The sequence below is a fragment of the Tatumella sp. JGM130 genome (assembly GCF_018257525.1).
GTDB lineage: Bacteria > Pseudomonadota > Gammaproteobacteria > Enterobacterales > Enterobacteriaceae > Tatumella > Tatumella punctata.
This window is the reverse complement of the sequence record NZ_JAERJS010000022.1, coordinates 1-57,671: the sequence shown is the minus strand read 5'-3', so window position 1 is coordinate 57,671 and position 57,671 is coordinate 1. Positions and strand designations below refer to the sequence as shown.

Sequence of the window (57,671 nt, the reverse complement as noted above, 5' to 3'; positions counted from 1 at the left end):
GTGGTCCAATACTGACAGGGTGCCGTTTCTGTCGGCCAGTTCATCCAGCGCCAGCGCGGCAGGTGCCGCACCGTTACTGATAATGAATAAGCGTTCCCCGCGCAGAGGGCGCATATGACTCAGTGTTTCCACCGCTGAAAACAGCTCATGGGTATCTTTGACCCGCAGCATACCTGCCCGCTGAATGGCTGCATCCCAGGCAGCATCAAGACTGTCCGGGGTACCGAGTAATTGCCTTGCCTGCGGGCATCTGCCGCTTTTTATCACCAGGATAGGCTTGTTACGTGCAGCACTGCGCGCGGCAGAAACAAACCGCCTGGCATCGTCTGAATGTTCCAGAGAAAGCAGAATGGCACTGGTTTTACTGTCCCTGGCAAGAAAGTCGAGTAAATCGTCCGCATGTATATTGATACTGTCTCCGAGGGCGATAAACCACGAAAACCCGAGATTTCTTTGCTGCGCCCAGTCCAGCAGGGTATTAGAGACGGCGGCAGACTGTGAAATAAAGGCCAGCTTACCGCACCGGATAGGCACCGGAGAGAAACTGGCGTTCACCCCCTGCCAGGGCGATAACAGTCCCAGGCTGTTGGGGCCGAGGATCCGGATACTCCAGCGTCCGGCACAGGCTTTCAGCTCACGGAACTGGTCACGCGATGCGGAAAGAATAATACAGGCTTTACAGCCTTTTTCTGCCAGCTGTTGCAGTATGTCAATATTACGCTTTGAATGGGTACAAATAACGGCCAGATCCGGCACCAGCGGAAGTTGTGCGATATCAGGAAAGGCCAGTACGCCACACACAGCCTGCCAGCCAGGGGTTACCGGAAGTATCGGACCGCTGAATCCCCCTGCCAGTAAGTTACGCATCATCAGATGACCGGCACTGCCAGGTTTATCTGATGCGCCAATAACTGCAATGGATTTGGGTTTTAGTAATGCTTCCAGGCCTTTCTGGCTCATCGTTATCCTCCGGACATCAACTATTTGAGTTTAACCGGTTTGTGGCTGTTGTTTCGTGAGGGAGGCCTGATGTGAAGGTTTCCCTGCCAGATAACGCTGCCGGAAATTTTCAAAATGAGTAAGCAGTCCGCTGGCAGCGGCGCTGTCTCCCGATTGCTCCAGCAGTGCTATCGCAATTTCGGCGGTACAGTGCTGTCCGGCAGAGGGGGATTCACGCAGGCTGTAATCAGAGGGACGGGTAACATTTAATGACATTACCGGAAATTTATCCAGCCAGGGGCTTTTGCGAAACATTTTCGCCGCTTCAGTCCAGGTACCATCCAGCATAATAAATAGCGGCGGTTTTCCACTGCGAGGCGGGGTGGTCATCACCTCTCTGCCCGGAGCGGCATAATGACCGGGAAATACCACTAAAGGGCTGACCCGGGGATCGTTCACTGCATCCAGTAATGGCTGTGGCGGGGCGGTACGTGACCATTCAAAAGCAGTTGTACCGGGTAAAATATCTGCAATTAACCGGCCGGTATTGCTGGGTTTCATCGGCTCGGTATCAAACATCACCAGACAAAACTGGCTGCGGGCAGGTACCGGCGTAATAGTTTGGCACAGGCAGCGGGGAACCGGTAACAGGCAGCGCTGACAACGGACTACCCGGTTTCCGCGGGCCAGAAACGGACGTGTAGCTCTTGCCAGACGTTGTGCCCTGAGTGTCAGGACGGCATTTTCCAACATAACTTTTCACTAACAGGGAAAAAGCGCAGTGTAATAGAAAAGCGCATTCCTGCGTAGTCCGGCCCGGTTGTTTAATGACAAATCATAATGATTCGTCCAGCCATTGTTCAAACGACGCTTTCGGCAGTGCTCCGGCCAGGGTATCCAGATGCTGACCTTTACGGAATATCATCAGTGTCGGTATGCTGCGGATACGAAAACGGCTACTGAGCGCAGTTTCCTGTTCTGTGTTTACTTTAATAAAACGGATTTGTCGGGCGCGCTGTTCTGCAACCTCTTCAAAAACCGGGGCGAAACCGACACAGGGGCCACACCAGGGCGCCCAGAAATCGATCACTACCGGCAGGTCATCCTGTAACAGTTTGTCCAGCGTAGCGCTGGTGGCATTAATAACCTCGCCGTCAAACAGCTGAGCTTTACAGCGACCACATTTTGCAGCTTCGCTGATCTGTTCTTCTGCGAGTCTGTTGGTGGCAAGACAGTGGCTGCATACAGTATTCATCATCACCTCGGGTTGGGATTATCCGGTAAAACTACCTATTATTATCAGAGATCATGACAGACGGAGCCAGCAGGATCTGTCGATAGCTATAATAGATGACGGCATTAAAAACAAAGTTGATAGATTAGAAGCCTGACATCAGGTAATCTTCGCGCTCGAGGAACAGGAGGAAAGAATGAGCGACGATTTAAAAGGCAAAAGCAGTAAAGTAAAAGTGATGTATGTTCGCAACGAGGATAATACCCGTCAACGTACCGGTAACCCGCGGACAGGCAAAGGAGGTCACTCTCCGTCACGTCAGCAGGAGCCAGGTCGTCGTCAGGAAGAGAAATCCCATTCCCCGTGGCGTACCGTATCCCGTGCTCCGTCGGAAGCGCCCCTGAAACCACAACCGGATACCGGCGTCAGAAATATTGTTGACCCGGAAGTTATCCGTAAACAGCGTCAGGAAGAAACCCGGGTTTACGGTGAGAATGCCTGCCAGGCATTGTTCCAGAGTCGTCCGGAATCCATTGTCCGCGCCTGGTTTATTCAGAGTGTGACACCGCGTTTTCGTGAAACGCTGCGCTGGCTGGCGGCTAACCGCAAAGCCTATCATGTGGTCGAAGATGCTGAACTGGTTAAAGCGTCAGGGACTGATCATCACGGCGGCGTCTGTTTTATCATTAAAAAGCACATGGGGCAGTCCGTCAGTGAATGGCTGGAACAGGCGGCGGAGAAAGAATGTGTGCTGGCGCTGGAAAACGTAGGTAATCCACATAACCTGGGTGCCATCATGCGTAGCTGTGCTCACTTCGGTGCCAAAGGTATTCTGGTCGATGATGCTTCTTTGCTGGAGTCCGGTGCTGCTGTTCGTACGGCAGAAGGCGGGGCAGAGCATGTGCAGGCCATTACCGCCGGCAGTTTCGCCGAAGGGCTGGATGCATTCCGTCAGGCAGGTTACACCATAGTGACCACCTCCAGTCATGCAGGAAAACCATTATCGGCCACTGAACTGCCGGAAAAAATGGTACTGGTGCTGGGCCAGGAAAGTGATGGTCTGAAAGAGTCGACCCTGAAACAGGGTGATATCAGTTTGTCGATTGATGGTACAGGCAGTGTTGAAAGCCTGAATGTTTCGGTGGCAACCGGCATTCTGCTGGCCGAATGGTGGCGGCAGAATCATTAATCAGTAAAAAAGCGCCTCGCGGCGCTTTTTTTTGGTCGGCGAATTATACTGTTGCCCGTTACCTGCGGCGACTGACTAGCAGAATACCGTGATAACTCAGGGCATCAGTGAGCCCCTTCAGCCTCGCTTTTCCCGCCACCACCGCTGCCGAATGGCGGTCTGGCAAACCAGATGGTGACCAGCAGTAAAATAAAGATCCCTCCTGCGACCCAGAAAATTTCATTGGCTGAAATAATCAGTCCCTGGTTAGTGATTTGCTGTGCCAGATAACCGGAGGCTTGCTGGTGGCTCATCCCCAGAGATTCCAGCTGCTGATACATCTGCTGTGAATTAGGATTAAACGGATTCACCGACTCAGTCAGCTGACTGTGGTGCAGGGATTCCCTGTTACTCCACAGAGTTGTCGTGATCGAGGTTCCGATCGATCCGGCTAACGTCCTTAAAAAATTAGACAGACTGGATGCTGCAGCCATTCGCTCCGGAGGCAGTCCGGACAACGTGATGGTGGTTAATGGCATAAAGAAGCAGGCCACTGCAAACCCCTGTATAAACTGAGGCCAGGCTGAGGCTGCAAAATTCATCGCCGGCTCGAAAGTATAGGCCCGCCAGTAAAAACAGACGGCATACATAATAAAGCTGAACGTGACCAGCCAGCGCATATCTATTTTATGGGCGAAACGACCGATAACAGGTGAAAGGATCACCGGTAATATCCCTACAGGTGCCGAAGCCAGACCTGCCCAGGTGGCGGTATAACCAAAGACCTCCTGTAATAGTTGTGGCAGCAGGACAATGGTGCCGAAATAGAGCATGTAAGCAAGACTGATAGAGACGCAGCCGATGGTGAAGTTTCTCGATTTAAATAACGATAAATCGACGATCGGATGGTCATCTGTCAGTTCCCAAATCAGCAGGACCAATAGTGCCACTACCGCAAACACCGTCAGCGTGATAATTTCGTCTGAATTAAACCAGTCGAGTTCTTTGCCGCGATCCAGCATAACCTGCAGGCAGCCAATACCAATGATCAGGCTGATTAATCCGACCATATCGATGGGCTGACGGGTGATTTTGGTTTCTCTGCCGCGGATGGTTTGCAGACTTAAGAAAATAACCACAACACCAATAGGGACGTTAATAAAGAATATCCAGCCCCAGTGGTAGTTATCACTGATCCAGCCACCCAGTATCGGGCCACAAATCGGCGCAACAATCACCGTCATCGCCCATAATGACAGGGCGATACTGCGTTTGGCCGGCGGATAGTTATTCAGCAGTAAGCTTTGGGAAAGAGGGATCAGCGGGCCTGCGACTACCCCCTGAATAACACGGAAAAAGATCAGCATAGTCAGGCTGCTCGACATTCCGCATGCCCAGGAGGCAATAGCAAATGCGACGGTCGATAGCATAAACAGTTTCACTTCACCGAAGCGTTTTGCCAGCCAGCCAGTCAGTGGGATCGAGATAGCATTGGCTACCCCGAAGGAAGTGATCACCCAGGTGCCCTGGGAGTTTGAGGCTCCCAGGTTACCGGCAATGGTGGGGATCGCGACGTTGGCAATGGTGGAGTCCAGTACCTGCATAAAGGTTGCCAGAGATAAGGCAATCGTCATCAGAACCAGCTGAGCACCTTCAAGCGGTTTTTGCGCCATGACTTTCTCCCCGGCCATCAGCCGGCATTGGCCTTGATAATGGCAGAGATCATCTGATTAACCTTATCAAGCGGTAATTCCAGGGCATTACTTTCATAGGCCGGTGTTTTACGGACGACGCTGGCCAGTACTGCTCCGTTTTTATCGGAAGTATCGACGGTCACCAGTGTTGATAAACCAATTCGCAGCGGATGTCTGGCCAAATCCTGAGCATCGATATCGACCCTGACCGGCAGACGCTGGACAACCTTGATCCAGTTACCGGTAGCATTCTGGGCCGGTAACAGAGAAAAGGCACTGCCGGTTCCCATATCCAGGCCGACAACTTTGCCGTGGTATACCACATCGTCGCCATAGATATCGGAAACAATTGTCGCCGGCTGACCGATCCTGACATCTGCCAGCTGGGTTTCTTTAAAGTTGGCATCAACCCATAATTGTTTGTCAGGCACTACCGCCATCAGTGAGCTGGAAGGGGAAATTTGTGATCCGACCTGAACACTGCGTCTGGAAACATAACCGTCAACCGGGCTGCGGATATCGGTACGTTGTAAGGTCAGCCATGCATCACGCAATGCAGCGGCACTTTGTTGTACCGCTGGCTGGTTTTCCAGTGAGGTATTCAGCAGAATTGCCTGGTTAGCATTGTATTGCTGTGTCGCGACATCCAGAGCTGCCTGAGCACTGGTCACTGCATCACGGGCGTGTTGTAAATCTTCACGGCCAATTAACTCAGCCTTACCCAGCGGGATACGTCTTTGTAAATCAGCTTCAGCCTGAGACAGCGCGACTTTCTTCAGGGTTATATTGGCAAGATACTGTTTACTGTTAACCATCTGCTGGCGGGTCTGACGGACGCTGGACGCAAGCGCCGTCGTGGCTTTTTCAAATGCCTGCTGTGCATCGGTTTTATCCAGCGTCACCAGGGTATCGCCTTTTTTCACATAGTCTGTATCTTCAAACCATACTTTTGTCACGCTACCGGAAACCTGAGGCATAATAATGACCTGATTACCGGCCACATAAGCATCATCTGTATCCTGATAATGGCTAAGGACTAAAAACCAATAGGCCAGATAGCCGATAGCAACGATACAACAAACCACGGCTAACAGAATCAGCAGGGTTTTACGTTTTTTCTTTTTACTGTGGGGACGTGCTGCCCCGGATTGCAGAGTTTCTTCACCTGCACTCATAGAATTTCCCACCCGTCATAAATTTTCAACAGCCTAACATCCCGCGATACCAGCATTTTTTTGCTGGTAAAGGCGCGCAAGCATAACGAAAACGGAGCGCCTGTCTTTAGCACTTGGTGACTTATTACTATCAGGTTACTGAATAGTTATGCTTTACGATCCATCTGATCAAGACGGCCAAGTAACTTACGGGTAATACTCTCTAATTGTTGCTGTTCTTCATCCGACAGTACCGCCCAGAGATGCTTCAGGCTTTGGTGTTGGGGGGGCATGACTTCACACAGAAATTCATATCCCTGTTCCGTCAGGTGTAAATGCAGGCAGCGACGATCATCGCTGCTTTCCTGACGTTCAATCCAGCCACGTTTTTCCAGCTCATCGGCAATCCTGGTGGCGTTGGTTCTGGAAGAACCTAATGCTGAACTGAGTTCGGAAGGCTGGATACTCTGATTTTTACGTGCATCCAGTGTGACCAGTGCAGTGAACAGAGTGTCGTTAATTCCGCGTTCTTTCAGTATTTTGTTGCGGTTATCGAGCAGTTTTCCCTGAATATGCATACATAACCGGGTCAGCAGCATCTCTCTTAACGGATAATTGTTATGGCGCTGGACCAGAACATGCAGCATTTCTTCAATCGGAGTAAATGAACTTTCCACGCAAATACCTCATTGCAAAATTTTTCAGGATGTTATTTCAGACAGATCACTGTGACCGCTCTGTGTTGATAGCGACCGTCACTTAATTACCCCCGGGAAAACAGGGATATTATCATCATGTAATTATTACTGATGGGAAAGTCACCTGACTAAAACTATATGTCGCTAACGATATCAGACCCCCGGTCAGGTTAATAGACTATGAGGGCTTTTTTGTCGGGTCTGGTGGCAGGAATGTGCGATCCGGCGCGGACTGGTGAAGGCTGCGATAAAGGAAAACGGATAACAGCAACAGGAGAGGAGATATAAAAAGGACAGCCGAAGCTGCCCCTGGAAATGATGACCCGTGGATCAGGATTTAGCGGCGGCTAAAGCATCATTAATCCATTGGTTAAATACTGCCTGATGGGCGTGGATCCAGCCATCAACCTGACGATTAACATCAGCATCGCTGCTTTCGCCAGCATTCATTCGGGCATTCTGGGCATTAATATCCGCCAGCGGCAGCTTCATTTCAGCGAACAGTCTGGCTGCTGCCGGGTTTTTCTCTGCCCATGCTTTGTTGGCAACAATATGCATGGTATTTACAGGGAAACCGTAGTTGGCACCGTTAGGCAGTTTGGTATCGACATTTTTCTGGGCGCCAGGCAGTGAGGAGAATGGCACCTGCAGCCAGACCACATCACGGCCCGGTTTCAGAACGTCACTCACCCAGTAAGGTGTCCAGGTATAATAAAGGATAGGTTTACCCTGTTTATAACGGGCAATCGTATCCGCCATCATCGCCGAATAGTTACCCATATTTGCCTGGACCGTATTTTCCAGCTGGTATGCTTTTACCTGATGGTTAATGACTGCTTCACAACCCCAGCCCGGGGTACAACCCGTCAGATCAGCTTTACCGTCACCGTTGGCATCAAACAGTCTGGCGATTTTCGGATCTTTCAGTTGTTCAATATTCGTGATGTGATATTTCTCAGCGGTTTTTTTATCAATCAGATAACCCTGAGCCGCGCCGGTAACGTAGGTACCTTCCCGATAAAAGACCTTATCGCCGCCCGCAGCAAGATACATATCATCATGCAGTGGTTGCCAGTTGACGGCGGTAAAGGTCGCATCACCGGAGGCAATTGAGGTATAGCCGACGTTATAATCAACTTCATCGGGCGCATCAACTTTATAGCCCAGTTTTTCCAGCGCACGGCTGACCAGCAGCGTCTGAAAGGTTTCGCCGCTGATAGTGCTCTGTACCGGTTTAACGGTGATCCCTTCGCCCGGCAGGCTGGCGGCATAACTCTGACCAGCCATCAGCAGGGTCAGAGTGGTTGCTGTCATAATTAACTTACGCATAGTCATTCCTCATTGTGCGATGGATGCCCGCACTGCGCGGGCATCCGTCGGTTATTTAGCGGGTGAACTTTTTACAAAAGGACGCAGCAGCAGACCAACAGGGCCGGTCAGATACCAGTGGCGTTGGGGACGGGTACGTTTATCTTTACCGACAGACTGTGTCAGGCGGTCAAGAATAATCGCCAGGATAACAATACCGACACCGCCGACTGTTGCCAGTCCCATGTCCAGGCGACCAATGCCGCGCAGTACCATCTGGCCCAGGCCCCCGACGGCAATCATTGATGCAATAACAACCATCGACAAAGAAAGCATCAGTGTCTGGTTAACACCGGCCATAATGGTGGGCATCGCCAGCGGCAGCTGTACCTTGAATAGCATCTGTCGCGGGCTGGCACCAAAAGATTCACTCGCTTCAATCAGATCGGCAGGAACCTGTTTAATCCCCAGAATAGTCAGCCTGATAATTGGCGGCAGTGCAAAAATAATGGTGACAACCACTCCGGGAACATTACCGATACCAAACAGCATCACAATCGGGACCAGGTAAACGAAGGCCGGAGTTGTCTGCATCGCATCAAGGAACGGACGGATAATTTTTGCCGCCCGATCACTACGCGCCAGCCATATTCCCACCGGTAAACCGATAACCACACAGAACAGTAATGAGGTTAATACCAGTGACAAAGTCACCATCGCATCACTCCAGGCACCGATAGCACCGATAATCACCAGTGATGCCAGGGTGGCAATGCCCATACCGGGGTTGGTCATCTGCCAGGCGATAAGGGTAAAAATAAGTATCGCGACCGGAGATGGCATTGCTGTCAGCAAGTGCTGGAAGGTGCTGAGGATAAAGTCCACCGGCACACGAATGCCCTGGAATACAGGACGGAAATTACCGACCACCCAGTCAATCGCATGGGTAACCCAGCTATCCAGCGGGATTAACGTTTTATGGAAGGGATCCATAATATTAAAATGTTCATGGGTAACCGGTGGCGGCGTATTCAGCCAGTCATTAGCGGATGTTGCGGCATCATGACCGCCGCTGTTACCCGCAGAGCCCCAGGCATCTGCAGAACCAGTGCCGCCGGACCCGGAAGCCGGAGGAGAGGATGACCAGGGGTCACTGCTGCCGGTTGTCGCCGGTGCGGCAGAAGTGCTGCCGGATGATGCGCTGTCACCCCATGGATTATTATCTGGTTTACTCATTACTCATTTCCCTCGCGATCCAGAGCCCGTAACAGACTGCTTTTTGAAATTATGCCGATATATTGGTTATCTTCGTCGGTGACCGGAACAGCACAGGGTGCGGCGGCCACATGGGAGAATATTTCATTCAGCGGTGTTGCAGCAGGAATAGGATCCGGGGAATTAAGAAAAGCACTTTCCAGCGGAGATCCGGAATCCAGGGCTTGTTGTAACGAATCACCCGAGACAATACCGGCAAATTTTTGCTTATCCAGTACATAACCATATTCCCGATCCTGATCACGTAATAATTGTAATGCAGTACGCGGACCAAAACCGGGAGCTTTACGCATTAGCGTATTTGCTCCGCGGCGGGCGATATCTTTCGCACTGAATACCTGGCTAATATCGACACCACGGAAAAATGTTTTCACATAATCATTGGCCGGGTTATTCAGGATCTCATCCGGAGTACCTACCTGAACAACTTCACCATTTTGCATAATTGCAATCCGGTCACCGATACGCATTGCTTCATCAAGGTCATGAGAAATAAAAACAATGGTACGTTGCTGACGGGTTTGTAATTTGATTAATTCGTCCTGCATTTCGGTTCTGATTAACGGGTCGAGGGCTGAGAATGCCTCATCCATTAATAAGATATCCGGGTTTATTGCCAGTGCACGAGCCAGCCCGACGCGCTGACGCATACCTCCGGATAATTCGTCCGGCCAGGAGTGAGCGTATTTTTCCAGCCCGACCTGTTTCAGAGCTTCCAGTGCCTTTTCTTCGCGTTCCTGTAACGGAATACCCGCCAGTTCCATACCAAATGCGGAATTATTAAGTACCGTCATATGTGGCATTAATGCGAAAGACTGGAAGACCATACTGATTTTACTGCGACGAATATCTCTTAGCTGGGATTCCGGAATTTTAGCGATATCCAGTCCGTCGATAAGAACCTGACCGCGAGTGGGCTCGATCAGACGATTGAGAAGGCGAACCATAGTGGATTTACCCGAACCGGATAATCCCATGATCACAAATATCTCGCCTTCTTCAATGGCCAGACTGGCATTGTTGACGCCAACAGACAGCCCTGTTTTTTCCAGAATATGTTCTTTGTTGAGTCCCCGTTCAAGATATTTAAACGCTTTGCCCGGGTGGTCACCGAAAATTTTATAAAGATTTTTTACTTCGAGTTTAATTGCCATTCAGTCGTATTATCCTGAGTTATATTTATTTTTTCATGGGGTTATGGTGTCCGGAGGGTGATATACGTATTTAACCGTACCATACTGAGATTATCTGACAACCCTTGATTTAAATATTTTGACTCTGAAAGTGACTGATATTCCGGCTGATGCCAGTGATATCAAGGGATAAGAAGAAATACCATGAGTGATGATTATTTGACTGTTGTGGTTAATTCATTGTTAATAATAAAGTACGGTACTTCTTCTCTGGCGGAGGGGAAATAAAGTGCTGCGGGCACAGGATTTTCGCTATTATTATTTTTTCATTTCCCTGTTATTTCAGAGGGGCGGATACGTTTTTTCAGGAAATAACGGGGAAGATATCCCCGTTATTTTTGATCAGAAATTCCAGTCGTCATCTTCGGTAACTGTCATATTTCCTATGACGTAAGATGAACCAGATCCGGAGAAAAAATCATGATTTTCATCTGCATTTGGAGATAATGCGGTAAGAATCTCCGGACTGACATGGCTTTCGTTGGCAGAAAATAATGCCTCATAGCCAAGGTTCATTAGTGCTTTGTTAGCGTTATAGCGCAGGAACATCTTTACTTCATCACACCAGCAAGTTTCCCCATACAGCTGGTCTGTATATTCCAGTTCATTATGATATAACTGCTGTAATAATTCCCGTGCATACTGTTGTAATTCATCCTGTTGTTGTGTGGACAATTGTTGCTGATATTTATAACCAATATAATAGCCGTGGACCGCCTCATCGCGGATAATTAAACGGATAAGATCTGCTGTGTTGGTCAGCTGCCCGCGGCTGGACAGATGCATCGGTAACCAGAATCCAGAGTAGAATAAAAAAGACTCGAGGAAAACACTGGCAATTTTCTTTTTCAGCGGGTTATCTGCACAATAATTCTGCAGAATTATTGCTGCTTTGTCCTGCAACGCAGGGTTACTCTCACTCCAGAGATAAGCGTTATCGACATCCGCAGAGTGACAAAGTGTGGAAAATACAGAACTGTATGAGCGGGCATGGACGGCTTCCATAAAGCAGATGTTGGAAAAAACAGCTTCTTCGTGAGGCGTCACAGCATCAGCCATCATTGCCACGGCACCGATAGTATTTTGCAGCGTATCCAGTAGTGTCAGACCGGTAAAGACCCGCAGGGTCAGCGTCTGGATGGCAGGACTCAGGGTTTGCCAGCTGGTCTTATCATTGGACAGGGGAATTTTTTCCGGCAGCCAGAAATTACTGGTTAGCCGGTTCCAGACTTCCAGATCTTTGTCATCTTCAAGACGGTTCCAGTTAATTGCCTGAACCTGTGTCATATTTCGCATAATATATTCTCTTTTCTGGTTACAGTGCACAGGCGACACAACCTTGCAGTTCAGTCCCTTTTAGTGCTGTCTGACGGAGTCTGATGTAATACAGGGTCTTGATCCCTTTTTTCCAGGCGTAAATCTGCGCTTTGTTAATATCACGGGTCGTGACATCGGCATTGAAAAAGAGTGTCAGTGACAGCCCCTGGTCGACATGTTGTGTTGCTTCGGCATAAGTATCGATAATCGCCTGCGGGCCAATCTGATACGCATCGGCATAGTAAGCCTGATTTTCGTTTGTCAGATAAGGCGCCGGGTAGTACACCCGCCCGAGTTTTCCTTCTTTACGAATCTCTATCCTGGCGGCAATCGGGTGGATACTCGACGTTGCGTGGTTTATGTAAGAGATTGATCCGGTTGGCGGGACGGCCTGTAAATTACTGTGATACAGGCCGCAGGCCATCACTTGCTGTTTCAGACGCAGCCAGTCATCACAATCAGGCAGGGTTATACCTGCCTTACGAAACAGTGCCGCGGCTGTTTCGGTACGTGGCAGCCAGCGACGTTCGGTATATTTGTCAAAAAAATGGCCACTGGCATAGGCTGACTGTTCAAAACCACTGAAACGCTGCTGACGCTGGCAGGCAATTTCGCAGGAGGTTTTGATGGCATAATAGGCAATGCAATAAAAGTAGAGGTTAGTGAAATCGAGAGCCTCTGGTGAGCCGTAGAGGATCCCCTCACGTGCCAGATACCCATGCAGGTTCATTTGACCCAGACCGATCGCATGGGAAGCCCGGTTACCGGCTGCCACCGAAGGGACTGCATTGATCTCACTCATGTCCGAGACGGCAGTTAATGCCCTGACAGCCACGTTAACTGTTTGTTCTAACCTGCCGGCATCCATCACGTTGGCGATATTCAGGGATCCGAGATTACAGGAAATATCTTTCCCTGTTTCACGATAACTTCCATCTTCATGGTATTCACTGGCCTGATTCACCTGCAGGATTTCCGAGCACAGATTACTCATATTGATCCGTCCGGGCAGGGGATTGTGCCGGTTAACCGTATCTTCAAACATCAGGTACGGATAACCAGACTCACACTGGATAGCGGCCAGAGTCTGGAATAATCCACGGGCAGAAATATAGGTTTTACGGATCCGATGGTCGGCGACCAATTGATGATACTGTTCATTGATACTGATATCGGCGAAGGCTTTGCCATACACCCGCTGGATATCATAAGGCGAAAATAAAGCCATAGACTGGTTTTCTCTGGCGAGACGGAAGGTTATATCCGGTAATACAACGCCCAGAGACAGGCTTTTGATCCGCGTTTTTTCGTCTGCATTTTCCCGCTTAGTGTCGAGGAAAGGTAAAATATCCGGATGATGAGCATGCAGCCATACGGCCCCCGCGCCCTGGCGAGCACCCAGCTGATTAGCATATGAGAAGGCATCTTCCAGTATCTTCATCACCGGAATCACCCCGGAAGACTGACGGGCTATTTTTTTGATCGGCGCGCCCTGTTCTCTTAAATTACTCAGGCAAAATGCGACACCGCCGCCGCGTCGTGAAAGTTGCAGTGCAGAGTTCACCGCCCGGCCAATCGATTCCATATTGTCTTCAATGCGTAACAGAAAACAGGAGACAAACTCTCCCCGTTGCTGTTTACCGCAATTCAGAAAGGTCGGTGTCGCCGGCTGAAAGCGCCCCTGCAAAATATCATGCAGTATATCGGTCGCCAGTTGCTGATTTCCGCGGGCAAGGGTTAATGCCACCATACAACAACGCTGGGGGAAGTTCTCAAGATACTGGCTGCCATCGAAGGTTTTCAGAGCATAGCTCTGATAAAATTTCAGTGCGCCGAGGAAGGTGGTAAACCGGTGGCCTGCCTGTTCCGCCTGCTGGTGGAGATCGGTAATGAAACGCAACGGATACTGATTAAAAACACCGGCATCGTAATAACCCTCATCCGCCAGATAACGCAGCCGTTCAGCAATACCTGAAAAATGGCGGGTCTGTGCAGCAATATGTTCACGGGTATAAAGATCAGCAGCCTGCTGATCTTTTTCAAAAGGGATATTTCCCTGTGCATCGTAGAGGTTCAGCATCGCATTCAGCGCGTGAAAATCTTCTGCCGGGGTTAGGGTTGGGTATATTGTTGCCATAATTTCTCGACTCCGCGACGAACGTTAATTAAATCTTCGGCTGTGCCCAGCAGCTCTGTATTGCTGATACAGGGAACAGCACATTTTCTTGCGATAATCTTTGCCGCCAGACAGTAACCGGCGCCAAAGTTACGATTTCCGGTCCCGATAACCCCGCACAGATATTTCCGGTAATCCGGATTATTTAAAAAGTGAATAACCTGTCGAGGCACACTGCCCCGTATCTCTCCGCCCCCATAGCTTGGTACAACCAGCAGGAAAGGGCGTGTTACCGCAAAGCTGACGGGGTTGTCCAGCGGGATGCGGTATGCCTCGAGCCCCAGCCGCTGTACGAAACGATGGGTATTTTCAGAACGACTGGAAAAGTAAATCAACGGAAACACTGGTTATGATCTCCTTTATGCTGGCGCTATGGCCTGGTGCTCTTGGTTTTACTATCAATCAGTATTATTGTGATTCGTATTCTCATCTGTGGGTTAAAAAAAGCACCGGAGAGAACGCACCTGAGAGATAGCAGGGTTTGCATCACCATCCCTGCTGAAGATACTATATCTGGATTTTAAATATATCAACACACACAATATATGGTATTTCGAGGGGGGCTTCCCGCACTTGCTCACAGGACGGACAGAAAAATAAAATGATCACAGGGGGCCTGGGTGGTCAGCATAGGGGGTGATGGCAGCCTGAATAACAGCAATGATGCAGGACGGCAGTCAGACCGTGCGGAGCCGATGACAGAGGGTCAGTATCGCAAATATACAGGCAAAGATTAGACGACAGGGCGCTAATATCATGCCCTGTCGTTTATCAGAGCAGGTGACGTGACCGGCAGAGTGACGGGCCGGTCAGGCTAAATCCTGAGCGCTCAGCGTTTTGCCAGCAGAAAGCCGAATACAACCCCCAGCGCAGCACCTATGCCGGTTGCCGGCAGCGGGTTCTCGCGTACCCAGCTATCAACGCTGCATCCGGACTGGCAAAACTTATCTTTTAACTTTTCCTGACCGTCATCCAGAGAGGTCCGGGCTTTTTTCAGTAATCGTTCAGCATTTTTACGGGCGTCTTCTAAACCGTCTTTTGCGTCATCGCTGTACGAATTCAGCAGTGCTTCAAGACTGTCCGCCAGTTCACCAATTTCCAGTTCACTTTTATTAATCTGTGATTTCTCTGCTTCAGTTGCCATTTTTATCTCCGTTATTTCCGGTTCCGGTTAATAATTATAGCCAGCTATTGGCATTTTGCAGGCAGACCGAGAAAATTCCGAATGGTCTGAGCTACAAGTTTTTCTTGCCGGGCTACAGTGAGCCGGTAAAAAAATATAAGGGGATTAACTATGTATTTACGTCCGGATGAAGTCGCCCGGGTATTGGAAAATGCCGGATTTGAAATGGATCTGGTCACACCTAAAGCTTACGGATATCGTCGCGGTGAAAACTATGTCTATGTTAACCGGGAAGCGCGGCTCGGCAGAACGGCACTGGTTATTCATCCGACCTTAAAAGAAAAAAGCCAGACGTTTGCTGAACCTGCTTCAGAGATGAAAACCTGCGAACACTATAAAGAATTTCCTTTATATCTGGCCGCCGAAAACCAGCAGCATTATGGCATTCCTCATGGGTTCAGCTCACGGATGGCGTTAGAGCGTTATCTCAGCGGAGTATTTGGCTGAGCACTGACAAGATCAACAGCAGAGTACGTCTGCTGTTGACGGTACAGGGATTACCGGGCGGCAGGCATAACCATCGGTTCCCGTCCGGCCTTATATTTTTCCAGAAACTGGTGCTGAAAAATACACATCCGGATAGTATTCCGGTATTCGCCGTTAATGAAAAACTCGTGTTTCAGCACCCCTTCGGTTTCAAAACCGAGTTTAGTGTAAATGTGGATAGCTTTTTCGTTTTCCTGATCAACAATCAGATAAAGCTTGTACAAATTCAGTACCGAAAATCCATACTCCATCGCCAGTTTAGCCGCCTGACTTGCCAGCCCTTTTCCCTGATGCAGCGGATCGATAATTATCTGAAATTCAGCCCTGCGGTGGACATGATTTATTTCCACCAGTTCGACTAATCCGGCATTCTCGCTGTTATGCTCGACGACAAAACGTCGTTCGGTCTGGTCATGGATATGTTTATTATACAGATCTGAGAGCTCGACAAAGGCTTCATAGGGCTCTTCAAACCAGTAACGCATTACACTGGCATTATTGTCCAGCTGGTGGACAAAATGCAGATCTTCCCGTTCCAGCGGACGAAGTTTAATTGTCATTATCTGTTCCTTATTTAATCTTCCTGAAGAGCTTCTGTCACGGGCTGTTTTCCGCAGACCTGTAACTGCCTGAATCTGCTCTGCCAGAGAAAGATCTCTCTGGCACAGAGCTTGCATTGTTCTGCTACATATTTCAGAGGAGGGTGGTTCTCTTCTGAGCCGGGAGAAAGCAGTAATGTCAAAAAACAGTCTACAGCAATTTGGTCTGACGGATGATTATCCGCGGGATTTAATCGGTTATGCGGGGCAGCCTCCGGCAGTGAAATGGCCGGGCGGGGCACGAGTAGCGGTACAGTTTGTCCTTAATTATGAAGAAGGTGCTGAAAATCATATCTGGCATGGTGATGCAGGTTCTGAACAATTTCTGTCCGATATTGTCGGTGCTGCCAGTTTTCCTGACCGGCATATGTCAATGGATTCAATGTATGAGTACGGTTCGCGGGCCGGGTTCTGGCGGATCCATGGCGAATTTGTAAAGCGCGGTTTACCCCTGACCGTCTTCGGGGTTGCGATGGCGCTGGCAAGACATCCGCAGATTGTTGCGGCGATTAAAGCGGCTGATTACGATGTGGTCAGTCATGGCTGGCGCTGGATCCATTATCAGGATATGCCGCCGGAGGCAGAACGCCAGCACATGCAACAGGCAGTTGAGGTACTGACGGCATTATTCGGTAAAGCACCCTCGGGCTGGTATACCGGGCGTGACAGTCCCAATACCCGCAGGCTGCTGGTCGAGGAAGGGGGCTTTTTGTATGACAGTGACAATTATGGCGATGACCTGCCTTTCTGGACACCGGTACAATGTACATCAGGTGAGACCCGTCAGCACCTGGTGATCCCTTATACTCTGGAATGTAATGATATGCGGTTTGCGACTCCGCAGGGATTTAATACGGCAGATCACTTCTTTACTTACCTGAGGGACAGTTTTGACGTGCTGTATGCCGAAGGTGAAAGTGCAGCGAAAATGATGTCCATTGGTATGCATTGCCGGATCCTCGGCCGTCCGGGTCGTTTTCGTGCATTGCAACGTTTCCTTGACCATATCAGTCAGTATCCCGATGTCTGGGTATGTACCCGCCAGCAAATAGCAGAGCATTGGACCAGACACCACCCTGCACCTTAGGGCTTCGCCCCCCGTGGTGGCGGGGGGCGGCAGATTATGTCATCAGGCTGACCTGGGCAGCGACGATTCGCCAGCCTTCAGGAAAACGCACCCAGCTTTGTTGTTGCCGGCCGATTTTATCGCTGCCAATGCGGGTAAATTCGGTACTGCATACGGCAAAGTCGTCGCCGTAGGTAGTGATCACGGTATTATGCAGTGTACGGTCAAGATTCGCGGAGGGGCGTGAAGCACGGAATGCCTGAATTTGCTCAATACCGTACAGGTTTTCTCCGGCCCCCAGCCGAACGGTACAAGCGCTGTGCCAGAATAATTCATCAAGTACTTCAATATCATTACCGGTCAGGGCTGCTTCATAGCGATAAAACTGGGCGGTGACTTGCTGTAATACCCGCGGGGAATTAATGATGGGTGCTGTCATTCTGTTATATTCCTGAAGCTGAAAGGAGGCAGGGTGATCTTCTGCTGTTCAAGTGCTCTGGCGGCCTGTAATGCATGGGCTTCCTTAAAAGGAGCGGCGATGATCTGGACGCCGACGGACAGGCCATTGGCAGCCGGCAGGGGCACAGTGCAGACAGGTAACCCGATGAAAGAGACCGGCTGTGTCAGCATCCCCATACTGGCGCGCACCGGCAGGTCCTGCTGATTAATACGCATTGTCTGCTGATTAATCAGTGTCGCACTGCATGGCGTCGCCGGGGCCAGCAGAATATCGATATTATCGAACAATGGCAGGATCTGCTGGCAGAAATGACGCCGGAAACGCTGTGCCTGCACATACCAGCTGCCGGGTAGCATGGCTCCTGCCAGCAACCGTTCACGGGAATGAATTTCGAACAATTCAGGGAACTGGCGTAATGCCGGCAGATAATGATTCCCTCCTTCGCTGGCACTGATAATAAATGCCGCTGAACGGGCCAGCTCTGCATCAGCCCACTCAACGTCTTCTGAGGCATTCAGGGCGCGTGCTGCTGTTGCTACGGCCTTGCGGGATTCTTCATCACACCACTGGGAAAAGTACCCCCCCAGTACACCGACCCTCAGGCCGCTGGCGGGGTGATCAAGTTGTGTAAATGAAGGTTCCGCAGGACGCGGCGACTGAAAGGCATCATCAGGATCGTTGCCCTGCAGGCAATCATAAACCAGACTCAGGTCAGTGACGTTACGGGCAAAAGGGCCGATATGATCGAGGCTGGCGACAAACGGATGCGAACCCTGGCGGGATAATCGTCCGTAGGTCGGTTTAAGACCAAAAACACCACATAATGCGGCAGGAACGCGTATTGATCCATTGGTATCTGTCCCCAGAGAAAACGGTATCAGTCCTGCAGCCACTGCCGCCGCCGATCCGCCCGAAGAACCGCCGGCAATACGCTGTAAATCTCGCGGGTTATGGCTGGGGCCGTAGTGGCTGTTTTCGGTGGTGAAGCCGTAGGCATAAGCATCCATATTCAGCATGCCGGACAACAGAGCGCCTGACTGACGGAGGCGTGATACGGCACGGGCATCCTGGCGGGCGGCCGGACGGGCAGCAAATAACTTAGCCCCGGCGACAGTGGTATATCCCTGAACGTCGAACAGATTTTTGACCCCGTAAGGTATGCCACTCAGGGGGCTGCCGTGATCTCCCTGACGGAAGTTCCGGTCAACGACGGCGGCCTCCTGCAACATGCGCTGACGGGTCACTTCGGTCCAGGCATTGAGTTGCGGATTATGCTGCGCAATTGACTGCAGAGTGTGGCTGGCGATTTCACTGGCACTGATTTCACCGCGTAATCTGGCCTGTTGCAGTGCGCTAATAGTCATTTCGCTGAGATTCATAACCGGTATACCCCTGCGACTTCAATACGGTCATCCAGCGGGTAATCCATCAGAGGCTGAGCCATCCTGGCGATACGGGTAAGTTGTACCAGTACTTCTGCACGACGATCTTCTGTCAGTTCAATATCCGAGATATGTTCCATTTGGGTCAGATATGCTGACCATTCAATGGGATGTGTCATTGTCAGTTTCTCCTTAAAAACCGGCGGCACTGCCGTTACTGCGTGGATCGGATGCCCCTTCCAGCATGCCGTTACAGTGCCGGACAATGGCACCGGCATGTCCCACGGCTTCACTGAAGTCAGCAATTACTTCAATATCATGACCCATCTGTTTCAGGGTCTGCAGGGTCTCGCGACTAAAACGCCCCTCCATTTTCAGCGACTCCGATGTTTGCCCCCAGGTCCGGCCAAGCAGCCAGCGCGGGGCAGTAATCGCCTGTTGTAACGGAATTTTCTGCTGGACATAGCGGGTAAATACGGTGGCCTGAGTCTGGGGTTGCCCGTCGCCTCCCATCGATCCATAAACCATTACCCGGCCGTCACGCAGACGTGCAGCAGCCGGGTTTAAGGTATGAAAAGGACGTTTACCCGGGGCCAGTGTCAGTAGCTGTTCCGGTTGCAGGGTGAAAGAGGCACCGCGGTTCTGCCATAAAATGCCGGTCTCAGGGATCACCACACCACTGCCGAATTCATGGTAAATACTCTGAATAAACGAAACGGCCATTCCCCGGTTATCGATTATTCCCATCCAGACCGTATCGCCCGGCGCACGGCATCCTGTATCTGGTGTTGCATGGCTGAGGTTAATCCCGCCGGCCAGCTGATCCAGATAACTGTCTTCCAGCAGCGTTTGTGGATCAATACGCATTTCGCGGGGATCGGTCAGATAGCGATCCCGCAACCTGAATGCCTGTTTGGTTGCTTCGACGATCCGGTGAATACTGCCGGTTTCATCTGCTTCTGGCATATTCAGACGGTCAGTAATCCCGGCGATGGCCAGAGAAACAAGGCCCTGGGTTGGCGGAGTGAGGTTATACAGTGTGCCTTCACTGTGGGCCAGTTGCAGCGGTTTTTTACGCTGCGCCCGATGCTGTTGCAGATCCCTTAAGGTCACCGGCATGCCCAGATCAGCCATACCTGCGGCTATTTTTTCTGATAAGGGGCCGCGGTAAAAACTGTCCAGACCATCCTCTGCCAGTGCCTGCAGGGTGTCCGCCAGTGCTTCCTGTGTAAACCTGCTTCCGGGGGTGGGTACCCTGCCTTGTGGTAAATAGATATCAGCGAAGCCGGGCTGATGTTGCAGCTCACTTAACTTACCGGCGCTGGCAGCAGACTGTGATTCTGTTACCGGGATCCCGTGGCGGGCATAATGGATAGCATCTCTCAGTAACTCAGCGACCGGTGACGGGGAAAATCCGGACTCCTGAGAAAAAGCCAGTGCTTCCTGCCAGCCGCTAACGGTGCCAGCGACGGTCAGGGCGGCGTGCGGGCCGCGGTACGGAATCGCTGTCATCCCCGCATAAAAATCGGGAGTTGCCTGGCTGCCGGCAGCACCGCTGGCATCAATAGCGATCGGATCACCTTCAGGCGGAACAATCAGCCAGAAACTGTCACCTCCGAGGCCATTCATATGCGGGTACACAACGGCAATAGTTGCCGCTGCCGCGACCATGGCTTCTATCGCATTTCCTCCGGCACGTAATACGGCCAGGGCGCTTTCGCTGGCCAGATGATGGGGAGTCACTGCCATGCCATTAGGGGCAATATTGCTTTGGATCATTGGTTCCTCAGTTCAAATCTTGCAGAGAGAGTCAGTGGTAAGCAATTTTTGTTCCGTTTCCGGGCTTTTTGGTTCGCGGAGAATAACAATGGATCAAATTGTGCTAGTTTTGCGCTAACAAATGCAGCAGGAGTGATGATGAAACAACTGGATCAACGGCTGGAAAGCCATTACCCCCGGCTGTCGCCGCAAGAGAAGCGGGTGGCCGATTTTGTATTTGATCATTTTGATGATGTGATCAGTTACAACAGTGCAGAACTAGCCAGACTGAGCGGTGTGTCCAAGGCGACCGTTAGCCGTTTATTTAAACGGCTGGGTTATGAAAAATACAAAGATATGCATGATGAAATGCGGACTCTGCGGCAGTCCGGGATGCCGTTAACGGATAACCGTGATGCAGTGCAGGGTAACACTCTGTTATCCCGTCATTATAAGCAGGAAATAGCCAATCTGACCCACTGGACAACCGCCATCGATCCCCTGCAATTTAGTGAGGTTATTCAGTCGCTGGCTGATTCCCGTCGGGTGGTTATTATCGGGTTACGTAATTCATATCCGGTAGCAATGCACCTGCGCCTGCAACTGATGCAGGTACGCAGCCAGGTCGTATTACTGCCTTTACCGGGCCAGACGTTATCTGAAGAGCTGGCCGACTTAAGCAGTCATGATGTTGCCGTTGTGGTGGCTTTTCGCCGCAGGCCGGCAATTATCCGTCCGTTGCTGGAACAGCTACAGCGCCAGTCAGTCCCGGTGGTACTGATCACTGAGCCACGGGGCGCGGGATTACAGGATCTTTCCCGCTGGCAGCTGGTTGCTCCGCTGGAAAGTGTATCTGCATTTGACAGTTACAGTGCCGCAATGAGTCTGGTGAATTTAGTTTCCAATGCGCTGCTTCATGAAATGCTGGCCGACGGAAGACAGCGTATCCATAAGATAGCCGGTCTCTATCAGCAACTGGATGAGCTTGAAAGACGATAACGGGGCGTCATTGTGGTGCATTGCATTGTTTTTGTGCGTCTTCACCGGGCGAAAAAAGGGGCGTACAGCAGGGATTACCGATAATTAACCGCCAGTCACCGGTTTTTTTGAGTAAAGACTTTGGCACATTAGTTGCAAACATGGATTTATAAGAATCTTTTGTTTCAATGATAGCCAGAGGAAAATATGCGCCGGTGAAATATTGCGTGTACTGGAGCAATTAGCCGCGGAGGGTATGACACTCATTCTGGTGACTCATGAAATGAATTTTGCCAGAAATGTCGGTAACCGTGTGGTGTTTATGCATCAGGGGAAAGTCCGGGAGCAGGGGGACAGTAAAACCCTGTTTGCTAATCCGGAAACCGCAGAATTAAAACAGTTTATTTCGTCGGTGCATATGTAACCTCAATCGTTAAGGAACCCGTTATGGATCTCAGCCCGTTTTCACAAATCAATCCGCCACAACGTTTACTGATGGGCCCTGGTCCGATCAATGCTTACCCGCGGGTATTACGTGCGATGTCCAGCCAGTTATTGGGACAGTATGACCCGGCAATGACCGGTTATATGAATGAAGTGATGGCCCTGTACCGGCAGGTGTTTTGTACCAAAAATCAGTGGACCATGTTGGTTAACGGAACTTCACGTGCCGGTATCGAAGCGATACTGGTGTCGGCAATAAAGCCGGGCGATAAAGTTCTGGTGCCGGTCTTTGGGCGCTTCGGCCATTTACTCTGTGAAATAGCCCATCGCTGTCGTGCCGAAGTCCATACGATAGAGGTGCCGTGGGGCGAGGTATTTTCTGCAGACCAAATCGAAGATGCTATTCGCCGTATAAAACCACGGTTATTACTCACAGTGCAGGGTGATACCTCGACCACTATGCTGCAGCCGCTGCATGAACTGGGTGATATTTGCCGCAGATACGGGGTGCTTTTTTATACGGATGCCACCGCATCTCTGGGCGGAAATCCTCTGGAAGTCGATGCATGGGGGCTGGATGCCGTCTCTGCGGGGATGCAAAAATGCCTGGGAGGTCCTTCCGGCACCTCGCCGGTCACCCTCAGTCCTGAAATGGAAGCCGTGATCCGCCGGCGCAAACGTGTCGAACAGGGGATCCGTACTGTCGATCATGCGGAAGGTGACGATGAGATGATCTACTCCAATTATTTTGATCTGGGGATGGTGATGGATTACTGGGGGCCGGAACGTCTGAATCACCATACAGAAGCCACCAGTGCCTTGTTTGGTGCACGTGAAAGTGCACAAATCATTCTGCAGGAAGGGCTGGAAGCCGGTATTGCCCGCCACCGGCTGCACGGTGATGCCATGCTGAAAGGTATTCAGGCCATGGGATTACAGGTATTCGGCGATATCAGACATAAAATGAATAATGTTCTGGGTGTGATGATCCCTGATCAGATCAACGGTGATCAAGTACGCGCTAGGATGCTGAATGATTTCGGGATCGAGATCGGTACATCCTTTGGTCCGTTACATGGCAAAGTCTGGCGTATCGGAACCATGGGCTATAATGCACGTAAACAATCTGTGTTGCAGACCCTGACCGCCCTCGAAGCGGTACTGAACAGTCTCAGGTTCAGCACCCCGCGGGGAGCTGCCATACAGACTGTCCTCGATCATTATCTGGCGGATGACAACCATGCATAACCGGATAGATCCTTCTCAGGCCAGGCAGGCCGCATTACGGGTGATGGCCCGCAGTGATGATTTGGCGGCTATCAGCGAGGATGACGGTCAGTTAACACGGGTATATCTTTCAGCCGAACATTTTCGGGCTAACCGGCAGGTGGCTGAATGGATGCGTCAAGCCGGAATGGAGACCTGGCAGGATGCGGTGGGGAATATTTGTGGCCGTTATGAAGGGCAGACGGCCAATGCCCCGGCTATTTTACTGGGATCGCATCTGGACAGTGTAAGAAATGCCGGTCGTTATGACGGCCCCCTGGGCGTACTGAGCGCAATAGAAACGGTCAGCTGGCTGAATGAACAGCAAATTCGCTTACCGGTCGCGATCGAGGTCATTGGTTTCGCTGATGAAGAAGGGACAAGGTTTGGGATCACTTTACTGGGAAGTAAAGGCATTACCGGTCGCTGGCCTGCGGCATGGGTGGATCACCCTGATCACCAGGGAGTGACTGTTGCACAGGCTATGCAGGCCTCAGGACTGGATGCCACGAAGATTGCCACTGCGGCCCGTCACCGGGACGCGATTATCGCTTATCTTGAGTTGCATATTGAACAGGGGCCTTGTCTGGAACAGGCGGGGCTGGCTCTGGGCGTTGTCACCGCGATTAATGGTGCGCGGCGTCTGAATTGCCAGTTCACTGGTCAGGCCGGCCATGCGGGCACGGTACCGATGACCCACCGCAAAGATGCTCTGGCAGCAGCGGTCGAATGGATGGTATTTGTCGAGAATTGTACACAGCAGCGGGGGGCACCGCTGGTGGCAACCGTCGGGACCATTGCCTGTGAGCCCGGCGCAGTCAATGTTATCGCCGGAGAAGCCCGGTTATCTCTGGATATCCGCGGACCTGAAGATGGCCCGCTGGCATCATTACAGGCGTGCTTACTTGAAGAGGGTCAGCGTATTGCTGAACGGCGGGGTCTGCGGTTTACCGCCGAAGAATACTATGGGATCCCGGCCACTGCCTGCGATCCCCGCCTGCGGGATGCATTCAGTGATGCGGTGGCCGAAGTACAGGGACAGTCCGTGTTACTGCCCAGCGGTGCCGGGCATGATGCGATTGCGATTGCCGAATGCTGGCCGGTGGCGATGCTGTTTGTACGCTGTGCGGGGGGGATTAGCCATCATCCGGACGAATCTGTCACTAGTGATGATGTGGCGCTGGCTATCCGTGCTTACCTGCAGGCGATTATGCAGGTGGCTGCCGGGCATTATCCGGGATAAGTTATTGTGATTGGGGAGGTTGTTTGCTGATGAACATTGAACAGTTTAATCAGCTTTCGCCATCAGAAGCTAAATCAGTGATTGAGGGCTGTGTTGCAATAGCCGGGTGGCAGCAGCAACTGGTGGCGGCGAGGCCGTTTCTTTCCCTGCAACAGGCGATGGCGACGGCCAGGCGGTTAACCGAAGGCTGGGGGGAGTCTGAATTATGTCTGGCGCTTAGTGCTCACCCGCGGATTGGTGAAACGGCGGCAGGCAGTATGTCCCATCACACTGCATCACGGGCTGAGCAGTCAGCGGTACTGTCGGCCGGCAGCCAGATAAAACAGTTGATGACGGCGGGGAACCGTGCTTATGAACAGCGGTTTGGTCGTATTTTTTTGATCCGGGCGAAAGGGCGCAGCCCGCAGGAGATCCTGACCCAGTTACAGCGCCGCTTAGGCAATAATGAAGTGGCAGAACGGCAGGAAAGTCTCCGGCAGTTGCGAGAGATTACGTTATTGCGTTTGCAGGAGATACTGTTATGAGCACTATTACGACACATATACTGGACACTGCGCTGGGTAAACCGGCCACGGATGTCAGTATCACCCTCGAACAGCAATCTCCGGAGGGGTGGTCGGTGATCGGACAGGGGAAAACAGACAGTGACGGGCGACTAAAAAATCTTACCTCAGAGCCAGTCACACCGGGCCATTATCGTCTGACGGCGGAGACCGGTGACTATTTTGCCGTCACTGGCCGCCAGTCGCTGTATCTGACCGCACAAATCGATTTCCTGATTCCGGAAGCCGGCAGCCATTACCATCTGCCGTTTCTGGTTACCCCCTGGTCATGGTCAACCTATCGTGGCAGCTGACCAGAAGCGGATTATTGATCACTGAGACTAAAATTATCCGCATCGCGCCAGGCCGGAAAGCGGTCGCGGAAGGCCCGCAGTTCATCCAGTGAGAGCACCTGTTGCAGCACTGCCGGCTGATGTGCCGGCGGGGCAGCCAGCAGTTCGCCGGTCGGGCTGATAATCCGGCTGTCACCGCTGTAGCTCTGCCGGTGGATATCTTCCCCGACACGATTACATCCCATCACATAGGCCTGATTCTCGATAGCTCTGGCCAGTAATAACGCCTGCCAGTGCTGGCTGCGTGGCGCCGGCCAGCTGGCGACATACAGGGCCAAATCATAGTCATTACGGTTACGGGAAAATACCGGGAAACGCAGGTCATAACAGATTTGCGGCAGAATACGCCATCCCCGCCACTCGACGGTTACCCGTTGCTGGCCAGCCTGATAATACTGGTGCTCATCTCCCATGCGGAACAGATGGCGTTTATCGTAGCGGTGTACCACGCCCTGCGGAGTGACCAGCAGAAAACGATTCACTGCACCGGTTTCGGTGTGTAATGCCACGCTACCGCCAATCATGGCATCAAACCGGATAGCCTGGCATTGTAACCACTGAATCACCACCGGCTCGGGAAGTGAACTGGCAGCGGCCTCCATTGCAAAGCCGGTGGTGAACATTTCCGGTAACAGGATCAGGTCGGCTGTCGCTATCTCAGCCAGTGCCTGTTCAAAATGACGGAAATTAGCTTCGCCATCCATCCACACCAGAGGCTGCTGTAATAATACGACCTTTAAATCTGACATAAGCGCTCCGCAGCGGCCTGAAGGGTCGGTTCCTGTTTGGCAAAACACAGACGGATCAGTTTATGCGGAAACTCTCCGGCACAAAATACTGATAACGGGATAGCGGCAACTCCGACTTCACTGGTCAGCCACTGACAGAAGCTGACATCATCCAGCCCGGAAATGGCGCTATAATCCAGCAGTAAAAAGTAGGTGCCTTCACAGGGCAGAACTTTAAAGCGACTCTCTTTTAAGGCATTGATCAGAAAATCACGACGGCTCTGATAAAACGCCGGTAATTCCAGATAATGCTCAGGTGTTTCACGCAGCATATCTGCCAGCGCCAGCTGTGCCGGTGTATTCACAGCGAAGGTCAGGTACTGGTGTACTTTACGTATTTCGGCAGAAATGGCAGCAGGCGCGATACAGTAACCCACTTTCCAGCCTGTCATATGGAAGGTTTTGCCGAATGACGACACGGCGATACCGCGTTCACGCAACTGAGGGTGTTGCAGCAGACTGCTGTGGCCTTCCGGGGCAAAACAGATATGCTCGTAGACTTCATCACTCAGGACATAGATTTCCTGTGACTGAATAGCCTGCCACAGGCTATGGAAGTCACTCTCCTGCCAGACTGTTGCCGTAGGGTTATGGGGCGTATTCAGGATCACTAACCGGGTTTTATCACTGAGTAACTGATGAAACGCCTGCCAGTCTGGGCGGAATCCCGGTGGTTGCAGGGCAATTCGTTTTAATATCCCCCCGCATAATTCGACTGCAGGGGCATAACTGTCGTAGCTTGGGTCGAAGCAAATGACCTCGTCCCCGGGTCTGACCAGCGCGGTTATTGAAGCAAACAGGGCCTCTGTCGCCCCGGAGGTGACGGTGATATCTGTCGTGATATCCGGCGTATAGCCGTAACAACACTGAGTCTTTTCGGCAATCGCTTCGCGTAACGGCTGCACGCCGGTCATCGGGGCGTACTGATTCGCCCCCTGGCTGACATGCCAGGCCAGACGTTGTTGCAAATATTCCGGACCGTCAAAGTCAGGGAATCCCTGAGACAGGTTGATCGCATTGTGTTGTTGTGCAAGAGCACTCATCTGGCTGAAGATGGTGGTTCCCAGTGCAGGGAGTTTACTTTCGGGGGTTAAAGTCTGCTGCGTCATGATTACTCTGCCTTATTTGCGGCTATCCGGGTCAACGGTGATTAGCATTTGTCTGTCATCGCTTTATTGAAGCCACTATAAACAGGATGCTAATATTTGGCAATCAAGACACTTAGATGGCTAAATGCCATTTTCCCGGGCGGAGCCCGAAAAAGACGGTCTGTTCAGCAGACCATATGCAGCCATGCTGCGGAGGGTAAATGATTCGAGCAATTGTGACGGATATTGAAGGGACAACCAGCGACATTCGTTTTGTCCATCAGGTGCTGTTTCCTTATGCACGTCAGCATCTGGACAGCTGGATCCTGCGTAATATTGAACAACCGGAAGTTGTTCAGGCACTTGATAACCTGAAATCGGAACGTGGTCAGCCGGAAGCAGATACCGCATCACTGATTAGCGTATTACACCGGTTTATGGATGAAGACCGGAAATCAACCGCCCTGAAAGCATTACAGGGAATGATCTGGCGCGAAGGCTATCTGAACGGCAGTTTTACCGGTCATCTGTATCCGGACGTTGTGCCGGCTCTGAAACGCTGGCAGCAACAGGGGCTGGCGTTATATGTCTATTCTTCGGGTTCGGTGCCGGCACAAAAATTATTATTCGGCTACAGCGATGCAGGTGATATTACCGGATTATTTAGCGGGTATTTTGACACCCGGACAGGGGCAAAACGTGAGACAGGTTCTTATCAGCAGATAGCCAGCCAGCTCGGGCTGGAAGGGCAACAGTTACTGTTCTTATCCGATATTCATCAGGAACTGGATGCGGCTAAGCAGGCGGGCTGGCATACGCTGCAGTTAATCCGGGGAGAGGCTGACAGTGTCAGCGTGCATCCTCAGGTCAGCAGCTTTGAGCAAATTAACCCGGAGAAGGTCTGAGATGAGCGCGTTGACGATTTTTACTGACAGTGATGCCAGCCAGCCGGTCTGGTACAGCGAAGATGCGGCACAAATCCGCGATAAGCTGGCGGAGAAACAGATACGTTTTGAGCGCTGGGCTGCGGATAGGGAGTTGGGTGATAACCCTGCAGCGGAAACGGTTCTGCATGCCTATCAGCATGAGATAGAGAAGCTGGTGGCAGAAAAGGGCTACCAGAGCTGGGATGTCATCAGCATGCGGGCTGATCATCCTGACAAGCAGACCCTGCGGGCGAAGTTTTTGTCTGAGCATACCCATGCAGAAGATGAGGTGCGTTTTTTTGTGGAAGGGGCGGGGTTATTTTGTCTGCACCTCGACGGTCATGTATACCAGATCCTGTGTGTTAAGAATGATCTGATCTCGGTCCCGGCGGGGACAGCCCACTGGTTTGATATGGGGCCGGCACCTGATTTCACCGCTATCCGTATTTTTGATAATCCGGAAGGCTGGATTGCCCGGTTTACCGGTGACAGCATTGCTGACAATTATCCCCGGCTGGCGTAGCCGGGAGTAATTATTGGCGGATTAGTCTGCCACTGCCGGCCGGAAAATCCCCCCGGCCACTTGCTGAGGTGTGACCATACCTGTATCCAGTACCCAGCCGCTGATCAAGGCCGCCGGGGTCACATCAAAGGCCGGGTTATGCACTCGGATATTTTCCGGAGCCCAGCTGACGGTGCCGAAACTGCCGGATACCCCGGTCACTTCACTGGCCGCACGTTGCTCAATCGGAATATGGCTGCCGGAAGGGCACTGGCGGTCCAGAGTGGTATGCGGTGCGGCAACATAGAACGGAATCCGGTGATAGTGGGCCAGTACCGCCAGACTGTAAGTACCAATCTTATTGGCGACGTCACCATTTGCGGCAATCCGGTCGGCCCCGACCCACACCGCATCGACTTTTCCTTCGGCCATCAGTGCGGCCGCCATGCTGTCTGTAATCAGCTGGCAAGGGACACCGGCTTCTGATAACTCCCATGCCGTCAGCCGCCCTCCCTGTAGTAACGGGCGAGTTTCACCGACCCACACCTGAGCGACATTCCCCTGTTGCCAGGCCCTTAAGATCACCCCCAGTGCCGTTCCAATGCCTGCTGTTGCCAGTCCGCCCGTATTACAGTGTGTCAGTATCCGGCTGCCGGCAGGGATTTGCGGCGTACCGGCGTCGGCAATATGCTCGCACAACTGGCGATCTTCCCCGGTCAGACGTAAGGCTTCAGTCACCATTGCCGTGACATAGTCTTCAGCAGACAAGGCCTGCAGCATCCGGTCCAGGTTATTCATCAGGTTGACTGCAGTCGGACGTGATGCTCGCAGTGTTTTCAGTGACTCTGTCAGCGCCTGGCGCGACATTCCCTGCCGGGCCTGAATGGCCAGTAACAGAGACGCTGACAGGCCAATAAGCGGAGCGCCTCTGACGCGTAAAGCATGGATGTGGTCCACCAGTTGTTCGGTGGTGGCAGCAATTAACCAGTTCTTTTGCTGAGGTAGCGCCTGCTGGTCAAGGATCCATAACTGGTTATCAATAATCTTCAGGCTGGTGGTTTGCAGAGTTTGCATCAATATCATTTCCGTGTTGCTTCACTGGCAGATAGTATGCCAATATGCGCTATAGATGTGTAGACGTCTGAACGTCTTAATATTATAAGCTACCCGTCAGAGAGGAACAGGCAATGTCGCAATACCGTACCTTCACCGCCACAGACGCCGTGGAATATGCCAGAAAATTTTCCGGGCTGGAGCATCCGGAAACACTGGCGGATGCGCTGGAGGTGGGAGACGGTAATCTGAATCTGGTATTCAAAATCCTTGATCAGCAAGGTATCAGCCGTGTGATTGTGAAGCAGGCATTACCCTATGTGCGCTGCGTGGGTGAATCCTGGCCACTGACCCTGGATCGTGCCAGACTGGAAGCTGAAACCCTGATTGAACACTACCAGTATTGCCCGGAACATACGGTAAAAGTGACGCACTACGATGCCGGACTGGCGGTCATGGTGATGGAAGATTTGTCTGATTACCGTATCTGGCGCAGCGAGCTGGTCAGTGGCCGCGCCTGTCCACAGGCGGCTGCCCGGCTGGGGCACTATCTGGCCAGTGTTCTGTTTGCCTCTTCTGATTTCGCACTGCATGCCCATAAAAAGAAAGCACAGGTGGCGCAATTTATTAATCCTGAAATGTGTGAAATTACCGAAGACCTGTTTTTTAACGATCCCTATATTAAGCATCCGCGTAATAACTACCCGGTCGCTCTGGAACCGCTGGTCGCTTCATTACGCGAAGATACAGAGTTACGGGTCAGGGTTGCGGCTCTGAAATATACCTTCCTGACCCACAGTGAAGCATTACTGCACGGTGATATTCATACCGGGTCTGTATTTATTTCTGATGACGGATTAAAAGCGATTGATGCTGAGTTTGGTTACTATGGCCCGATGGGCTTTGATATTGGTACCGCATTAGGTAACCTGCTGCTGAATTATTGCGGGCTACCGGGGCTACTGCCGCCGCGGGAAGCAGCGGAAGCCCGTGAGCAGCGTCTGTCAGATGTGATTACCTTGTGGCAGACCTTTTCTGAAGAATTTTTAGCCCGCAGCCGGCAGCAAACCAGTGATCCGGCATTATCCGTAGCCGGATACGCGGAAGCATTTCTGCAAAAAGTATGGTGTGATGCGATTGGTTTTTGCGGAACCGAATTGATACGCCGTACCGTCGGTATGTCTCATGTGGCTGATATCAATAATATTACTGATGAAATGATGCGGACGGATTGTCTGCGCCATGGGATTACTTTGGGACAAACACTGATTCTGGCCGCCGATCATATTCATAATGCCGAAGCATTAGTGGCGCGTATTCGTCAGACTGCCTGATACAGATCCTTTATTCACCAGAGAATATCTTCTGCCGGATTCTCTGTGGATCACGACAGGGATAACAATCTGTGCAGGAATCCCCCTGCACAGGCTTGCACTGTCCGGTAGTTGGGCTACACTGGCGGCGTTAATTTTCCGATGAAGGACATTCCCTATGTACCAGGATATTATTCGTTCAGAACTGAATGAAGCCGCAGAAACGCTTAACAACTTCCTGAAAGATGAAAACAATATTCAGGCAATTCAGCAGGCTGCTATTTTGCTGGCCGACAGCTTTAAATCCGGCGGGAAAGTACTTTCTTGCGGAAATGGCGGTTCTCATTGTGACGCGATGCATTTTGCTGAAGAACTGACCGGCCGTTACCGTGAAAACCGTCGTGGCTACCCGGCAATTGCGATTTCGGATGTCAGTCATATATCCTGTGTCAGCAATGACTTTGGTTATGATCATGTTTTCTCCCGTTATACCGACGCAGTCGGCCGTGAAGGTGATGTGTTGTTAGGTATTTCGACATCCGGCAACTCAGCGAACATTATTAAAGCCATTGACGCTGCGCGTGCGCGTGGTATGAAAGTGATTACCCTGACCGGGAAAGACGGCGGTAAAATGGCTGGCAGTGCGGATATTGAAATTCGCGTCCCGCATTTTGGTTTTGCTGATCGTATTCAGGAAATTCATATTAAAGTTATCCATATTTTGATTCTGCTGATCGAAAAAGAGATGGCAAAATAATCAGGCTCGCGCCCTCACTAAAAATACGCAGGCTGACAGTTTGTGACGACTTGCCAGAGTGTGGCCCGCGTGTTATTCCTTTTATTCAGAGACCAAAATAAAATACCTGACTGCCTGAATGTAAGAGGTTTAACTGATGTGTGAATTGCTCGGGATGAGCGCTAATGTACCGACGGATATCTGTTTCAGTTTTACCGGGCTGGTACAGCGCGGCGGCGGTACCGGGCCGCATAAAGACGGCTGGGGAATTACTTTCTATGAAGGGAAGGGCTGCCGGACATTTAAAGATCCGTTGCCGAGTATTCATTCGCCGATAGCCTGCCTGGTTCGCGATTATCCGATTAAATCACATTCCGTCGTTGCCCATATTCGCCAGGCAAACCGGGGAAATGTCTCGCTGGAAAATACCCACCCTTTTACCCGTGAGTTATGGGGCAGACACTGGACTTATGCACATAATGGCCAGTTAACCGGTTATCAGGAACTGGACAGTGGCCATTTTCGGCCGGTGGGCGAAACGGACAGTGAGAAAGCATTTTGCTGGATACTGCATAAACTGGCGGGGCGCTTTCCCGATACTCCCGATGACTGGCCGGTTGTCTTTGATTATATTGCCAGTCTGGCTGACGAATTACGGGAAATGGGGGTGTTTAATATGTTGCTCTCGGACGGACGTTATCTGATGGCCTATTGTTCCACCCACCTGCATTGGATCACCCGCCGGGCACCTTTTGGCAAGGCGACCCTGATTGATCAGGATGTTGAAATTGATTTTCAGCAGCAAACCACCCCGCGGGATGTGGTCAGTGTAGTCGCGACACAGCCGCTGACAGGTAATGAAACCTGGCACAGAATTGCACCAGGCGAATGGCAGTTATTTTGTCTGGGTGAGCGCCAGGAAATGTTTTGAAGCGGCCTCAGGGGGCGCGCTGAACGGTGTCTGGCTGAGTACATACTGCCCGTTACTGACCGTCATTGTCGGCGGTCGTTTATATTTCAGGAAATAGTCATAACCGGGTTTGAGCTGTTTCCAGAAACTGATATACGCCGAGTCACGATGGCGCTGCATATTGTTTTCTGTCATACGGAACGGAAAAATATTCACTTCGACTTCTGACTGGCCATTGCGCAGAGCCGCATTTACGTAGGTATAAATCTGATCCATATAGGCATTAGTCATTGCATAGCAGCCGATCGATACGCAGTTTCCATGGATCATCAGGTAATTGCCGCTGTAGCCATTCTCACGGTCAAACTGATTCGGGAAACCGAGATTAATCGCACGGTAGAAATGGCTGTCGGGTTTTAACTGATTAAAATGTACTGAATAAAACCCTTCAGGACTTTTAAAATCACCTTCTGTCCGTTTGGGTCCCAGTCCGCCGGAAAAGTCACAGATACGGAAGCTATCCAGCAGCCGATATTCATTACCAATCTTACCGTATAAATCCAGAGTACGTTCTTCTTTAAATATCTGAATAAATACCTGAGTACCCAGTAATTGTTGTTTTAATTGTTTGCTGACGGGCAGCTGCGGGGTTACCGGATTTTCGCTTATTGCCAGGCAACAGGCCGGGATTAAAAACATCGCAAGAAGGAGTGCGATTTTACGCATGCTACTGCTACCTTGAACAAAGAGTGGGAGATATAGAGAGCTATTTTTCTTTTCGCCGTGTGGGCAGAGTCACCCGGCTTCAGGCCGGATAAGCGCCACATTAGCATTGTTCTCAGTTTTAGCAAGCAGCAGATGGATAAATTTATGTCAGTAGCTGCAGCGGGCGAAGGGATAAATGTTTAACCACCAAACCATCGCGCTGATGGTCAGTGGTTGATTTTTACACTGAATATTTATACAGTACATTGGTTGATTTTCAGAGGGCTGCGGCGAATGCGTAAGATCATTCATGTTGATATGGACTGTTTTTATGCAGCCGTCGAAATGCGTGATAATCCTGAGTGGCGTGAGGTGCCGCTGGCGATAGGCGGCAGCCGGGAACGACGGGGGGTTATCAGTACAGCCAACTATCCGGCGAGAAAATATGGTGTGAGAAGCGCGATGCCGACAGCCACGGCCTTCAGGCTTTGTCCGCAGCTCACTCTGCTGCCCGGACGCTTTGCGGTGTATAAGCAGGTGTCAGAGCATATCCGCCAGATTTTTCTGCGTTATACCCCGCTGATTGAACCGCTTTCCCTGGATGAAGCCTATCTGGATGTCAGTAACTGCTTACATGCCCGCGGGTCCGCAACACTGATAGCTCAGGAGATTCGTCAGGCTATATGGCAGGAATTGCAACTGACGGCTTCCGCAGGTATTGCCCCGGTGAAATTCCTTGCCAAAATTGCCTCAGATTTAAATAAGCCGGATGGGCAGTATGTGATCACCCCTGCGGTTATGGACGACTTTATTTGCCGCTTACCGCTGGAGAAAATCCCCGGGGTGGGAAAAGTATCAGCCGCAAAACTGGCCGGTATGGGGCTGCAAACCTGTGCGGATGTACGGCAGGCGGATCTGTCGCTGTTACTGAAGCGTTTCGGGAAGTTCGGGCATATTCTGTGGGAACGTAGTCATGGTATTGATGAACGCAAAATTATTGCCGACCGCCAGCGCAAATCTGTAGGGGTAGAAACGACTCTGGAAAAGGATATTGATCAGTGGGAACAATGTGCTGCGGTTATGGAACAGTTGTATCCGGAACTGGAGCGGCGGCTGGAAAAAGTACGCCCTGATTTACGGATTTCACGGCAGGGGGTGAAATTTAAGTTTTCCGATTTTCAGCAAACGACCCGTGAGCATATCTGGCCGGTACTGAATAAGCAGGATCTGCTGACCATTGCTCGGGAAAGCTGGAATGAGCGACGGGCTGGCCGGGGCGTCAGACTGGTGGGATTACATATCACCCTGCCAGACCCCTGCTCAGAACAGCAGCTGCCGCTGGGATTATAAGCCGGCCCACTGAGCGGATACCCTGTGGGCCGGCAGGCAGTATTATGCCTGTCGTCCGCGGAAATAGGTCAGCGCCAGCGCCAGCGCCAGTACCAGCCCCTTAATGATATCCATTGCATAATAGGGGACCGACAGCATGACCAGTCCGTTTTGCAGTACCCCGAGAATAATGGCCCCAATCAGTGTGCCCAGCGCATTGGGTTTCCCTGAGCCTGCCAGGGACAACCCGATCCATGCCGCGGCAACAGCATCCATCAGATAACCACTGCCCGCGCTGACCTGAGATGAACCGATACGTGAGGCTAATAATATGCCACCCAGCCCGGCCAGCAGTGATGCCAGCAAATAAGCGATGACCCGGTAGCGGGTGGTTTTAATCCCCGAAAGACGGGCCGCCTCAGGATTTCCGCCTAACGCATACATCCGGCGTCCATGTTTGGTCAGGGAAAGTCCGATCTGAGTGACCACCGTCACCACCAGCATAATGATGACAATGCCGGGGATCTCTCCCAGCCAGCTGAAACCTGCCGGAATAACACCTTCCGCCATATCACCGTCAGGCATAACCATATTCTGGGTGATGGATCCCCCGTAGCTGTAGGTCATCGCCACACCCTGTACCACGAACAGGGTGGCAAGCGTGGCCAGCATATCCGGAATCCGCAGAATAACGATTAAAAAACTGTTAAACAGGCCGACCAGTAAACACAGGGAAAGGGTGATCAGAATGGCCGCGGTCATGCCGTAGCCGTGCCAGACGAACATCGAAATCACCAGCGCATTTGCCAGCGAGGCGGTGGAGCCTACCGACAGGTCAAAGCCACCGACGGTCAGCGAAATAGCAACGGCCATGGCAATAACCGTCACAATGGCAATCGATCTCAGAATATTGAGTAAATTGTCCGGTGCCAGAAAACCGTCAGCGGTCAGACCAAAACCGATCAACAGAATAGCGACAGTCAGTAACATGCCCCATTTATACAGGAAATCAAACAACCGGTGATGCCATACAGGGGATAACGGGGTAGATTCAGGGTTGCTGCTCACGCAGGGGTTCCTCCGGTTGAATAAAGCAAAAGAGTTTCTTCAGTGGCATGTTTTCCCTCCAGTTCGGCGACGATCCGCCCGTCCCAGAGGACACAAATACGATCACAGAGTCCGGTCAGCTCCGCAAATTCGCCGGAAGCATAGATAATGCCTTTACCTTCTCTGGCGAGCTGATCGATTAACAGGAAAAGATCGGACTTTGCTTTAACATCGACACCTTTGGTCGGTTCGTCGAAAATCAGGATATCTGAGCGGGTGGCCAGCCATTTACCGATAGCCACCTTTTGCTGGTTACCGCCGGATAAGCGTCGCAGAGTCTGGTGTGGTCCGCGGCTTTTTACCGACAGTTTACGGATAATCTCCTGCGCCCATTGCACAGACTGACGGACGTTGAAAAATCCCTGTGAAGAAAAACGATTATCGGCGCTGACTGACAGATTCATCGCCACGGATTCATCAATAAAAATGCCCTCTTTGCGCCGTTCTTCCGGAACAAGGGCGATACCTGCCGCCACGGAATGTGACGGCGAGCGGGGGGACCAGTCATTACCCAGCAGGCGTCCGCGAGTTAACCGGCTTTTGCTGGCACCGAATAAGGCTTTACAAAGCTCCGTTTTTCCCGCGCCTGCCAGGCCGGCAATACCGAGAATCTCGCCTTTACGCAGGGTGAGATTAATCTCCCGCAACAGTTTATGGTCATGCAGACCCTCGACACTCAGCAGTTCGTCGGCGGAATGTGGCGGACGACGGGGAGGGTATAAGTCAGTCAGTGTATGACCAATCATTTTTTCGACGATCTGCTCGCCGCTCAGGGCATTCATGGCCGTAGTTTCGATTAATCTGCCGTCACGCAGTACTGTCAGCTGATCACAGACAGTCTTTAATTCGTGGATACGGTGAGAGATAAAGGCAATCCCGATCCCCTGCTGTTGCAGATGACGAACCACCTTAAACAGCTGTTCACTTTCGTGCTGATCCAGAGGCGCTGTCGGCTCATCAAGAATTAAAAACCGGCATTCATGAGACAATGCGCGGGCTAGCAGAATCTGCTGTTTTTCTGCCAGAGAGCAACGTTCGACCGGCTGACGGAGATCGAGGGTGACATTCAGCTGCGTTAACAGGGCACCCGCGCGGCGATAAATTTCACCCCAGTGATAAAACTGCCCGCCACCGGCCAGATTATCGAGCATAATATTTTCGGCCACACTGAGGGCGGGGATCAGGCCATTATCGACTTCCTGCTGCACCAGGTGAATACCGGCTTGTTTTGCCTGTAGCGGGGTACGAATAGACAGTGGTTTGCCATCCAGTAATATTTCGCCCTGATAATGATGATGAGCACCGGATAATACGGCCATCAGGGTTGATTTTCCGGCCCCGTTAGCCCCGGTAAGGGCATGAACAGAGTGACCTTCAAGAATAAAATCAACTTTATCCAGCGCGCTGAACCCGGCAAAATTGATCGAGATATTGCGCATCTCGAGGCGGTGAGTCTCAGCCATAATTAATTCGCTACCTGGTTAGTCATAGTTACGGAGATGATCGGTAACCGGTTTCTGCGTCCTCTGATGAGGGCTGACAGGAGGCATAAACTACCATAAAGACGTTTAGCCATCCAGAAGTCCGCAAATAAAAGCGATATCATCTGCAGTCAGTTATTATTCTGGTGTAATAATTCAGCTTCTATTAACTGAGTGGCGTAATCATCGGTTTATGATGGTGGGATAAGTATTTATTGTTAATTCGCTGACTGATGACAGAAAACGGGTTTATTCAGAACGCGGTGCAGCAAGGGATATGCGGGGGGAGGCAAAAATGTCCGGCGGATAAAAAGCCAGAGCGAACTCTGGCTTGATGTGTTGTTTCAGTGATCCGGACGGGGGGTTATTTTACCGGTATTGCTTTTAACAGCCCGGTCAGTAGCTGCCAGTATAAGCCGACACTGCCGATATGCACCTGTTCATCCGGTGAATGAGGACCGGTAATTGTCGGGCCGATAGACACCATATCTAAATGAGGATAAGGTTTTTTAAATAGGCCGCATTCCAGACCGGCATGGATAACCTGAATATCCGGCATTTTGCCAAACAGCGACTGATAGATTTCCCGTGTTTTAGCCATTATTGGTGATTTCTCATCCGGCTCCCAGCCCGGGTAGCTGCCTGACGCGATAGTCGTTGCCCCGGCCAGTTCACCCAGGGAGCTCAGAGTATCCACGACGTAATCTTTACCACTATCAATTAATGAACGGATCAGACTGAATATTTCTGCTTTATCATCGCTCAGGGTAACGATGCCGACATTCAGGGACGTTTCCACCACACCTGGCGCAACATCGGAAAAGCGCACCACGCCATTCGGCGTCGCATTGAGTAAATTCAGGAAGCTATCGCGGCTGGCGGAAGTCAGAGCCTGCTGAGTACTGTCATCGGCTTCTGTCAGCAGTACCACATTCTGATCTTTAGGGCCGGCTTCAGTTTTCAGTAACTGCTGATATTCACTGATTGCCTGTTCAAACGCAGCACGGTCGCGGGGATGGAATGCCAGAGTTGCAAAGGCTTCTCGCGGTATAGCATTACGCAGTGTACCGCCGGAAAAACCGGTTAATTGCAGACTGATCGTTTTGCTCAGGCTGACCAGTAAACGGGCCAGTAATTTATTAGCATTCCCCAGCCCCATATGGATATTGGCCCCGGAATGTCCGCCTCGCAGGCCTTTTAAGGTCAGTCTGACCTGTTCAGCATCTGCAGCAATCGGTTCACGCTGTAGCGGAAGTTCGGTGACACAATCAATACCGCCGGCGCATCCCATATAGATTTCGCCTTCTTCTTCTGAATCCGTATTGATCAGAATATCGGCCTGTAACCAGCCGGGCTGTAAACCGAAAGCACCTTCCATGCCGGCTTCTTCGGTCATGGTCAGCAGTACTTCCAGAGGGCCATGTTCGACGCTGTCATCGGCCAGAACGGCCAGTGCAGAGGCCATACCAATACCATTATCCGCACCGAGCGTTGTCCCGCGGGCTTTCAGCCATTCACCATCGATATAAGGGCGGATAGGGTCAGTGGTAAAATCATGCACCGTGTCGTTATTTTTTTGCGGCACCATATCCAGATGTGCCTGCAATGCTACCGGCGTACGATTCTCCATGCCGGGGGTTGCCGGTTTACGGATCAGGATATTGCCTGCCTGATCACGTTCACACCATAAACCCTGCTGTCTGGCCACAGCCACAATATGTGTTGCCAGCGCTTCTTCATGGTAAGAAGGGTGGGGGATTGAACAGATGGTTGCAAAAATATCCCACAAAGGCTGTGGAGAAAGTTGAGAAAGTTCAGACACAATAACTCTCCTGTAACATTCCGGATCAGCGTGACCCGGCAGTATCAATAGGGGGACAGAGGAAGTAAACGACTCTCTGTCAGTATTTCCTGAGAATACCATTGATTAGCGGCTGGCGGGGGTGTTGTCGGGGAAAAAAAGCCCCTGACGGCAGCGGATGCTGGTTTTTAGTGCGGCATATCCTTATAATCCCGCGCAAACTTTTTTATTGCACTTAATTCAGGTCATCTGTATTGGCCGGGGACTCCTTTAAATGAGCGAAAAATACGTAGTTACCTGGGATATGTTACAAATCCATGCCCGTAACCTCGCCCGTCGTCTGCTGCCAGTTGAACAGTGGACAGGTATTATTGCTGTCAGCCGTGGTGGTCTGGTTCCTGCGGCACTGCTGGCCCGCGAATTAGGGATCCGCCACGTAGATACGGTCTGTATCTCCAGTTACGATCATGACCATCAGCGTGAGATGAAAGTAGTTAAACGTGCTGAAGGTGACGGCGAAGGGTTTATCGTGATTGATGATCTGGTGGATACCGGTGGCACCGCTAAAGCTATCCGTGATATGTATCCGAAAGCGCATTTTGTCACTATTTTCGCGAAACCGGCAGGGCGCCCGTTAGTCGATGATTATGTGATCGATATTCCACAGAACACCTGGATTGAACAACCCTGGGATATGGGTGTGTCTTATGTGGAACCTATCGTAAAAGATTAACTGTTTCTGTTGTAGCATTCTGAAAATTCAGGATGCTACTTTTTATTTCCTGCCATCGCCTCCGCGTCTTCCCTCAGGTACACTGCTTAATCATCATCCGGTAGCGGAGTTGTGATCATGCAGGAAAAGAATCTTAGTGAAGAATTATTTAAACCCAGATTTGAACACCCTGAAACCTCATCGTTAGTACGCCATCTTCAGTGCAGCACGGCAGGGGCCTCTTCTTCTATGGCCGCCAGATCGCCCCGGTGCTGGTATCGGACGCTCATGCCACTGGTCTGGCACTGGCGTGGATTACCTCTGGTCGAAATCAATGAAGTCTTATCACGAATTGCCGCCAGCCCGCTGGCCAGAACTAATGAGCAACAGCTGGACACGATAAAGGGATACCGTAACGGTAACTGGATTTATGAATGGTCTGTGCAGGCGGCACACTGGCAGCAACTGGCGCAGCAGCAACAGGACAGCGCTCTCGCCGGTCAGTATTGGCTGCATGCGGCTAATTTATTCAGTGTCGGTGCCTATCCACATCTGAGTGGTGATGAATTGGCGGATCAGGCCCAGTTACTCGGATACCGTGCCTATGAACAGGCCACCCGCTTCTTATCCGGAGAGCTGAAAGCACTCAGTTTCAGACTGGACGATGGTAAGACGATTAACGCCTTCCTGCATATGCCGGAGCAGGTAAAGCCCCCTTATCCGACGGTAATGTTATGTGGTGGTCTGGATACCCTGCAACTCGATCACTTCCGCCTGTTTCACGACTACCTTGCTCCCCGGGGGATGGCTATGTTAACCATCGATATGCCCTCGGTGGGGTACAGTTCCCGCTGGCGATTAACTCAGGATACCAGTATGCTGCATCAGCAGGTATTACGACAACTGGCTGATATTCCGTGGATTGATCATCACCGGGTCGGCGTCTGGGGACAACGCTTCGGGGCGAATGTCGCGGTCCGGCTGGCCTATCTTGAAATTCCGCGTATACGCGCTGTTGCCTGTCAGGCGCCGATCGTCCATAGTCTGCTGACCGACGAAGCACTGCAACAGGCTGTGCCAGATATGTTTCTGGATATTCTGGCCAGCAGGCTGGGAAAAACCACCCGCAGTGATACGACTCTGGCGGCAGAAATGAATGCTTATTCTCTGAAAGTTCAGGGATTACTCGGCCGAAGGACTCCGGTGCCTGTATTATCAGCCTACTGGAAAAATGATATTTACAGCCCGGTGGAAGATTCCTCCCTGATCTGTAATTCATCGGCGCAGGGTAAATTACTCTGTATTGCAGATTCTCCGGTGATGGCCTCTTTTGAAAACGGGATGGTTCAGATCAGTGACTGGATGGCTCAGCAGTTGAGCAGTAATTAAACGTAAGCGCTGATATTATTGACAGGCTTATTAAAAACTGACCAAACACATAATGGAGATGACGTGATGGCCTTACCTGGCGGACAACTGAGAGGGCGTCTTTTACGACGTTTTAATGAGCTTGGCCCTTATCTCAGAGAAGATAAATGCGGAGATAAGAGTTTCTTTTTCGATTGTCTGGCCGTCTGTGTCAACGTTAAACCGGCGCCGGAAAAACGCGAATTTCTCGGCTGGTGGCTGACACTGGAAGCAGAAGAAAATCATTTTACTTACCACTACCATTACGGATTGTTTGATAAAGAAGGCAACTGGCAAGTCCGGGATATTAAGGCCGGGGAAGATCAACAGAGTGTTGAACAGACATTGCAAAAGTTTTTTCCGCGGCTGGATGCGTTATTACAGAAAATGGATGTTGTATTAACGCCGGCTGCCGGGGCTGAGTCTCTGGTGGCGAAAAGCGAATAACTCTCGGGGGCAGATAATTATCTGCCCCCGAGAAACTGGCTGATTAATATCAGAACTGATAGGTCAGACCGACGGCAACAACGTTATCGGTATTCAGTGACAGACGGTTATCATTTTTCAGCTGGTTAATTTTGTAGTCAACGAAAGTAGACATATTTTTGTTGAAGTAATATGTAGCGCCGACATCGATATATTTCACCAGGTCAGCATCGCCAATACCATTTTCAATATCTTTGCCTTTCGTCTGTACATAGCCCAGTGACGGACGCAGACCATTGTCAAACTGATACTGTGCCACCAATTCGACGTCCTGCGCTTTATTGGCTGCGCCGGTCACAGAGGTTCCGGTAATACGGTTAGTACCACTGATAGGCGTCATATTGGTTGTCTGGGTAAAGATAGCGGCCAGGTAAATCTGGTTCGCATCATATTTTATGCCTGCGCCCCAAGAGTTAGCCTTATCACCGTGACCATAGGTTGCAGCCTGCTGGCTTTTGGTACGGTTAGAACTGGTAATGGCACTCATCAGGCTGACACCGCTGTCACCCAGGGTATAACCTAAAGACGCACCAAAACCGTCGCCGTTCTGACGGGTAATATCTGTACGGGCATTAGTGGTGTTATCATCATTTTTGCCCTGATACTGTACGGCAAAACGTAAACCATCAACCAGGCCGAAGAAATCATTGTTACGCCAGGTCAGTAAGCCTGTTGCACGCTGGGTCATAAAGTTATCTGCGCGCGCAGTACCGTCTCCGCCAAACTCAGGGAACATATCGGTCCAGGCTTCAACGTCATACAGAACACCGTAGTTACGGCCGTAGTCGATAGAACCTAAGGTCGGATTACGCAAACCGGCAAAGCCAAGGCGGGTTTTATTACCGGAGTTGGCATCGGAGCCTTCAGAGTTATTCAGGTTATACTGATATTCCCACTGGCCGTAGCCGGACAACTGGTCATTGATTCGGGTGACACCTTTAAAGCCGATACGGGCGTATGAAGTATCGCCGTTAGCTTTTTTATTATCGCTCATGTAGTGCTCGGCTTTTACTTTACCGTAAAAATCGAGGGTATTGCCGTCTTTATTATATACCTGAGCAGCATGAGCAGCAGAGGTCAGGCTGCATAATAAAAGTGCCACAGTGGTCTTTTTCATAAGGTGGTATCCCGGTTATTTAAATGTTTGTTATCGAAAAATTCTGAAAGCGCAGCAACTTTTTACTTAACAACCATTAAAGATTTATGACACACCGGTATTTTTGGTAAAAAAAATAAAAATCCCCCCTGTGGCGGGCAGGAAAATTTTTTATCTGCTGATCCCTATGGATAAAAGGTTGGATTCCTGTGCGACACCTGCTAAAAGGAAGGTTTGTTTATTGGTTAGGTGGCAGGACTTATGAGTGGCAGTCAGACCCTGGTGGTCAAGTTGGGGACCAGTGTACTAACCGGCGGTTCACGCCGGTTAGATCGTGCACATATCTTGGAGCTGGTACGGCAATGCGCGCAGGCTATTGATGCCGGACACCGGATAGTGATTGTGACGTCCGGCGCTATTGCGGCAGGACGTGAGCATCTGGATTACCCCGAACTGCCCCCTACTATCGCCTCTAAACAGCTGCTGGCTTCCGTCGGACAGAGTCAGCTGATTCAGGTATGGGAACAGTTATTTGCTATTTACGGCTTACATGTCGGTCAGATGCTGCTTACCCGTGCCGATATGGAAGACCGGGAGCGTTTCCTGAATGCCAGAGATATGCTGCATGCATTACTGGATAACCGCATTATTCCGGTGATCAACGAAAATGATGCCGTTGCAACGGCAGAAATTAAAGTCGGTGATAATGATAATTTATCGGCGCTGGCGGCCATACTCTCCGGCGCAGATAAATTACTGTTGCTGACAGACCAGCAGGGATTGTTCACCGCTGATCCAAGAAATAACCCTGAGGCACAGCTGATTAGCGATGTGCATGTTATTGATGATGAATTAAGAATGATCGCCGGCGGAAGTGTTTCCGGCCTGGGGACCGGAGGAATGGCAACCAAGCTGCAGGCGGCTGATGTAGCCTGTCGCGCCGGGATTGATGTGATTATTGCCAGTGGCAGCCAGCCGGTATTAATCAACAATATTCTTAACGGTCAGCCTGCCGGTACCCTGTTCCACGCTCAGAAAAACCGGCTTGAAAACCGTAAGCACTGGATCTTCGGCGCACCTCCTGCAGGTACTATTACCATTGATGACGGTGCACTGAATGCATTACTGGAGCGCGGCAGTTCACTGTTGCCCAAAGGTATTTGCCAGATTCAGGGCGATTTTTCCCGGGGGGAAGTTATTTCTATCCGCAGCCTGCAGGGGCGGGATATCGCTCACGGTGTTTCACGCTATAACAGTGATGCGTTGCGGATGATTGCTGGTCATCATAGTCAGCAAATCAGTGAAATACTGGGGTATGAATACGGTCCGGTTGCGGTTCACCGCGACGATATGATTGTCAGTTAAGGAGTTGTTATGCTGGAAACTATGGGTAAAGCCGCGCGGGCAGCCTCTTATCAGCTATCTGTTTTAACAACAGAACAAAAAAATCAGGTACTGCTGACAATAGCCAGTATGCTGGAACATGAGTCTTCTGCTATTTTGGCGGCGAATGGCGAAGATGTTGCGCGGGCAAGAGAAAATGGTATGGGGGAAGCCTTACTGGATCGTCTGACCCTTACCTCTGAACGGCTAAAAGGGATTGCTGATGATGTCCGCCAGGTATGTCATTTGAAGGATCCGGTGGGTCAGTTAATCGATGGTGGTTTACTGGACAGTGGTCTGCGCATTGAGCGCCGGCGGGTACCTTTAGGGGTGATCGGAGTAATTTATGAGGCCCGGCCGAATGTAACGGTAGACGTTGCTTCTCTGTGTCTGAAAACGGGGAATGCGGTTATTTTACGCGGAGGAAAAGAAACCTTCCGGACCAATGCCATGACCGTAAAAGTGATTCAGAAAGCACTGGCGGCCCATGATATCCCTGAAGCTGCTATCCAGGCGATCGAGAATCCGGATCGTCAGTTGGTCAGCGAAATGCTGAAGATGGATCGTTATATTGATATGCTGATCCCGCGGGGCGGTGCCGGGTTACATAAACTCTGTCGTGAACAGTCGACGATCCCGGTGATCACCGGCGGCATCGGGGTTTGTCATCTGTATGTTGATGAAACAATGGAGACTGACGCAGCGCTGGAGATTATTGTTAATGCTAAAAAACAGCGACCAAGTGCCTGTAACTCACTGGAAACCCTGCTTATCCACCAGGATATTGTTACCGAATTTTTACCGCGTTTCTGCCAGCGTATGGCTGCTGAGCAGATCACTCTGCATGCTGACGAAAATATTTTGCCGGAAATCCGCAAGTTTCAGCCGGACGTACAGCGGGTCAGAGCTGCAGAATATGATGATGAATGGTTGTCCCTGGATCTGAATGTCAAACAGGTTTCTTCACTCGACCAGGCCGTCAGCCATATCCGTGAGCACGGGACCCAGCATTCAGACGGTATTCTCAGCCGCAGCCTGAAAAATGCCAATCAGTTTGTCAATAAGGTCGATTCTTCAGCGGTATATGTCAATGCCAGTACAAGGTTTACTGACGGAGGTCAGTTTGGTCTGGGGGCCGAAGTGGCGGTAAGTACCCAGAAACTCCATGCCCGTGGCCCGATGGGCCTGGAAGCCCTGACAACCTATAAATGGGTTGCCTGGGGAGAGGATACATTGCGTAAATAATCTGCACAGCTCTCCCTGTCCTCAGGGGCAGGGAGAGGGCTGCCGGCGATTTCTGGCAGAAATTACTATCCCCGGTTATTCACCACTTCTTCTTACGATGTTGTTTTATTCTTACGCTGTCGTCTGTGGCTGGTCAGTTAATGGCGGCAGAGTAAAGATTACGTTAAGAAAACTCATCGATGTAATGCCTGTTCACACTCCTGAAAATTAAACCAGGAATAATCCCCATAACATGCTCACAGGGCTTCAGCATAATTACCGGCATATTTCCTGTGAGGAACATAACAATGAAACGTATCACTATTGCTTTATTAACCACAGTACTGCTCACCGATGGGGTTATGATTTCATCCGCAATGGCAGCTCCCGGCGATCAGCAGGGAGGTCAGTTTGTCCCCCGACAGCAGGAGAACGGGCCACAGCATCAGGGCAATATGTCTCAACAGCGTCCGGATAACAGACAACAGCAGGGGAACGGGCCGGGACAGCGTCCGGATAATGGTCAGTACCGGTCTCAGCAGGCAGGGGAACACGGCGGCGGATCGCCCCGTCACCGGCAGGCTGAGCGTTTTGCTTTTCATGGTAACGATTTCCGCAGAGGCCATGAGATGCCGCAAAATTACCGCGGACCGCAATACCGTGTGAATGACTGGCGTGCCCGCGGATTAAATCAGCCGCCACAGGGTCATTACTGGGCCAATATCAACGGTAATTATGTATTGATGGCCGCAGCGACCGGAATAATTACTTCAATCATTCTCAATGGTGCTTTGTCGCACTGACGGATGAGCACAGGCAATATCAATTTCCGGAGGAAAAGATGGCTAAATCACGGAAGGTCTTAGTGACCTCAGCACTGCTACTTTTTGCGGCAATATCTTCTGTATCTGCCAGTGCGGATGACTATGATCACCGCGGACCACCCGGCGACGGATATCATGATCATGATGGCCGCGGATGGAGAGGCGGTGACTACGGGCCAGCGGGCCCTCATGGCGGACCACACCGGCATGGACCAGGCCCTGATGAAAGAGACTCTTTTGCCTGGCAGGGACATCATTTTGAGCGGGGAGGCTATGTTCCCCATGATTTCCGCGGGCCAGACTACCGTGTAGATGACTGGCAACGGCGCGGGTTACCGGAACCACCCCATGGTCACCGCTGGTCCTATATTGATGGTAATTATGTGCTGGTGGCGGTCGCGACCGGGGTGATTACCTCAATTATTTTAAATAATGCTTTTCATCCTTAGAACACAGGGTACGCAGGCAGGTCTCCGGCGCTAAAGTTGCCAGAGACCTGCCCGCGCATACTTTGATCGTTGCAGAACAAGAACAGGTTCAGTACTGCTCAGCCAGCTGTCCGGTGTCTGCAACGCCCTTTGTTCCTGTCATCAGTACGTTTAATCTTCGCTAACCTGTCCCGTTTTTGCTGCGCGGGGAAAGGTGCTGTCTGTCATCCTTCGGTAATTCCCGCTACGATCAGAGAGACATCAGCCACGCGGAACCTGTACTAAAAAGGCCGGGTTCGGCCATCAGCAAGGTTCAGAAATAGAGACATAACAAAAAGTTCGCAGCTATTCATTTCCCGATATCCCCGTCAGGAAAGTCTGCGGATAGCCTGGGGCTGTTTATTTCTATGTATAGTTTTCTTGCGCCCGGAACCCCGGCCTATTGTCATTCCCGTTAGCAGAAAACAACACCGCCAGGCTTTTTACTCTTATTTATCGAACACTAATAACTTCAGTAGTTTATCCAGGATTGGTGTAATCAAATGTTTACATTAAGAGTGAGAATAAGGCTTTAAATTGATGTTTGTAAACATAAGTGTACACAGTATGGATTGAATACTTTACTTATTGTGATAGTCTGTCGAGCAGTAAATATAATCAGACTGTCAGCGGCCATATCAACAGGATCCTAACCATGCACAAAGATGCACTGAATAACGTACATATTACTGATGAACAGATAATGATTACCCCGCAACAGCTGAAAGCCCGCTTTCCGCTCACAGAACAGCAGGCATTACAGGTTGCTGAATCCCGCCGGGTTATCTCTGACATTATTTCGGGAAAAGATCGTCGTTTGCTGGTGGTGTGCGGACCATGCTCGATTCATGATCCTGAGGCAGCTCTCGAATATGCCCGTCGTTATAAAGTGCTGGCGGATAAATACAGCGACAGTCTTTGCCTGGTGATGCGTGTTTATTTTGAAAAACCACGTACGACAGTCGGCTGGAAGGGTCTGATTAATGATCCGCATATGGACGGATCTTTTGATGTTGAACAGGGGTTACATATTGCCCGCGAACTGCTGGTGAAATTAGTAGCGATGGGGCTGCCTCTGGCCACTGAAGCGCTGGATCCTAATTCGCCACAATATCTGGGGGATCTTTTCAGCTGGGCAGCTATCGGAGCCCGCACCACAGAATCCCAGACTCACCGTGAAATGGCATCCGGCTTATCCTTACCCGTTGGCTTTAAAAACGGTACCGATGGCAGCCTGAGTACTGCGATTAATGCATTACGTGCCGCAGCTATGCCCCATCGCTTTATGGGGATCAATCAGGCGGGGCAGGTCAGTTTACTACAGACCCGTGGTAACCCGGATGGTCATGTGATTTTGCGTGGCGGAAAAACCCCGAATTACAGCCCGACAGACGTTGCTGCCTGTGAAAAAGAAATGCAGAAGGCAGGATTGAAACCTTCATTGATGATAGATTGCAGTCATGGCAATTCCAGTAAAGATTTCCGCCGTCAGGCAGCGGTAGCAGAGTCAGCGATGGCACAAATCAAAGACGGCAACCGTTCTGTTATTGGATTAATGCTGGAAAGTAATATTTATGAAGGGAATCAGTCATCCGAGCAGCCACGTTCTGAAATGCGTTACGGCGTCTCGGTGACCGATGCCTGTATTAGCTGGGAAACGACAGAGAATCTGCTACGCGATATCCATCAGGATATGTGCTTTGCGCGGCAGACCTCAACAGAGGTGTTATAAGTCATGGTGGCAGAGCTGACCGCGCTACGCGATAAAATTGATGAAACAGATAAAGCACTGCTGGAATTACTGGCGAAGCGTCTTGAACTGGTTGCAGAAGTTGGTGAAGTAAAAAGTCGTTACGGGCTACCCATTTATGTCCCTGAACGTGAAGCCAGTATGCTGGCTTCGCGGCGTAAGGAAGCTGAACAGCTTGGGGTTCCTGCCGATCTGATTGAAGACGTTTTGCGCCGGGTGATGCGTGAATCCTACTCCAGTGAAAATGATAAAGGATTTAAAACACTGAAGCCTGATTTGGGGCCGGTAGTGATTGTCGGAGGAAATGGCCAGATGGGGCAGCTATTCAGCAAAATGCTGACCTTGTCAGGGTATCAGGTTCGCTCACTGGACAAAGATGACTGGGGACAGGCTGAACAGCTGCTTGCCGGTGCAGGGATGGTGATCATCAGTGTACCTATCCATCTGACTGAGCAGGTGATTAATCAGCTGCCACCGTTACCGGAAAACTGTATTCTGCTGGATCTCTCGTCGATCAAAAATAAACCATTACAGGCGATGCTGGCTGCGCATCCGGGACCGGTACTCGGACTTCATCCGATGTTTGGCCCGGACAGCGGAAGCCTGGCAAAACAGGTGGTGGTATGGTGTGACGGACGGCAGCCGGAAGCTTACCAGTGGCTGCTTGAACAAATTCAGGTATGGGGGGCACGTTTACATCGCACCAGTGCCGTGGAACATGACCAGAATATGGCCTTTATTCAGGCGTTACGTCATTTTGCGACCTTTGCCTATGGGTTGCACTTAGCGGAAGAAAATATCGATCTTGCTCAGTTACTGGCCTTGTCATCACCTATCTATCGTCTCGAACTGGCAATGGTGGGGCGCTTATTTGCTCAGGATCCCCAGTTATATGCGGATATTATTATGTCTTCGGAATCAAATCTGGCATTAATCAAACGTTATTATATGCGGTTTGGTGAGGCGATAAGTCTGCTGGAAAGCGGGGATAAAGCTGCATTTATTGAAAGCTTCCGGGGGATTAAACACTGGTTTGGTGACTACGCTGATTCGTTTCTTGCCGAAAGTCGCGGACTGTTACGTTCGGCGAATGATAATCGCCAATAATATTTGCGGATGATCTTTCACGGGCACCTTTCCGGTGCCCGTAATTGCTGTCAGCCTGCGGAGACGGGAATAACATCCTCTCCCGGGTAACAGCCCAGAACCTTAATAAAACGGGTCAGTGCCGTCAGCTCTTCAATCGCCTGTTTCATTGCTGCCGAATGAACGTTGGCCTGAATATCGAGGTAAAACATCTCTTCCCACGGATTCCCGTGAATAGGACGGGACTCCAGTTTTGTCATAATCAGCCCCTGTTTTCTCAGTACCAGCAGCGCATCGACCAGAGCTCCCGACTGTTGCCCCGTAGCCATCAGTAAGGTCGTTTTTGCAGGGACCTGCTCGGATACGCGAACCGGTTTACGTGCCAGGATAATAAAGCGGGTGATATTTTGCTGCTGATTGGCCAGATTACGTTCCAGTACCTGCAGATTATAGAGTTTACCGCCGGCCTCACTGCCCAGAGCCACAGCACCTTTATCCTGCATGGCCGCGACTTTTTCCATTGCAGCCGCGGTACTTTCTGTGTACTCAATTTTCCAATGAGGGTAGCGGTTCAGAAACTGGCTGCATTGCTGGAAAGGCTGTGGATGGCTGTACACTGTAGTGATGTCGTCCAGTGATGTTTCTGCAGGGACTAATACGCAGTGATCAATCGGCTGGGTCATTTCTCCGACAATATGTAACCGGGTATGTTGTAGCAGGTCATAGACATCATTAATCGACCCTGAACTGGTGTTCTCCAGTGGCAGCACGGCATAATCCGCCAGACCGGAATCCACCTGTTGTAAAATATCCTGAAATTTACTGCAACCAATCTCGGTCAGGTGGGCGAAGTGCCGTGATGCATACTGGCGGGCAGCGAGGTGTGAATACGAACCTTTAGGTCCGAGGAAAGCGATCCTGGCACTGTTTTCCTGAGGCTGATTGAGCGCTTTTTGCAATAATGCCTGCTGAGTCAGGACCGACTCTTCAATAATCAGCTGAAATACACGGGTGACAAAATGGCTGTCTAACGATAGCTTTTTACCTTTATTAATCAATAATTCAAGCAGCTGTTTTTCTCTTTCTGCATCGCGGACCGGCCGGTGGGTTGCCAGTTTAAAGTTACCGACTGCGACTGCAACATCCCGTCGTTCGGCCAGTAATGCCAGCAGCTGATTATCCAGCTGGCTGATTTTGTCCCGCAAATGCTCTAAAGAGTGGTCGGCACTCATCATTGTCACCTGTATCCTGTTATTTTAGTCCCAATAAAAAAGCCTCCCTGGGGGAGGCTTTTCTGTTCGTCTTCTCATTCATTCTTACAGGACGAATCATCTCCCGGGAGCGATTAGGCTAAAAAAGAATGAGAAGAAAAACAGGGTAGTCTGCATGTGATATTCCTTAACTGACAGAGTCCGAGAGTAGCTTTTGCTGCGGGATGCGTCAACTAAAAACGCGCCCGAAGGCGCGTCATCAATCACAAGGATTATTCGGCAGGAATAATATCTTTTACACTGGCTGAAGCTCTTCGTGCTTCACCTTTATGCTGAACTTTATTCAACTGGCGTTCCAGTTTATTAATAAGTTCATTGATAGCCGCGTACATATCCTGGTGACGGCCGGTCGCGACCAGTGGACCATTAGGGGTATTAATGGTCGCATCTGCGACAAATTCTTTAGGTTCTTTCGAGAGTACGATATGCGGGTTGATCAACGGTGTCTGCCATTTCTCAAGTTTGGTAATACGCTCTTCAACATGGTTGCGGATAGCGTCGGTAATTTCCATTTGTTTGCTGGTGATATTAATGATCATCGCACTTACCTCTCTCGTTACCATAGGTTGACTACCAGAATAACGGCTTGTGCTAACAATAATGTGATCTGCATCACAAAATAAAGTCACTTTTTGTCAAAGCGGTGGTTTTGAGAAAATGGCAGAGAAATTCAGCTGACCTGTTGTCTGCCGTAAAAATGCTACCTCAGAGCGATGGCTGAAAATTTCGTGTTACCCGGACATCGGCAGAGCGATTATCTGCAGGCGGAAAAAAAGAAGCCGCCGCGTTATCCGCAGCGGCGTTCTTAAAGGCTTAACTGACAAGCATTAGTCTGATGACGGCCTGTGCTGAATCAGATTCAGACAGTCGTTATTTACTGCGGTTATCGGCGATCAGTTTAGCCACTTTAGCGGCTTCAGTATTCATCTGCATTTGACGGTAAGCATTTTCCATCAGAGGCAGTGCCTGATGAGTAGCCCGGGTATCAGGATAATTACTGAGCATACCCTCTACACGGTTAACAACCGCGACATAGGCACCACGTTTGGTATAGAATTGCGCCACAGAGAGTTCATATTTTGCCAGGCGGTCTTTCAAAGCCACCATCCGTTGCCTTGCATCGGCCGCATACTGACTTTGCGGGTAGTTTTGTAATAACTGAGAAAAATCAGTAAACGCCTGGCGTGCATTACTCGGGTCTCTGTCAGAACGATCGATTCCGAAGAAATGCTGCAACGCTGATTCATCCAGTGACATGTCCGTCAGGCCTTTCATATACAGGACATAGTCAATATTCGGGCTGGTCGGATTCAGACGCATATAGCGGATAATGGTTGCCTGTGCCATTGGCATATCACCATTTTTATAATAAGCGTAGATCAGATCAAGCTGTACCTGCTGGGAGTAAGGCCCGAACGGATAACGATTATCCAGAGCTTCCAACTGGGTAATCGCTGCTTTAAAGTTCCCGTCCTGCAATTTTTGCTGGGCAGTTGCATAGATAACTGACGGTGGGTTGTCCGGGACGATGTCTTTAGAGCCGGAACATCCCACCAATGCCAGGCCCAGAGTGGCAACGGCCACCAGATGTTTCATACGCGTCATGACGAAATGATTATCCTCAAAGTTTTAGCAGAAGCTTTCTGTGAAGCTTCCGGTGATGATCAGCTAAGATAGCACATTATAGTAAACGGCTTTGCCGTGAAAACCCAACGTTAACGAAAGAAGCTTATATGGCACAACAAGTACAACTCACCGCGACAGTCTCCGAAGCGCAACTTGGACAACGCTTAGATCAGTCTTTGGCGGAATTGTTCCCTGATTATTCACGTTCTCGCATAAAAGACTGGATTTTGCAGGGACGGGTAACCCTTAACGGGGTGACAGCAACGATCCCGAAAGAAAAAGTTTTTGGTGGCGAGCAGGTAAACATTGATGCCGAAATTGAAGAAGAGGCCCGCTGGGAACCTCAGGATATCGCACTCGATATTGTTTACGAGGATGATGATATTTTAGTTATCAATAAGCCGCGAGGTTTGGTGGTACACCCGGGGGCAGGCAATCCGGATGGCACGGTACTTAATGCCTTACTGTACCATTATCCGGCGATTGCCGACGTACCGCGTGCCGGAATTGTCCATCGACTGGATAAAGACACCACCGGGCTGATGGTCGTGGCAAAAACGGTACAGGCACAGAAACATCTGGTTGACTGTCTGCAACGTCGCGAAATCACCCGTGAATATGAAGCGGTGGCTATCGGTACAATGACGGCTGGTGGTTTGGTCGACGAACCGATTTCCCGCCACCCGACCAAGCGTACTCATATGAGTGTGCATCCGATGGGTAAGCCAGCGGTGACCCATTACCGCATTATGGAGCATTTCCGTGCTTATACTCGCTTACGCCTGCGGCTTGAAACGGGACGAACTCACCAGATCCGTGTCCATATGGCACATCTGAGCCACCCGCTGGTCGGTGATCAATTATATGGCGGACGCCCGCGGCCACCCAAAGGGGCATCTGACGACTTTATTTCCGTATTACGGAAATTTGACCGGCAGGCCCTGCATGCCACCATGCTGCGTTTATACCATCCGATAACCGGTATTCAGATGGAGTGGCATGCGGCATTGCCTGAGGATATGGTGGAACTGATTGAAGCAATGAAAGCCGACACCGAATTACATAAAGATGAAATGGACTGGTTATGAGTTCATTGATTATCCCGGACTGGCCGGCCCCGGCCAATGTCAGAGCTTGCTCCACAACCCGTACTGGCGGATTCAGCCAGGGCCCCTGGAGCAGCTTTAATCTGGGAGCGCATGTTGCGGATGATCCGCAACATGTTGAAAGTAACCGCCGACAGTTGTGCCAGATTGCCGGGTTACCCGCGATGCCTGTCTGGCTGACACAGGTGCATGGCAGCAGGGTGGTCTCGCTACCCGCAGGCCCGGAAGAATCGATGACTGCTGATGCCTGCCGGACAACAGTCGCCGGTCAGGTGTGTGCGGTAATGACCGCTGACTGTCTGCCGGTGATCTTCTGTTCGAGGGATGGCCGCCAGGTCGCCGCGGCCCATGCCGGATGGCGTGGCTTGTGCGATGGTGTGCTGGAAAAAACAGTGGACGGGTTTGACTGCCCGCCGTCTGAGATTCTTGCCTGGATGGGCCCGGCGATCAGTCAGCAGGCTTTTGAAGTTGGGCCTGAAGTTCGCGATGCTTTTGTGGCGGTGGATAAAGCCGCCGGACAGGCTTTCCGTCCGCGTAATCATAAATTTATGGCTGACCTCTGGTTACTTGCTACTCAGCGATTAAACCGCGCCGGAGTGACTGCTGTTTCGGGCGGCGGGCGTTGTACCTATCAGCAAAGTGAAGATTTTTTCTCTTATCGCAGAGAGAGTATCACCGGACGTATGGCAACTTTGGTGTGGCTGATATAGTCTTAGCCGCTGGACGATCCAGCCCGTATTAATTTTTCTTTGTTTTCCGGGTCATTAAACTTGAATATCTGAGGGATTGGCCTCATTTAATCTCCTGTAGCATTTTGACCTTTAACAGGAGGAATTATGCGTCTGGATCGTCTGACCAATAAATTTCAATTAGCACTGGCTGATGCTCAGTCATTAGCGCTCGGTAACGACAACCAATTTATCGAACCTCTCCACCTTATGAGTGCATTACTGTCTCAGGAAGGCGGATCGGTGCGTCCTTTACTCTCCTCTGCCGGGCTGGATGTTGCGGCAATGCAGGAGAAGATCACCGGGGCGATTAAACAGCTCCCACAGGTGGAAGGCAGCGATGGTGATGTTCAGCCTTCTGCGGATTTAATTCGCGTCCTGAATGTGTGCGACAAACTGGCGCAGAAACGCGGTGACAGTTTTATTTCATCTGAACTCTTTGTACTTGCTGCTTTGGAATCACGCGGATCTCTGGCTGATATACTAAAATCAACAGGGGCGACCGGTGAAAAACTTACCAGTGCGATAGATCAGTTGCGTGGGGGCGAAAAAGTGAATGAACAAGGTGCCGAGGATCAACGGCAGGCATTACAAAAGTATACTATCGATCTGACCGAACGGGCAGAGCAGGGCAAACTGGATCCGGTGATAGGCCGTGATGAAGAAATTCGTCGAACCATTCAGGTACTGCAACGGCGTACTAAAAACAACCCGGTATTAATCGGTGAACCCGGGGTCGGTAAAACAGCGATTGTTGAAGGACTGGCCCAGCGAATTATTAATGGCGAAGTTCCTGAGGGCCTGAAAGGGCGCCGGGTACTGGCTCTGGATATGGGGGCGCTGGTGGCCGGGGCAAAATTCCGCGGGGAATTTGAAGAACGGCTGAAAGGTGTCCTCAATGATCTGTCAAAACAGGAAGGTAACGTCATCCTGTTTATTGATGAACTGCATACTATGGTTGGGGCCGGTAAAGCCGATGGTGCGATGGATGCCGGTAATATGCTTAAACCAGCCCTGGCAAGAGGTGAGCTGCATTGTGTTGGCGCGACTACCCTGGATGAGTATCGTCAATATATAGAAAAGGATGCCGCACTGGAGCGTCGTTTCCAGAAAGTACTGGTCGCTGAGCCGACAGTTGAAGACACCATTGCGATTCTGCGTGGCCTGAAAGAACGTTATGAATTACATCACCACGTACAAATTACCGATCCGGCAATTGTTGCAGCGGCGAATCTGTCGCACCGCTATATCGCTGATCGTCAGCTGCCAGATAAAGCCATTGACCTTATTGATGAAGCCGCGTCAAGCATTCGTATGCAGATTGATTCTAAACCTGAATCACTCGATCGGCTGGAACGTCGTATTATCCAGCTAAAACTGGAACAGCAGGCACTGAAGAAAGAATCAGATGATGCCAGTGTAAAACGGCTGGAAATGCTGGAGACGGAACTCAGCCAGAAAGAACGTGAATATGCTGAGCTTGATGAAGAATGGAAAGCAGAAAAAGCCTCATTAAGCGGTACTCAGAATATTAAAGCTGAACTGGAGCAGGCACGTATCACTCTGGAACAGGCTCGTCGTACGGGTGACCTGGCGGAAATGTCAGAATTACAGTACGGCAAAATACCTGATCTGGAAAAACAGCTGGCAGCAGCCACTCAGGCCGAAGGCAAATCAATGAAAATGTTACGTAACCGCGTAACTGACGTTGAAATTGCAGATGTACTGGCCCGCTGGACCGGTATCCCGGTGGCAAGGATGATGGAAGGAGAAAGGGATAAACTGTTGCGGATGGAAGAGTCGTTACACAGTCGTGTCATCGGACAAAATGAAGCCGTCGAAGCTGTGTCTAATGCTATCCGTCGTAGCCGTGCCGGACTGGCAGATCCGAACCGGCCGGTAGGTTCTTTCCTGTTTCTCGGCCCGACAGGGGTAGGTAAAACAGAATTGTGTAAAGCACTGGCTGATTTTCTGTTTGACAGTGATGAAGCCATGGTGCGTATCGATATGTCCGAGTTTATGGAAAAACACTCGGTCTCCAGGCTGGTGGGGGCACCTCCGGGTTATGTCGGTTACGAAGAAGGCGGCTACCTGACCGAAGCCGTCAGACGTCGTCCGTATTCAGTTATCTTACTCGACGAAGTTGAGAAGGCGCATCCGGATGTATTCAACATTCTGTTACAGGTGCTGGATGACGGACGCCTGACTGACGGACAAGGGCGCACTGTTGATTTCCGTAATGCGGTTATCATCATGACCTCTAATCTGGGCTCTGATTTAATTCAGGAACGGTTTGGTGAACTGGACTACGGCGAGATGAAAGCACTGGTAATGAGTGTTGTCGGACACCATTTCCGTCCGGAGTTTATCAACCGTATAGATGAACTGGTGGTCTTCCATCCGCTGGGGGCAGAACATATCGCTTCAATTGCCCGGATTCAGTTGCAACGTTTGTACCATCGTCTTGAGGAGCGTGGCTATCAGTTGCATATCTCGGATGATGCTCTGAAACTGCTGGGACAGACCGGGTTCGATCCGGTATATGGTGCGCGTCCACTGAAAAGGGCAATACAGCAGGAAATAGAAAACCCGCTGGCACAACAGATATTGTCCGGAGATTTAGTGCCGGGAAAAATCATCGAAATGGATGTCAGTGACGGAAAAATAGTCGCACATCAGTAATCAGGATGTTGTTTACCAGCAAAAGCGGACATTTAATGTCCGCTTTTGCTGCCTCAGGGGCCTGGTTTGTGGGTTTTTACGGCGATAAGCATAAAAACCCGCCAGTCAGTAATTAATTTAAAATAAACCCTTGCCAGAAAAAATTAACTCCCTATAATGCGCATCCAC

55 protein-coding genes, 1 pseudogene and 1 other annotated feature (1 of these 57 running past the window's edge) are annotated in these 57,671 nt (G+C 50.8%); of the genes and pseudogenes, 27 read left to right on the top strand and 29 right to left on the bottom strand.

All coding sequences use genetic code 11. From position 1 onward, the window contains the following. The 3 genes from JK211_RS11485 to trxC form a co-directional block, all read right to left on the bottom strand. Positions 1-960 carry the beginning of a bifunctional acetate--CoA ligase family protein/GNAT family N-acetyltransferase gene (locus tag JK211_RS11485; protein ID WP_212708814.1) on the bottom strand. It extends 1,698 nt beyond the left edge of the window, so 960 of the gene's 2,658 nt are visible here — the first part of the coding sequence; the start codon lies at positions 958-960; the stop codon falls past the left edge of the window. Between the two features lie 30 nt (positions 961-990). Further along, positions 991-1,692, bottom strand: coding sequence for a tRNA-uridine aminocarboxypropyltransferase (locus JK211_RS11480; RefSeq protein ID WP_212708813.1), 702 nt, complete (start codon positions 1,690-1,692; stop codon positions 991-993). Between the two features lie 82 nt (positions 1,693-1,774). After that, complete coding sequence (gene trxC, locus JK211_RS11475; protein ID WP_212708821.1) at positions 1,775-2,194, bottom strand: thioredoxin TrxC; 420 nt, start codon at positions 2,192-2,194, stop codon at positions 1,775-1,777. Positions 2,195-2,369: 175 nt separating this feature from the next. On the opposite strand from trxC, the gene JK211_RS11470 reads away from it, so the two are divergent. Further along, the gene (locus tag JK211_RS11470) at positions 2,370-3,362 is read left to right on the top strand and encodes a tRNA/rRNA methyltransferase (protein WP_212708812.1); all 993 of its coding nucleotides are present in this window, start codon (positions 2,370-2,372) and stop codon (positions 3,360-3,362) included. Between the two features lie 104 nt (positions 3,363-3,466). On the opposite strand, the gene emrB is transcribed toward JK211_RS11470, so the two are convergent. The 10 genes from emrB to JK211_RS11420 form a co-directional block, all read right to left on the bottom strand. Continuing rightward, positions 3,467-5,032 (bottom strand): multidrug efflux MFS transporter permease subunit EmrB, encoded by a 1,566-nt coding sequence (gene emrB / locus JK211_RS11465; RefSeq protein ID WP_249213154.1) that lies wholly within the window; start codon positions 5,030-5,032, stop codon positions 3,467-3,469. Beyond that, on the bottom strand, positions 5,032-6,210 hold the full coding sequence (gene emrA / locus JK211_RS11460; RefSeq protein ID WP_212708810.1) for a multidrug efflux MFS transporter periplasmic adaptor subunit EmrA: 1,179 nt from the start codon (positions 6,208-6,210) through the stop codon (positions 5,032-5,034). Before emrA ends, emrB begins: the two co-directional genes overlap by 1 nt. Positions 6,211-6,356: 146 nt before the next feature. Next, a complete protein-coding gene (gene mprA, locus JK211_RS11455) occupies positions 6,357-6,866 on the bottom strand; it encodes a transcriptional repressor MprA (RefSeq protein ID WP_212708809.1) in 510 nt (169 codons plus the stop codon). A gap of 351 nt (positions 6,867-7,217) precedes the next feature. After that, a complete protein-coding gene (gene proX / locus JK211_RS11450; RefSeq protein ID WP_212708808.1) occupies positions 7,218-8,216 on the bottom strand; it encodes a glycine betaine/L-proline ABC transporter substrate-binding protein ProX in 999 nt (332 codons plus the stop codon). Positions 8,217-8,267: 51 nt separating this feature from the next. Further along, on the bottom strand, positions 8,268-9,431 hold the full coding sequence (gene proW, locus JK211_RS11445; RefSeq protein WP_212708807.1) for a glycine betaine/L-proline ABC transporter permease ProW: 1,164 nt from the start codon (positions 9,429-9,431) through the stop codon (positions 8,268-8,270). Beyond that, positions 9,431-10,624, bottom strand: coding sequence for a glycine betaine/L-proline ABC transporter ATP-binding protein ProV (gene proV / locus JK211_RS11440; RefSeq protein WP_212708806.1), 1,194 nt, complete (start codon positions 10,622-10,624; stop codon positions 9,431-9,433). Before proV ends, proW begins: the two co-directional genes overlap by 1 nt. A 381-nt stretch (positions 10,625-11,005) precedes the next feature. Then, positions 11,006-11,959 (bottom strand): class 1b ribonucleoside-diphosphate reductase subunit beta, encoded by a 954-nt coding sequence (nrdF, locus tag JK211_RS11435; protein ID WP_212708805.1) that lies wholly within the window; start codon positions 11,957-11,959, stop codon positions 11,006-11,008. Between the two features lie 19 nt (positions 11,960-11,978). After that, positions 11,979-14,117, bottom strand: coding sequence for a class 1b ribonucleoside-diphosphate reductase subunit alpha (nrdE, locus tag JK211_RS11430; protein ID WP_212708804.1), 2,139 nt, complete (start codon positions 14,115-14,117; stop codon positions 11,979-11,981). Then, the gene (gene nrdI, locus JK211_RS11425) at positions 14,093-14,500 is read right to left on the bottom strand and encodes a class Ib ribonucleoside-diphosphate reductase assembly flavoprotein NrdI (RefSeq protein WP_212708803.1); all 408 of its coding nucleotides are present in this window, start codon (positions 14,498-14,500) and stop codon (positions 14,093-14,095) included. Before nrdI ends, nrdE begins: the two co-directional genes overlap by 25 nt. Positions 14,501-14,985: 485 nt before the next feature. Continuing rightward, positions 14,986-15,300 (bottom strand): YqjD family protein, encoded by a 315-nt coding sequence (locus tag JK211_RS11420; protein ID WP_212708802.1) that lies wholly within the window; start codon positions 15,298-15,300, stop codon positions 14,986-14,988. A 150-nt stretch (positions 15,301-15,450) separates the two neighbouring features. Between JK211_RS11420 and JK211_RS11415 the strand changes: the two genes are divergently transcribed. Continuing rightward, a complete protein-coding gene (locus JK211_RS11415; RefSeq protein WP_212708801.1) occupies positions 15,451-15,786 on the top strand; it encodes a DUF2002 family protein in 336 nt (111 codons plus the stop codon). Between the two features lie 50 nt (positions 15,787-15,836). On the opposite strand, the gene speG is transcribed toward JK211_RS11415, so the two are convergent. Beyond that, positions 15,837-16,385 carry a spermidine N1-acetyltransferase gene (gene speG, locus JK211_RS11410; RefSeq protein WP_212708800.1) on the bottom strand — a complete coding sequence of 183 codons (549 nt, stop codon included), beginning with the start codon at positions 16,383-16,385 and terminating at the stop codon, positions 15,837-15,839. Between the two features lie 175 nt (positions 16,386-16,560). Between speG and puuE the strand changes: the two genes are divergently transcribed. Then, positions 16,561-17,511 carry an allantoinase PuuE gene (puuE, locus tag JK211_RS11405; RefSeq protein WP_212708799.1) on the top strand — a complete coding sequence of 317 codons (951 nt, stop codon included), beginning with the start codon at positions 16,561-16,563 and terminating at the stop codon, positions 17,509-17,511. 34 nt (positions 17,512-17,545) lie between these two features. On the opposite strand, the gene hpxZ is transcribed toward puuE, so the two are convergent. Genes hpxZ through JK211_RS11385 form a run of 4 tightly spaced genes read right to left on the bottom strand, consistent with a single transcriptional unit; the run spans position 17,546 to position 21,111 of the window. Further along, positions 17,546-17,929, bottom strand: coding sequence for an oxalurate catabolism protein HpxZ (gene hpxZ, locus JK211_RS11400; RefSeq protein ID WP_212708798.1), 384 nt, complete (start codon positions 17,927-17,929; stop codon positions 17,546-17,548). Further along, a complete protein-coding gene (locus JK211_RS11395) occupies positions 17,926-19,329 on the bottom strand; it encodes an AtzE family amidohydrolase (RefSeq protein WP_212708797.1) in 1,404 nt (467 codons plus the stop codon). Before JK211_RS11395 ends, hpxZ begins: the two co-directional genes overlap by 4 nt. Next, complete coding sequence (hpxX, locus tag JK211_RS11390; RefSeq protein WP_212708796.1) at positions 19,326-19,511, bottom strand: oxalurate catabolism protein HpxX; 186 nt, start codon at positions 19,509-19,511, stop codon at positions 19,326-19,328. The genes JK211_RS11395 and hpxX overlap by 4 nt, the downstream gene beginning before the upstream one ends. A 13-nt stretch (positions 19,512-19,524) precedes the next feature. Beyond that, positions 19,525-21,111, bottom strand: coding sequence for a gamma-glutamyltransferase family protein (locus JK211_RS11385; RefSeq protein ID WP_212708795.1), 1,587 nt, complete (start codon positions 21,109-21,111; stop codon positions 19,525-19,527). A 138-nt stretch (positions 21,112-21,249) separates the two neighbouring features. Here JK211_RS11385 and JK211_RS11380 point away from each other — a divergent pair, with 138 nt between their 5' ends. From JK211_RS11380 to uraH, 6 genes and pseudogenes are all read left to right on the top strand, one after another. Then, on the top strand, positions 21,250-22,089 hold the full coding sequence (locus JK211_RS11380) for a MurR/RpiR family transcriptional regulator (RefSeq protein WP_212708820.1): 840 nt from the start codon (positions 21,250-21,252) through the stop codon (positions 22,087-22,089). 193 nt (positions 22,090-22,282) lie between these two features. Then, a pseudogene (locus tag JK211_RS11375) lies at positions 22,283-22,492 on the top strand (amino acid ABC transporter ATP-binding protein); the annotation flags it as partial. Between the two features lie 23 nt (positions 22,493-22,515). Beyond that, the gene (locus JK211_RS11370; RefSeq protein ID WP_212708794.1) at positions 22,516-23,760 is read left to right on the top strand and encodes an alanine--glyoxylate aminotransferase family protein; all 1,245 of its coding nucleotides are present in this window, start codon (positions 22,516-22,518) and stop codon (positions 23,758-23,760) included. Next, positions 23,753-25,021 (top strand): allantoate amidohydrolase, encoded by a 1,269-nt coding sequence (hpxK, locus tag JK211_RS11365; RefSeq protein ID WP_212708793.1) that lies wholly within the window; start codon positions 23,753-23,755, stop codon positions 25,019-25,021. Before JK211_RS11370 ends, hpxK begins: the two co-directional genes overlap by 8 nt. Before the next feature lie 29 nt (positions 25,022-25,050). Then, on the top strand, positions 25,051-25,545 hold the full coding sequence (uraD, locus tag JK211_RS11360; RefSeq protein WP_212708792.1) for a 2-oxo-4-hydroxy-4-carboxy-5-ureidoimidazoline decarboxylase: 495 nt from the start codon (positions 25,051-25,053) through the stop codon (positions 25,543-25,545). Continuing rightward, positions 25,542-25,877, top strand: a complete 336-nt coding sequence (gene uraH, locus JK211_RS11355; protein ID WP_212708791.1) for a hydroxyisourate hydrolase — start codon at positions 25,542-25,544, stop codon at positions 25,875-25,877. The genes uraD and uraH overlap by 4 nt, the downstream gene beginning before the upstream one ends. 11 nt (positions 25,878-25,888) lie before the next feature. Here uraH and JK211_RS11350 read toward each other — a convergent pair whose 3' ends face one another. Both JK211_RS11350 and JK211_RS11345 read right to left on the bottom strand, forming a co-directional pair. Continuing rightward, positions 25,889-26,665 (bottom strand): amidohydrolase, encoded by a 777-nt coding sequence (locus tag JK211_RS11350; RefSeq protein WP_212708790.1) that lies wholly within the window; start codon positions 26,663-26,665, stop codon positions 25,889-25,891. After that, positions 26,653-27,813: a pyridoxal phosphate-dependent aminotransferase gene (locus tag JK211_RS11345; RefSeq protein WP_212708789.1), complete on the bottom strand. Its 1,161-nt coding sequence runs from the start codon at positions 27,811-27,813 to the stop codon at positions 26,653-26,655. Before JK211_RS11345 ends, JK211_RS11350 begins: the two co-directional genes overlap by 13 nt. 200 nt (positions 27,814-28,013) lie before the next feature. On the opposite strand from JK211_RS11345, the gene mtnC reads away from it, so the two are divergent. Continuing rightward, positions 28,014-28,697 (top strand): acireductone synthase, encoded by a 684-nt coding sequence (mtnC, locus tag JK211_RS11340; protein WP_212708788.1) that lies wholly within the window; start codon positions 28,014-28,016, stop codon positions 28,695-28,697. Between the two features lies 1 nt (position 28,698). Then, positions 28,699-29,241: an acireductone dioxygenase gene (locus JK211_RS11335; protein ID WP_212708787.1), complete on the top strand. Its 543-nt coding sequence runs from the start codon at positions 28,699-28,701 to the stop codon at positions 29,239-29,241. 21 nt (positions 29,242-29,262) lie between these two features. Here JK211_RS11335 and mtnA read toward each other — a convergent pair whose 3' ends face one another. After that, positions 29,263-30,294, bottom strand: coding sequence for an S-methyl-5-thioribose-1-phosphate isomerase (mtnA, locus tag JK211_RS11330; protein ID WP_212708786.1), 1,032 nt, complete (start codon positions 30,292-30,294; stop codon positions 29,263-29,265). 113 nt (positions 30,295-30,407) lie between these two features. On the opposite strand from mtnA, the gene mtnK reads away from it, so the two are divergent. From mtnK to JK211_RS11315, 3 genes are all read left to right on the top strand, one after another. Beyond that, a complete protein-coding gene (mtnK, locus tag JK211_RS11325) occupies positions 30,408-31,607 on the top strand; it encodes an S-methyl-5-thioribose kinase (protein WP_212708785.1) in 1,200 nt (399 codons plus the stop codon). Between the two features lie 157 nt (positions 31,608-31,764). After that, entirely contained in the window at positions 31,765-32,343 is a 579-nt protein-coding gene (lpcA, locus tag JK211_RS11320) for a D-sedoheptulose 7-phosphate isomerase (protein WP_212708784.1), read from the top strand. A gap of 136 nt (positions 32,344-32,479) precedes the next feature. Next, on the top strand, positions 32,480-33,253 hold the full coding sequence (locus JK211_RS11315) for a class II glutamine amidotransferase (RefSeq protein WP_212708783.1): 774 nt from the start codon (positions 32,480-32,482) through the stop codon (positions 33,251-33,253). On the opposite strand, the gene dpaA is transcribed toward JK211_RS11315, so the two are convergent. Next, positions 33,218-33,958 (bottom strand): peptidoglycan meso-diaminopimelic acid protein amidase, encoded by a 741-nt coding sequence (gene dpaA / locus JK211_RS11310; protein WP_212708782.1) that lies wholly within the window; start codon positions 33,956-33,958, stop codon positions 33,218-33,220. The two genes, JK211_RS11315 and dpaA, sit on opposite strands and share 36 nt — an antisense overlap. A gap of 273 nt (positions 33,959-34,231) precedes the next feature. Here dpaA and dinB point away from each other — a divergent pair, with 273 nt between their 5' ends. Continuing rightward, entirely contained in the window at positions 34,232-35,287 is a 1,056-nt protein-coding gene (dinB, locus tag JK211_RS11305) for a DNA polymerase IV (RefSeq protein WP_212708781.1), read from the top strand. Between the two features lie 42 nt (positions 35,288-35,329). Here dinB and JK211_RS11300 read toward each other — a convergent pair whose 3' ends face one another. From JK211_RS11300 to pepD, 3 genes are all read right to left on the bottom strand, one after another. Then, positions 35,330-36,334: an ABC transporter permease gene (locus JK211_RS11300; RefSeq protein ID WP_371734624.1), complete on the bottom strand. Its 1,005-nt coding sequence runs from the start codon at positions 36,332-36,334 to the stop codon at positions 35,330-35,332. After that, complete coding sequence (locus JK211_RS11295; RefSeq protein ID WP_212708780.1) at positions 36,331-37,836, bottom strand: sugar ABC transporter ATP-binding protein; 1,506 nt, start codon at positions 37,834-37,836, stop codon at positions 36,331-36,333. The genes JK211_RS11300 and JK211_RS11295 overlap by 4 nt, the downstream gene beginning before the upstream one ends. A gap of 382 nt (positions 37,837-38,218) precedes the next feature. After that, a complete protein-coding gene (pepD, locus tag JK211_RS11290) occupies positions 38,219-39,676 on the bottom strand; it encodes a beta-Ala-His dipeptidase (protein WP_212708779.1) in 1,458 nt (485 codons plus the stop codon). A gap of 253 nt (positions 39,677-39,929) precedes the next feature. Between pepD and gpt the strand changes: the two genes are divergently transcribed. The 3 genes from gpt (at position 39,930) to crl (ending at position 42,221) form a co-directional block, all read left to right on the top strand. Continuing rightward, positions 39,930-40,388: a xanthine phosphoribosyltransferase gene (gene gpt / locus JK211_RS11285; RefSeq protein WP_212708778.1), complete on the top strand. Its 459-nt coding sequence runs from the start codon at positions 39,930-39,932 to the stop codon at positions 40,386-40,388. Between the two features lie 117 nt (positions 40,389-40,505). After that, complete coding sequence (gene frsA / locus JK211_RS11280; protein ID WP_212708777.1) at positions 40,506-41,756, top strand: esterase FrsA; 1,251 nt, start codon at positions 40,506-40,508, stop codon at positions 41,754-41,756. Between the two features lie 66 nt (positions 41,757-41,822). Then, complete coding sequence (gene crl, locus JK211_RS11275; protein WP_212708818.1) at positions 41,823-42,221, top strand: sigma factor-binding protein Crl; 399 nt, start codon at positions 41,823-41,825, stop codon at positions 42,219-42,221. Between the two features lie 49 nt (positions 42,222-42,270). Here the strand turns inward: crl and JK211_RS11270 are convergent, their stop codons facing one another. Beyond that, positions 42,271-43,377, bottom strand: coding sequence for a porin (locus JK211_RS11270; RefSeq protein WP_212708776.1), 1,107 nt, complete (start codon positions 43,375-43,377; stop codon positions 42,271-42,273). A gap of 240 nt (positions 43,378-43,617) precedes the next feature. Here JK211_RS11270 and proB point away from each other — a divergent pair, with 240 nt between their 5' ends. From proB to tyrA, 6 genes are all read left to right on the top strand, one after another. Further along, complete coding sequence (proB, locus tag JK211_RS11265) at positions 43,618-44,721, top strand: glutamate 5-kinase (protein ID WP_212708775.1); 1,104 nt, start codon at positions 43,618-43,620, stop codon at positions 44,719-44,721. 9 nt (positions 44,722-44,730) lie between these two features. Then, complete coding sequence (gene proA, locus JK211_RS11260; protein WP_212708774.1) at positions 44,731-45,984, top strand: glutamate-5-semialdehyde dehydrogenase; 1,254 nt, start codon at positions 44,731-44,733, stop codon at positions 45,982-45,984. Between the two features lie 287 nt (positions 45,985-46,271). Next, on the top strand, positions 46,272-46,766 hold the full coding sequence (locus JK211_RS11255; RefSeq protein WP_212708773.1) for an RcnB family protein: 495 nt from the start codon (positions 46,272-46,274) through the stop codon (positions 46,764-46,766). A 38-nt stretch (positions 46,767-46,804) separates the two neighbouring features. Continuing rightward, positions 46,805-47,236, top strand: coding sequence for an RcnB family protein (locus JK211_RS11250; protein ID WP_212708772.1), 432 nt, complete (start codon positions 46,805-46,807; stop codon positions 47,234-47,236). Positions 47,237-47,909: 673 nt separating this feature from the next. Beyond that, a complete protein-coding gene (locus tag JK211_RS11245; RefSeq protein WP_212708771.1) occupies positions 47,910-48,986 on the top strand; it encodes a 3-deoxy-7-phosphoheptulonate synthase in 1,077 nt (358 codons plus the stop codon). Between the two features lie 3 nt (positions 48,987-48,989). After that, a complete protein-coding gene (tyrA, locus tag JK211_RS11240; RefSeq protein WP_212708770.1) occupies positions 48,990-50,111 on the top strand; it encodes a bifunctional chorismate mutase/prephenate dehydrogenase in 1,122 nt (373 codons plus the stop codon). 50 nt (positions 50,112-50,161) lie between these two features. Here the strand turns inward: tyrA and pheA are convergent, their stop codons facing one another. From pheA to bamD, 3 genes are all read right to left on the bottom strand, one after another. Then, positions 50,162-51,322 (bottom strand): bifunctional chorismate mutase/prephenate dehydratase, encoded by a 1,161-nt coding sequence (gene pheA / locus JK211_RS11235; RefSeq protein WP_212708817.1) that lies wholly within the window; start codon positions 51,320-51,322, stop codon positions 50,162-50,164. Between the two features lie 32 nt (positions 51,323-51,354). Further along, positions 51,355-51,479: a sequence feature (Phe leader region), on the bottom strand. A 94-nt stretch (positions 51,480-51,573) separates the two neighbouring features. After that, positions 51,574-51,900: a ribosome-associated translation inhibitor RaiA gene (gene raiA / locus JK211_RS11230; protein ID WP_212708816.1), complete on the bottom strand. Its 327-nt coding sequence runs from the start codon at positions 51,898-51,900 to the stop codon at positions 51,574-51,576. Between the two features lie 331 nt (positions 51,901-52,231). Continuing rightward, a complete protein-coding gene (gene bamD / locus JK211_RS11225; RefSeq protein WP_212708769.1) occupies positions 52,232-52,966 on the bottom strand; it encodes an outer membrane protein assembly factor BamD in 735 nt (244 codons plus the stop codon). Between the two features lie 128 nt (positions 52,967-53,094). Here bamD and rluD point away from each other — a divergent pair, with 128 nt between their 5' ends. The 3 genes from rluD to clpB all read left to right on the top strand — a co-directional run bounded on the left by rluD (position 53,095) and on the right by clpB (position 57,503). Beyond that, a complete protein-coding gene (gene rluD, locus JK211_RS11220) occupies positions 53,095-54,075 on the top strand; it encodes a 23S rRNA pseudouridine(1911/1915/1917) synthase RluD (protein WP_212708768.1) in 981 nt (326 codons plus the stop codon). Then, a complete protein-coding gene (gene yfiH / locus JK211_RS11215; RefSeq protein WP_212708767.1) occupies positions 54,072-54,803 on the top strand; it encodes a purine nucleoside phosphorylase YfiH in 732 nt (243 codons plus the stop codon). The genes rluD and yfiH overlap by 4 nt, the downstream gene beginning before the upstream one ends. A gap of 126 nt (positions 54,804-54,929) precedes the next feature. Next, a complete protein-coding gene (gene clpB, locus JK211_RS11210) occupies positions 54,930-57,503 on the top strand; it encodes an ATP-dependent chaperone ClpB (RefSeq protein ID WP_212708766.1) in 2,574 nt (857 codons plus the stop codon). Positions 57,504-57,671: the final 168 nt, after the last annotated feature.

Bases quoted from the DNA above. Each gene is read 5' to 3' on its own strand.
- JK211_RS11480 (WP_212708813.1), bottom strand. From the start codon at position 1,692: ATGTTGGAAAATGCCGTCCTGACACTCAGGGCACAACGTCTGGCAAGA.
- trxC (WP_212708821.1), bottom strand. From the start codon at position 2,194: ATGAATACTGTATGCAGCCACTGTCTTGCCACCAACAGACTCGCAGAA.
- JK211_RS11470 (WP_212708812.1), top strand. From the start codon at position 2,370: ATGAGCGACGATTTAAAAGGCAAAAGCAGTAAAGTAAAAGTGATGTAT.
- emrB (WP_249213154.1), bottom strand. From the start codon at position 5,032: ATGGCCGGGGAGAAAGTCATGGCGCAAAAACCGCTTGAAGGTGCTCAG.
- emrA (WP_212708810.1), bottom strand. From the start codon at position 6,210: ATGAGTGCAGGTGAAGAAACTCTGCAATCCGGGGCAGCACGTCCCCAC.
- proX (WP_212708808.1), bottom strand. From the start codon at position 8,216: ATGCGTAAGTTAATTATGACAGCAACCACTCTGACCCTGCTGATGGCT.
- proW (WP_212708807.1), bottom strand. From the start codon at position 9,431: ATGAGTAAACCAGATAATAATCCATGGGGTGACAGCGCATCATCCGGC.
- proV (WP_212708806.1), bottom strand. From the start codon at position 10,624: ATGGCAATTAAACTCGAAGTAAAAAATCTTTATAAAATTTTCGGTGAC.
- nrdF (WP_212708805.1), bottom strand. From the start codon at position 11,959: ATGCGAAATATGACACAGGTTCAGGCAATTAACTGGAACCGTCTTGAA.
- nrdE (WP_212708804.1), bottom strand. From the start codon at position 14,117: ATGGCAACAATATACCCAACCCTAACCCCGGCAGAAGATTTTCACGCG.
- JK211_RS11420 (WP_212708802.1), bottom strand. From the start codon at position 15,300: ATGGCAACTGAAGCAGAGAAATCACAGATTAATAAAAGTGAACTGGAA.
- JK211_RS11415 (WP_212708801.1), top strand. From the start codon at position 15,451: ATGTATTTACGTCCGGATGAAGTCGCCCGGGTATTGGAAAATGCCGGA.
- speG (WP_212708800.1), bottom strand. From the start codon at position 16,385: ATGACAATTAAACTTCGTCCGCTGGAACGGGAAGATCTGCATTTTGTC.
- puuE (WP_212708799.1), top strand. From the start codon at position 16,561: ATGTCAAAAAACAGTCTACAGCAATTTGGTCTGACGGATGATTATCCG.
- hpxZ (WP_212708798.1), bottom strand. From the start codon at position 17,929: ATGACAGCACCCATCATTAATTCCCCGCGGGTATTACAGCAAGTCACC.
- JK211_RS11395 (WP_212708797.1), bottom strand. From the start codon at position 19,329: ATGAATCTCAGCGAAATGACTATTAGCGCACTGCAACAGGCCAGATTA.
- hpxX (WP_212708796.1), bottom strand. From the start codon at position 19,511: ATGACACATCCCATTGAATGGTCAGCATATCTGACCCAAATGGAACAT.
- JK211_RS11385 (WP_212708795.1), bottom strand. From the start codon at position 21,111: ATGATCCAAAGCAATATTGCCCCTAATGGCATGGCAGTGACTCCCCAT.
- JK211_RS11380 (WP_212708820.1), top strand. From the start codon at position 21,250: ATGAAACAACTGGATCAACGGCTGGAAAGCCATTACCCCCGGCTGTCG.
- JK211_RS11370 (WP_212708794.1), top strand. From the start codon at position 22,516: ATGGATCTCAGCCCGTTTTCACAAATCAATCCGCCACAACGTTTACTG.
- hpxK (WP_212708793.1), top strand. From the start codon at position 23,753: ATGCATAACCGGATAGATCCTTCTCAGGCCAGGCAGGCCGCATTACGG.
- uraD (WP_212708792.1), top strand. From the start codon at position 25,051: ATGAACATTGAACAGTTTAATCAGCTTTCGCCATCAGAAGCTAAATCA.
- uraH (WP_212708791.1), top strand. From the start codon at position 25,542: ATGAGCACTATTACGACACATATACTGGACACTGCGCTGGGTAAACCG.
- JK211_RS11350 (WP_212708790.1), bottom strand. From the start codon at position 26,665: ATGTCAGATTTAAAGGTCGTATTATTACAGCAGCCTCTGGTGTGGATG.
- JK211_RS11345 (WP_212708789.1), bottom strand. From the start codon at position 27,813: ATGACGCAGCAGACTTTAACCCCCGAAAGTAAACTCCCTGCACTGGGA.
- mtnC (WP_212708788.1), top strand. From the start codon at position 28,014: ATGATTCGAGCAATTGTGACGGATATTGAAGGGACAACCAGCGACATT.
- JK211_RS11335 (WP_212708787.1), top strand. From the start codon at position 28,699: ATGAGCGCGTTGACGATTTTTACTGACAGTGATGCCAGCCAGCCGGTC.
- mtnA (WP_212708786.1), bottom strand. From the start codon at position 30,294: ATGCAAACTCTGCAAACCACCAGCCTGAAGATTATTGATAACCAGTTA.
- mtnK (WP_212708785.1), top strand. From the start codon at position 30,408: ATGTCGCAATACCGTACCTTCACCGCCACAGACGCCGTGGAATATGCC.
- lpcA (WP_212708784.1), top strand. From the start codon at position 31,765: ATGTACCAGGATATTATTCGTTCAGAACTGAATGAAGCCGCAGAAACG.
- JK211_RS11315 (WP_212708783.1), top strand. From the start codon at position 32,480: ATGTGTGAATTGCTCGGGATGAGCGCTAATGTACCGACGGATATCTGT.
- dpaA (WP_212708782.1), bottom strand. From the start codon at position 33,958: ATGCGTAAAATCGCACTCCTTCTTGCGATGTTTTTAATCCCGGCCTGT.
- dinB (WP_212708781.1), top strand. From the start codon at position 34,232: ATGCGTAAGATCATTCATGTTGATATGGACTGTTTTTATGCAGCCGTC.
- JK211_RS11295 (WP_212708780.1), bottom strand. From the start codon at position 37,836: ATGGCTGAGACTCACCGCCTCGAGATGCGCAATATCTCGATCAATTTT.
- gpt (WP_212708778.1), top strand. From the start codon at position 39,930: ATGAGCGAAAAATACGTAGTTACCTGGGATATGTTACAAATCCATGCC.
- frsA (WP_212708777.1), top strand. From the start codon at position 40,506: ATGCAGGAAAAGAATCTTAGTGAAGAATTATTTAAACCCAGATTTGAA.
- crl (WP_212708818.1), top strand. From the start codon at position 41,823: ATGGCCTTACCTGGCGGACAACTGAGAGGGCGTCTTTTACGACGTTTT.
- JK211_RS11270 (WP_212708776.1), bottom strand. From the start codon at position 43,377: ATGAAAAAGACCACTGTGGCACTTTTATTATGCAGCCTGACCTCTGCT.
- proB (WP_212708775.1), top strand. From the start codon at position 43,618: ATGAGTGGCAGTCAGACCCTGGTGGTCAAGTTGGGGACCAGTGTACTA.
- proA (WP_212708774.1), top strand. From the start codon at position 44,731: ATGCTGGAAACTATGGGTAAAGCCGCGCGGGCAGCCTCTTATCAGCTA.
- JK211_RS11255 (WP_212708773.1), top strand. From the start codon at position 46,272: ATGAAACGTATCACTATTGCTTTATTAACCACAGTACTGCTCACCGAT.
- JK211_RS11250 (WP_212708772.1), top strand. From the start codon at position 46,805: ATGGCTAAATCACGGAAGGTCTTAGTGACCTCAGCACTGCTACTTTTT.
- JK211_RS11245 (WP_212708771.1), top strand. From the start codon at position 47,910: ATGCACAAAGATGCACTGAATAACGTACATATTACTGATGAACAGATA.
- tyrA (WP_212708770.1), top strand. From the start codon at position 48,990: ATGGTGGCAGAGCTGACCGCGCTACGCGATAAAATTGATGAAACAGAT.
- pheA (WP_212708817.1), bottom strand. From the start codon at position 51,322: ATGAGTGCCGACCACTCTTTAGAGCATTTGCGGGACAAAATCAGCCAG.
- raiA (WP_212708816.1), bottom strand. From the start codon at position 51,900: ATGATCATTAATATCACCAGCAAACAAATGGAAATTACCGACGCTATC.
- bamD (WP_212708769.1), bottom strand. From the start codon at position 52,966: ATGACGCGTATGAAACATCTGGTGGCCGTTGCCACTCTGGGCCTGGCA.
- rluD (WP_212708768.1), top strand. From the start codon at position 53,095: ATGGCACAACAAGTACAACTCACCGCGACAGTCTCCGAAGCGCAACTT.
- yfiH (WP_212708767.1), top strand. From the start codon at position 54,072: ATGAGTTCATTGATTATCCCGGACTGGCCGGCCCCGGCCAATGTCAGA.
- clpB (WP_212708766.1), top strand. From the start codon at position 54,930: ATGCGTCTGGATCGTCTGACCAATAAATTTCAATTAGCACTGGCTGAT.